The 57671-nt window shown below is 66.9% G+C and carries 11 protein-coding genes (2 of these 11 cut by a window edge); 7 read left to right on the top strand and 4 right to left on the bottom strand.

What is annotated here, in order from left to right; translation table 11 throughout:
* The 5 genes from ACGFNJ_RS10885 to ACGFNJ_RS10865 form a co-directional block, all read left to right on the top strand.
* Window positions 1-2321: the final stretch of an amino acid adenylation domain-containing protein gene (locus tag ACGFNJ_RS10885; RefSeq protein WP_393445861.1), read on the top strand. The gene continues 10432 nt to the left of window position 1, outside the view; the window shows 2321 of its 12753 coding nt (coding positions 10433-12753); its start codon lies off the left edge, out of view; it ends in the stop codon at window positions 2319-2321.
* Window positions 2306-3001 carry a DUF2993 domain-containing protein gene (locus tag ACGFNJ_RS10880; RefSeq protein WP_393445859.1) on the top strand — a complete coding sequence of 232 codons (696 nt, stop codon included), beginning with the start codon at window positions 2306-2308 and terminating at the stop codon, window positions 2999-3001. The genes ACGFNJ_RS10885 and ACGFNJ_RS10880 overlap by 16 nt, the downstream gene beginning before the upstream one ends.
* Before the next feature lie 105 nt (window positions 3002-3106).
* Window positions 3107-3871: a Fic family protein gene (locus tag ACGFNJ_RS10875; RefSeq protein WP_393445857.1), complete on the top strand. Its 765-nt coding sequence runs from the start codon at window positions 3107-3109 to the stop codon at window positions 3869-3871.
* A gap of 670 nt (window positions 3872-4541) precedes the next feature.
* Window positions 4542-42161, top strand: a complete 37620-nt coding sequence (locus ACGFNJ_RS10870) for a non-ribosomal peptide synthase/polyketide synthase (RefSeq protein WP_393445855.1) — start codon at window positions 4542-4544, stop codon at window positions 42159-42161.
* Between the two features lie 143 nt (window positions 42162-42304).
* The gene (locus ACGFNJ_RS10865; RefSeq protein WP_393445853.1) at window positions 42305-53566 is read left to right on the top strand and encodes an amino acid adenylation domain-containing protein; all 11262 of its coding nucleotides are present in this window, start codon (window positions 42305-42307) and stop codon (window positions 53564-53566) included.
* Window positions 53567-53715: 149 nt separating this feature from the next.
* Here ACGFNJ_RS10865 and ACGFNJ_RS10860 read toward each other — a convergent pair whose 3' ends face one another.
* The 3 genes from ACGFNJ_RS10860 to ACGFNJ_RS10850 all read right to left on the bottom strand — a co-directional run bounded on the left by ACGFNJ_RS10860 (window position 53716) and on the right by ACGFNJ_RS10850 (window position 56247).
* Window positions 53716-54372 carry a maleylpyruvate isomerase N-terminal domain-containing protein gene (locus ACGFNJ_RS10860; RefSeq protein ID WP_393445851.1) on the bottom strand — a complete coding sequence of 219 codons (657 nt, stop codon included), beginning with the start codon at window positions 54370-54372 and terminating at the stop codon, window positions 53716-53718.
* Between the two features lie 118 nt (window positions 54373-54490).
* Window positions 54491-55597, bottom strand: coding sequence for a sensor histidine kinase (locus tag ACGFNJ_RS10855; RefSeq protein ID WP_393445849.1), 1107 nt, complete (start codon window positions 55595-55597; stop codon window positions 54491-54493).
* Window positions 55594-56247: a response regulator gene (locus ACGFNJ_RS10850; protein WP_393445847.1), complete on the bottom strand. Its 654-nt coding sequence runs from the start codon at window positions 56245-56247 to the stop codon at window positions 55594-55596. Before ACGFNJ_RS10850 ends, ACGFNJ_RS10855 begins: the two co-directional genes overlap by 4 nt.
* A 235-nt stretch (window positions 56248-56482) precedes the next feature.
* Here ACGFNJ_RS10850 and ACGFNJ_RS10845 point away from each other — a divergent pair, with 235 nt between their 5' ends.
* On the top strand, window positions 56483-56686 hold the full coding sequence (locus tag ACGFNJ_RS10845) for a hypothetical protein (protein WP_393445845.1): 204 nt from the start codon (window positions 56483-56485) through the stop codon (window positions 56684-56686).
* Between the two features lie 74 nt (window positions 56687-56760).
* Here the strand turns inward: ACGFNJ_RS10845 and ACGFNJ_RS10840 are convergent, their stop codons facing one another.
* On the bottom strand, window positions 56761-57153 hold the full coding sequence (locus tag ACGFNJ_RS10840; protein ID WP_393445843.1) for a nuclear transport factor 2 family protein: 393 nt from the start codon (window positions 57151-57153) through the stop codon (window positions 56761-56763).
* 263 nt (window positions 57154-57416) lie between these two features.
* On the opposite strand from ACGFNJ_RS10840, the gene ACGFNJ_RS10835 reads away from it, so the two are divergent.
* On the top strand, window positions 57417-57671 hold the 5' portion of the coding sequence (locus tag ACGFNJ_RS10835; protein WP_393445841.1) for a GNAT family N-acetyltransferase. 591 nt of this gene lie beyond the right edge of the window; only the first 255 of its 846 coding nucleotides appear in the window; it begins with the start codon at window positions 57417-57419; its stop codon lies beyond the right edge, outside the window.

Here is a 57671-nt window from a genome sequence, read left to right as displayed (position 1 = left end):
AGCTGGCCGAGCTGATGCGCAGCGAGCAGGTGACGCACACGATCATCACGCCCGCGGTGTTGAGCACCATCGACCCGGCGGGCCTCGAGCGGTTGGAAGTCGTGACGACCGGCGGTGACGCCGCGACCGCGGAGCTGGTGTCGGTCTGGCAGCCGGGTAGGCGCTATGTGAACAGCTACGGGCCGACTGAGCTGACGATCGGTGCCACCTATACGGAACTTGTTGCGGGTCAACCGGTGACGATCGGTCCGCCGCTGCCCGGTGTGACGGCGTTCGTGGTGGATTCCCGGCTCAATCCGGTGCCTGCCGGAGTGGCAGGTGAGCTGTATCTGGCCGGTGCGGCGATGGCGCGTGGCTACCACGATCGTGCCGGTCTGACGTCTGAGCGGTTTGTCGCCAACCCGTGGGGCGAGCCTGGTTCGCGGTTGTATCGGACCGGAGACCTCGTCCGGTGGGTCCCTGCGCATGGGCCGGAATCCGTCGCCGGGTGCACGCTGGATTACTTGGGCCGCATCGACTTTCAGGTGAAGCTGCGTGGTCTGCGTATCGAGCTGGGGGAGATCGAGTCCGCGCTCGTTTCCGTCGAATCGGTGGCGCAAGCGGTTGTGGTGGTTCGGGCCGATGAGCGGTTGGGTGATCAGCTGGTTGCTTATCTGGTAGCCGTGCCCGGCTCCGAGATCGTCATCGATGAGCTGCGAGCGGCGCTGGCGCGGCGGTTGCCTGCGCACATGCTGCCGTCGGCGTGGGTGATGCTGGATGCGCTTCCGGTCACGGTCAACGGCAAACTGGACCGGACGGCGTTGCCTGCTCCGCCTATCGTCGCGCGCGAGTACCGTGCCCCCGGCACCCCGGAGGAGCAGGCCATCGCCATGGTCTTCGCCGACGTACTCGGCGCCGAGCAGGTCGGATTGGACGACGACTTCTTTGCCTTGGGCGGAAACTCGTTGTCGGGTATCCGGGCCTGCGCGGGTTTGACCGCCGCGCTCGGCACGCCGGTATCGGTACGAATGCTGTTCGGGCACTCCAACGTTGCCGCGCTGGCCACGGCGTTGCGCGACGGGTCCGACGTTGCCGACGCGGCCGACCCGGCCGCCGACGCGGTGCTCGATCCCGCTATCAGCGTTGAAAATTGCGCCGCACCGCATCAGGGAGAGCCGGAAGCGATACTGCTCACCGGCGCCACCGGCTTTCTCGGAATCTTCTTGCTGCGCGAGTTGCTGGAACGGTCGACGGCCACCGTCTACTGCTTGGTTCGCGCGGCCGACGATGGTGCCGCGGCGGCGCGTATCGACGCTGTCGCGCAACAGTATCGGGTCGATGTCGCTGCTCATCGGCACCGGATCGTCGCTGTCACAGGTGATTTGGCCCGCCCGCTACTCGGTGTCGAACCGGCCCGGTTCGCCGAGTTGGCCGAGCGGATCGACGTGATCTATCACAACGGTGCCCAGGTCAACCATCTCGAACCGTATTCCCGGATGCGCGCCGCGAATGTCGCCGGCACGACAGAGGTGCTGAGGTTGGCGAGCACCGCGCGGGTCAAACCTGTCCACTATGTGTCCACAGCGTCCGTGGTTGACGGGATGCCGGGCGACGACCGCGTTCCGGCCGGTCTGGGAGGTTACACACTCAGCAAATGGGTCGCTGAACAGTTGGTGCTGACCGGTATCGACCGTGGCCTGCCCGCAACCATCTATCGGCCAGGCCAGCTCACCGGCGATTCCCGCACTGGCGCTGGCCCGATCGACGACGCGGTGACGACGATGATCCGGGCGATGGTGGTGCTCGGCGTGTGGCCGGAATTCGGTGCCGTCGACCTGCCGATGGCGCCGGTCGACTACGCCGCCGCCGAGCTCGTTCGGTTCTCGCGGGATCCGCACGCGCCGAGCAACATTCACTACCTGACCGGTTCGAGCGAGGGGATCTGGCAGGCGGTCGCGGCGCAGGCCCGGCGGCGCGGTTTCCCTGTCACCGTGGTCGAGCCGGGGCAATTCGCCGAGGCAGTTGCCGATGCCGCCGAGACGGCGTTTGCGGTCGGTGACGATGCCCTGCTCCGGGCGGCAGCACTCATCGGCAATTACGCGGCACCCGGTGGCGAACCCGATACCGCCGCTGAGCAGGGCAGCGAGCCGGCATTCACCCTCGCGCCGGTCGATGAGGCAATCCTGAGCCGCTACTTCGACTACTTCATCGAGATCGGGTTCCTCCCGGCGCCGGTGGGGGCGCCGCTCGATGAGATCGACTCAGGCTCCCCGGCGGCCGCTCGGGATGCACAGCATGATGGTGGGATGGACGAACGAGTGAGCGCATGCGCGGACTGCTGATACTGATCATCGTGCTGGTGATCGCCCTGCTCGCAGGGGACCGAATCGCAGTCGCCATGGCGCAGAACGAGATCGGCCGCAAAATCGCCGCCGAATACCACCTCCCGAACGAGCCACGCGTCGACATCGGCGGCTTCCCCTTCCTGACCCAAGCCGTCGACGGCACCTATCGCGACGTCCGCGTCCACGCCGACACATGGACCGGCCAGGGCCTCACCGTCACCGACCTCAACGTCACTATGACCGACGTCTCCGCCCCGCTCACCGACATCCTCAACAACCGCACCTCGAACCTCGTCGCCGCGACCGCCACCGCCACGGCGGTCGTCCCCTACGACACCGTCCGCGGTTTCGCCCCCACCGAAGTCGACTCGATCTCCTACGCCCCCGACGGCCTCCGCATCACCGGCACCTTCTCGGTAGAAGGCATCCCCATCCCCGCCGCAGTCATCGTCACCGTCGCTCCCACCGACAACGGCATCGAGGTCACCCCGATCTCCGCCCAACCCGCAACCGGCGGCCTAACCATCCCCCTCGCCCTACTCCGCCAATCTCTCACCTTCACCATCCCCCTCCAACGCCTCCCCCTAGGGGCTCGCCTGACCGCCATCCAACCAACCCCCGCCGGCCTCCACGTCACCGCCCAAGCCCAAAACGCCCACCTCACCGATCTCCCCTGAACCCCTGAGGGCAGCACGACGTGGGTCGATGCGGAGAATGACCACTCTATTCACCGCAGATTCTGCGGCGAATAAGGCGACGCGACGGTCCATCACGACACGCCGATGACCGCCGATCGGCTCTTCGGCTGGCATGCCGGACTCTTTCCCACGGGACATTCCGGCATCTCACGTGTGCGCGTCGGCGGATGGCGCACCGATGAAACCGGTCCGATGGAGGTGGTCTCCGGAGGCTACGGTCACCAGCGCGTGCATTTCGAAGCCCCGCCCGCCACCCGGCTCGATACCGAAATGGCGCGGTTCCTGGACTGGTTCAATCGCGACGCGACCGAACCGCCGATCGTGAAAGCCGGTCTGGCACATCTGTGGTTCGTGACCGTGCATCCCTTCGACGATGGCAACGGACGCATCGCACGCGCGCTCGGCGACCTGTGGTTGGCGCGCGCCGACCACAGTTCGCTTCGCTTCTACAGCCTTTCGGCACAGATCCAGCGAGATCGCAACGCCTACTACGCGATTCTGGAGCGCACCCAGAAGGGCACGCTCGATGTGACCGAATGGCTGCTGTGGTTTCTCGCCGCCTTGCAGCGGGCGATCGATCACGCCGATGGCACAGTCGACGCTGTCCTGACCAAGGCCCGGTTCTGGCGACGTTGGGTGCAGACGCCCATGAACGCCCGCCAGATCGCCATGCTCAACCGCCTCCTCGACGGATTCCACGGCAATCTCACCACCCGGAAGTGGGCGATCATCACAAAGTCCTCGCAAGACTCCGCGCTGCGCGACATCAACGAGCTCGTCGAACTCGGTGTCCTGCAACGTTCGAACTCCGGCGGCCGAAGCACCTCCTACGAGCTCATTCAGCCCTGACCGGGAGCGGCGGTCGGGGACCCGGGGGTTCACCGACCGGGTCAGCGTCAGCCGAGTCGGTTTGTCAACGTGGGGTCTGCCCATGGGTTGTAAACCGACCCTGTCCCTGTTTATTGGTACACTGACCCCCGCGATTTGGTGTGACGTCGTCACCCCGGCGAGGTGATTTGTCTGCGGCGGCCGCGTCGCCGTCGGTGATGCCCGGCTTGTCGCGTTCGCGGCAACGGCGCTGACCAGTGCTGATGGCTTCGGCCGTCGCGGGAGCGGGGACTGCGCGCGCGCATCCGTACCTCACCCTGTGCGGCGATGTAATCACCCTGGCCGCTGAGACATCCTACCTATTTGTACTTGTACCTGGACGCTGTGATCGAAAGGGGGGCCGTGTCCGCTCGCGCGAGGCAGGCGACCGTGGTCCTCATCTCGGAGTTCCGGTGTCGCCGGGCAGGCGTGCCGCGGCAGGTTGCGGCTGTGGGATTCCCGGAGTGTTCACCAAGCCATACATCGACGAAAACCTCGGTGCGGAGGGGGCCGCCTCGCTGGCGACCGTGCTGAACCGCAGGCTGAACTTATGTTGACACATATGTCGGCGTGCGCCGCACGTCCGAATACTGGCAAGAACCGTTGACCGCGCTCACTGAGCGCTGCAGATGTGAGGGTAAGGGTGGATCGGGTGGATTTCGAGGGTAGCGGCAAGCGGGAGAACGTGGTCGGTGCGCCGCGTTCGGCGGAAGCTCTCTTCCCGCTATCGCCTGCGCAGCTCGGCATCTGGTATGCCCAGCACCTGGACCCGCGGACGCCGATCAACATCGCCCAGTACGTCGAACTGCGCGGCGATCTGGATCGCAAGGCGCTGCGCCAGGCGTGCATCGACGCGTCGCACGAGCTTGGCTCGGGCTTCCTGGCGATCACCGAACGGGACGGTGAGCCGATGCAGTACATCGACCAGACCATCCCCGACAGTGACGACGTGCTCTACCTCGATCTACGCGACGAGGCCGACCCCGAGGCGGCGGCGCAGGCGTGGATGCGGGCCGAGTACGGCCGCCCGCTCGACCTGTTGACCGACCGTTTGATCAGGATCGCCACCCTGCAGCTGGCACCGGACCGCTGGTTCTGGTACCTGCGCGCGCACCACATCGTCCTCGACGGATTCAGTGCGGGCACCTTCGTCAAACGCATCAGCGAGCTGTACACCGCGGCGATCACCGGTACCGAGGCGCCAGCGTCCCAGCCTGCGGGCCTGCCCGAACTGGTGCAGGCCGAAATCGACTACCGCGAGAGCAGGCGGTTCCAGACCGATGAGCAGTATTGGCTGGCGCAGATCGCCGGACTCGAAGGGTCGGGCAACAGCCTGTCCACCCGGTCCGTGTCGGCAGGGCTGCTCCTGCAGACATGCAATGCTGCGCTGTCGCCGGACCAGGACCAACTGCTGGAAACGGCAGGCACCCGGCATGATTCGACGCCTGCGGCGCTGCTGATCGCGGCAACAGCGGCCTACCTGGCGCAGTGGACCGGCAACGAGGATGTGACCCTCAGCCTGCCGGTGACGGCCCGCACCACGGTGGGGATGCGCCGAGCAGGCGGTGTGGCCTCCAACATCGTGCCGCTGCGGCTGACAGTGCGTCCCGAGACGAGCGTCGCCGAGTTGCTGAAGCAGGTCACCGTCGCGGTGTCCGGCGCGCTGCGCCATCAGCGGTACCGGCACGAGGATATTCGCCGGGTCGCGGCAGGCGAATCCGGAACGGCCCACATCGACGCGGGGTTCTTCGGACCGCTGGTCAACATCATGCTGTTCCACGACGAGGTCGTGCTCGGACCGGCCACCGGTCACATGCATGTGCTGGCGACGGGCGCGGTCGCCGATCTGGCGATCAACTTCTACCGCTCGCAGGGCGGTGCGCGTACCCACATCGATTTGCAGACCAACCCGGACAACTACACCGACGACGAGACCCGCCGCCACCACGCGCGCTTCCTGGAATTCTTCGACCGGTTCCTGGCCGCCGACGGTGCGCAGCCCGCGTGGGCGCTGCCGATCGCCACCAGGGACGAGTTCGACCGAACTCTGGTGCGGTGGAACGACACTGCGCACGAGGTGCCCGACGTCACGCTGACCGCGCTGCTCGACGGCCAGGTGGCCGCTGCCGCGAACCGGATCGCCGTCGACTTCGAGGGCGACACCCTCACCTACGCCGAACTGGGCGCCAGCGCCAATCGGCTTGCCCGCCACTTGATCGCCGCCGGCGTCGGACCGGAATCGCTTGTCGGACTGGCTATCCCGCGATCGCTCGAGCTCGTCGTCGCGATGCAGGCGATCTTGCGCGCCGGTGGCGCTTACGTGCCGATCGACCCGGACCATCCTGCCGAGCGCACCGCGTACGTGCTGGAAACCAGCACACCGGTGCTGGTGCTCAGCCTGTCTCAGTACCGGCTGGAGTTGCCGGCGGCGATGCGGCGCGACGACCTCGATGGCATCGATCTGTCGTCGTACTCCGATGCGCCGGTGACCGATGCGGATCGGCGTGCGCCGCTGCGGCCGTCGAACACCGCCTACGTCATCTTCACCTCCGGTTCCACCGGGCGGCCGAAGGGTGTGGCGGTCACCCACCACGCCGTCGTCAACCAGCAACTGTGGATGCTGAACGAGTACCGGTTCACCGCTGATGACGTCTACCTGCAGAAGTCGGCGGCCACCTTCGACCTGTCGGTGTGGGGCTACTACCTACCGCTGCTCGTTGGCGCCAAACTGGTGTTGGCCAGTCAGGACGGGCATCGTGACCCGCTGTATGTCGCGGAGGTGATGCAGCGCAACTCGGTCACCGTCACCGACTTCGTGCCTTCGATGCTCACCGTGTTCGCCGCGCAGGCGACGACCGAGCAATGTGCCACGCTGCGTGCGGTTTTCGTGATCGGTGAGGCCTTGCCGCCACAGACCGTCGCCACCTTCCGGACCCGCACCGGCGCCGAGCTGCACAACTTGTACGGCCCAACCGAGGCCGCGGTGTCGGTGACCTACTGGGAGGTCACCGACACCGACATCGACACGGCCAGTATGCCGATCGGCGTGCCGGAATGGAATGTCGAAGTCTACGTGCTGGATTCGCGGCTGCGTCCGGTCGCGATCGGCGCCGAGGGCGAGTTGTATCTGGGTGGACGGCAATTGGCCCGCAGCTACTACGCCCGCCCCGATCTGACCTCGGATCGGTTCGTCGCCAACCCATTTCAGCCGGGGCAGCGCATGTATCGCACCGGTGACCTCGTTCGCTGGGTCGAGCGTCCCGCCGGTGCCGCACCGCACCCGAGTGCCGGAATGCAGCCGGTCGGCACCGAGCCGGTCGGCGTGCTGGAATACGTGGGCCGCACCGACTTCCAGGTCAAGTTCCGCGGCCAGCGCATCGAACTCGGTGAGATCGAGTCCGTGCTCCTCGCCCACCCGGCGATCGGTCAAGCCGTGGTGCTAGTCGCCGACACCGCCACCGGGCAGCAACTGGTCGCCTACGTCGTGCCCGCGCCGGGATCCGTGGTCGATCCGGTGGAGACGACCCGATTCGCCGGTACGCAGCTGTCGGCCTACATGGTGCCTGCCTCGATCATGGTGCTGGATACCTTCCCGCTCAACGCATCCGGGAAACTGGATCGCCAGGCGCTGCCGCAACCGGTGTTCACGGCCAGGACCGCCGACTATCGGCCCCCGCGCGACAACTCCGAGGAGATCGTCGCAGGCGTGTTCGCCGAGGTGCTGTCCCAGGATCTGGTCGGTATCGACGACAACTTCTTCGAGCTCGGTGGCAACTCCCTGGTCGCCACGCAGGTGATGGCGCGGGTGTCCGCGGCGTTCGGCGTCCGGCTCGGGGTGCGCGTGCTGTTCGAGGCGCCGACCGTGGCGGGTATCGCCGCGCGGCTCGCGACGGCTGCGCCTGCCGCAGCGGCGCCGCTGGTGGCTCGGGAACTGCCGGAACAGGTTCCGCTGTCACCGGCACAACAGCGCATGTGGTTCCTCAACCAGTTCGATCCGACCACGCCTGCCTACAACGTGCCCTTCGCGGTCCGGGTGCGCGGCGAGGCCGACATCGATGCGTTCGGTGTGGCCCTCGCCGACGTGCTCGAGCGGCAGGAATCGCTGCGTACGGTCTTTCCCCAGTCCGGTGGGGGCGGCTATCAGCATGTGCTGCCGATGTCGGAGATCGATCTCGGCATCGAGGTCCGCCGTACCGACGAAGCCGAGTTGCCCGGCCAGTTGCTGGATTTCGCGCGCAACGGCTTCGACGTGACTCGCGAGGTGCCGATCCGGGTCCGGCTCTGGGAGATCGCCGGTGGCCAGGAGCTTGTGGTCGCGGTCGTGCTGCACCATATCGCCGTCGACGGATTCTCCTTCGGGCCGCTGGCCAGGGACATGGCGCAGGCATACCTGGTCAGGGCCGTTGGGCAGGAACCGAGTTGGACACCGCTGCCGGTGCAGTACCGGGACTACACGCTGTGGCAGCGCGAGCTGCTCGGGTCCGAGCAGGATCCCGAGTCGACCGCTGCCCGTGAGATCGCGTACTGGCGTTCGGCGCTGGCGGAGCTGCCCGACCAGCTCGAGCTGCCCACCGACCGGCCGCGGCCGCCGGTGCAGAGCTTCCAGGGCGGGCGGGTCTTCGGCGAGATTCCGGCAGACCTGCATGCCAGCCTGCTCGGTGTGTGCCGGGCGCAGGGTGCGTCGATGTTCATGGTGCTGCACAGTGCGCTCGCGGTGTTGCTGGCCCGGTTGTCGGGTACCACCGATATCGCAGTGGGCGCCACCGTGGCGGGTCGCGGCGAGGCGGCGCTGGACGATCTGATCGGCATGTTCGTCAACACGCTTGTGCTCCGGACACAGGTCGACGGGACCGAGTCGTTCGCTGAATTCCTTTCCAGCACAAGGGACTCCGACCTGTCGGCGTTCGCGCACGCGCAGGTGCCGTTCGAGCGGCTCGTCGAGGTGCTCAACCCGCGCCGGTCGCAGTCCAGGCATCCGCTGTTCCAGGTGATGCTGTCGGTGCAGGACTTCGACCGGGTGACCGTCGAGTTGGACGGTCTGACGGTCCGCGCCGAGGAATTGCCTGTCGATGTCGCGCAATTCGATCTGCAGTTCGCGGTATCGGAGAATCCCGCTGTCGACTCGGCCGCCGGCGGAATGTCGCTCACGCTGACCTACGCCACCGATCTGTTCGACGAAACGACCGCGACACGGATCATGCGGCGATGGCTGCGGGTCTTGGAGACGGTCGCCGCCGATGCCGCGATCCCGGTGGACGATATCGGCATCCTCGACGCCGACGAGCACGCCGGCCTGATTACGCGCGTCGGGCTGTTCGCTGCGCCTGCGCGGACGTTGCCGGAGTTGTTGGCTGAAGTGGCTTCCAGTGATCCGCTCGCGCCTGCTGTGGTGTTCGAGGGGACAAGTCTGGCCCACCCGTCGCCCGACCACCACCCCTCATCGAGTCGCTTCGCGACGCTGTCGTATGGCGAGGTGGACTCTCGCTCGAATCGTTTGGCGCGGTTGCTGATCGAGCGCGGTGTCGGCGCTGAGGATGTCGTTGCGTTGACGGTGCCGCGCTCGGAGTTGTCGTACTTGGCGACGTGGGGTGTGTCGAAGTCGGGTGCGGCGTTCTTGCCGATTGCCGCGGATCTGCCGAGCGATCGAATCGAGTACATGCTCGCGGATTCGGGTGCCCGGGTCGGTGTGACGGTGTCGTCGGTGCGGGGGCAGTTGCCGGATTCGGTGGACTGGCTGGTCCTCGACGAGTTGGATCTGGGCGGGTATTCGGATGCGGTAGTGACGGATTCGGATCGTGTGCGGCCGTTGTCGGCGGAGCATCCGGTGTATGTGATCTACACGTCCGGCACCACAGGGCAGCCGAAGGGTGTAGTGCTGACCCACGCTGGTCTGGCGAACTTCCGGGTTGAGCAGAACGAGCGGTATGGGCTCGATAGTTCTACTCGGGCACTGCATTTCGCTTCACCGAGTTTCGATGCGTCGATTTTGGAGTTCCTGCTCGCGGTCGGCGGGGGCGGCGCTCTGATTGTGGTGCCGCCAGGGGTTTACGGCGGTGCGGAGCTTGCTGATCTGATTCGTGCCGAGCGGGTGACACACGCGATGTTGACGCCGTCGGTGTTGGCGTCGATGGATCCGGCGTCGTTGGCGGGCTTGCGGGTGGTCATCGCTGGCGGCGAGGCGGTTTCGGCTGATCTGCTTGCGAAGTTCTCGGCGGGTGGGCGTCGATTCTTCAATGCGTATGGTCCGACCGAGGCGACTATTGCCAGCAACATCAGCGGTGCCTTGCGGCCGGGTGATCGGGTGACCATCGGTGGTCCGATCCGGGGTATGCAAGCGCTGGTGTTGGATTCGCGGTTGCGTCCGGTGCCGGTGGGTGTCGCTGGTGAGTTGTACGTGTCGGGTGTGCAGTTGGCGCGTGGTTATCACGCACGGGCTGGTTTGACCGCTGAGCGGTTCGTCGCCAACCCGTTCGCGGTCGACGAGCGCATGTACCGCACTGGTGACGTGGTGCGCTGGGCTGCTGATGGTGCGGTCGAGTATGTCGGTCGTTCCGATTTCCAGGTGAAGGTGCGCGGTTTCCGCATCGAACTCGGCGAGATCGATGCGGCGCTGACTGCGGATGAGAGTGTGGATTTCGCTGTCACAGTGGGACATACGGGGCCAGCCGGTGGGACGGTCTTGGTGTCGTATGTGGTGGGGGTACCGGGGTGGTCCGTTGACGTTGCCGAATTGACCGCAGCGCTGGCTCGGCGTTTGCCGAGTTACATGGTGCCGTCGTCGGTGGTGGTGATTGATCAGGTGCCGTTGACTGCGACGGGGAAGTTGGATCGTCGGGCGTTGCCTGCGCCGGTGTTCGAGGTGCGGCAGTTCCGTGCGCCGTCGACGCCGATCGAAGAGATCGTCGCGCAGGTGTTCAGCGAGGTACTCGGCGTCGAACGTGTTGGTGTGGATGATGATTTCTTCGCCCTTGGCGGTAATTCGCTGATTGCTACTCAGGTGGCGTCGCGGTTGGGTGCTGCGCTGGATACCTCGGTGCCGGTGCGGATGTTGTTCGACGCGTCGACGGTGGTGGCGTTGGCGACGCGGATCGAGTCGCATGCGGGGGATGGGGCGCGTCCGGAGTTGGTGGCGCAGGAGCGTCCCGATCGGGTGCCGTTGTCGTTGGCGCAGCAGCGGATGTGGTTCCTCAACCGGTTCTCCGCCGGTAGTGCAGACGCCGAGTCGGCGGTCAACAACATCCCGGTCGCTATCCGGCTCTCGGGTGAGCTGGACGTGGCCGCGTTGCAGATTGCTGTCATTGATGTGATCGACCGCCACGAATCGCTGCGCACGGTATTCCCCGACACCGCTTCCGGTCCGGTGCAGGTGATTCTGGATGCGGCACAGATCGTTCCGGACCTGACACCGGTCCCGGTCACCGAGGCCACCTTGCTCGAGCATTTGATCGAGCTGGCGTCCCTGGCCTTCGACGTCACCAGCGAAGTGCCGCTGCACGCGCGGCTGTTCGAGATCAACGAATCCGAATACGTGCTCGGCATGGTGGTGCACCACATCAGTGCCGACGGCTGGTCCATGACGCCACTGGCGCGCGACATCATGGTCGCGTACGCCGCGCGCGCGCTCTGGGAATACCCGGCGTGGACCGAGCTGCCGGTGCAGTACGCGGATTACGCGTTGTGGCAGCGTGAGGTGTTGGGTTCGGAGGACGATCCGGAGTCGTTGATCTCGAGCCAGATCCGGTACTGGACCGGACAATTGGCCGAGCTGCCCGACGAGCTGGCGTTGCCGTCGGACCGGCGGCGTCCCGCGGTGGCCAGCTACCGCGGTGGTAGCTATCCGTTCGTGATCTCGGCCGAGACCCAGCGCGGCCTGGTCGAGATCGGTCGCAAGCACAATGCGTCGTTGTTCATGGTCATGCACAGCGCGCTGGCGATATTGCTCGCGCGGTTGTCCGGCGCCGACGACATCGCGATCGGCACGCCTGCTGCCGGGCGTGGTGAGGCCGCGCTCGACGATCTGGTCGGCATGTTCGTCAACACTTTGGTGTTGCGCACGAACGTCAGCGGTGCGCGCACCATCGCCGAACTGCTTGCCGCTGTTCGGGATACCGACTTGCATGCGTTCGCGCACGCCGATGTGCCGTTCGAGCGCCTCGTCGAGGTGCTCAACCCGGCGCGCTCGCAGGCCCGGCACCCGTTGTTCCAGGTGATGTTGGCGTTCCAGAATTTGCCGGACAGCACCTTCGAACTGCCCGGGTTGACGGTCCGTGGTCTGGATTACGAGCCAGGCCTGGCGAAGTTCGATCTGCAATTGACGATGCAGGAAGTGTCGGATGCCGCGGGTGCGCCCGCGGGGATGTCGGCGGCGTTCTCCTATTCGGAGGATCTGTTCGACCGGTCCACTATCGCCGATTTCGCCAGGCGCTTCGATCGGGTGCTGGCGGCCGTGGTCGCCGATGCCGATATCGCGATCGGCGATATCGATCTGCTCGAGGACGACGAGCGGACGCTGGTGCTGCGCCGGTGGAATGCCACCGGGTACAAGCTCGCGCCCGCGACTCTGCCCATGCTGCTGGATGCGCAGATTCCGTTGTCGCCGAACAGTGTCGCGCTGGAATTCGAGGGCGAGACGCTCACGTACGCGGAGTTCGGCGCACGAGTCAACCAGCTGGCTCGGTTCCTGATCGCCGATGGTGTCGGTCCGGAATCTCTTGTGGCGCTTGGTATGCGGCGGTCGCTGGATTTGGTGATCGGCATGCACGCGGTGCTGAAGGCCGGTGGCGCGTACGTGCCGCTCGATCCGGATCATCCGGCCGAGCGCAACGCCTACATCCTGGAGTCCGCGGCGCCGGTGTGCGCGCTGACCACCTCCGGGGATGCGCTGGCGTTGCCGGAGGCGGTGCGCCGGGTGGTGATCGACACCGTGGACGTGTCCGACTTCTCCGATGCTCCGGTGACCGACGCGGATCGGTTGTCGCTGCTGCGGCCGGAGAACGCGGCGTACGTCATCTATACCTCCGGCTCGACGGGCAGGCCCAAGGGCGTCGCGGTGACCCACCACGCGATCGTGAATCAGCAGCTGTGGATGCTCGACGAGTACTGGTTGGCCTCGGATGACGTGTATCTGCAGAAGACCGCGACGACCTTCGATGTGTCGCTGTGGGGCTACTTCTTGCCGCTGATGGTCGGCGCGAAACTGGTCATCGCCTCGCCCGACGGGCATCGGGATCCGTTGTATGTGGCGGAGATGATCGAGCGCCACGGCGTGACCGTCACCGACTTCGTGCCGTCGATGCTGACGGTGTTCGCCGCGCACGCGACCGCGCCGCAATGTGCCTCACTGCGTGCGGTGTTCGTGATCGGCGAGGCGTTGCCGCCGGAGACCGCCGCCGGATTCCGTGCCATCAGCTCGGCGGGTCTGCACAACCTGTACGGTCCGACCGAGGCGGCGGTCTCGGTGTCCTCGTGGGAGGTGACCGCCGCCGACACGGCAACGGTGCCGATCGGCGTGCCGGAGTGGAACGTCGAAATGTATGTGCTGGACGCGCGGCTGCGGCCGGTGCCGGTGGGCGTGCACGGCGAGTTGTATCTGGCCGGGCGGCAGCTGGCCCGCGAGTACCGCGGTCGGCCGGATCTTACGTCCGACCGGTTTGTCGCCAACCCGTTCGGTGCCGACGGCGAGCGGATGTATCGGACCGGAGACCTGGTGCGCTGGAACGCGGCCGGCTCGCTGGAGTACATCGGACGTACCGACTTCCAGGTGAAGTTCCGCGGTCAGCGGATCGAGCTCGGTGAGATCGAGACGGTGCTGCTCGCGCATCCTGCGGTGTCGCAGGCGGCGGTGCTGGTGGTCGATACCGCGACCGGTCAGCAGCTGGTGGCGTATGTGGTTGCCGCGCCTGGGTTGTCGGTTGATTCGGCGGAGCTGGTGCGGTTCGGCGGCGAGCGGTTGCCGTCGTACATGGTGCCCGCGGCGATGGTGGTGTTGGCGGAGTTCCCGCTCAACACGTCCGGCAAGTTGGATCGAAAGGCGTTGCCTGCGCCGGTGTTCGAGGTGCGTGCGTTCCGTGCGCCCGCGACGCCGACCGAAGAAGTGGTGGCAGGCGTCTTCGCCGACGTGCTCGGTGTGGACCGGGTCGGCCTCGACGACGATTTCTTCGCCCTCGGCGGCAACTCGTTGATCGCGACGCGAGTGACCGCACGGCTGGGTGCGGCGTTGGACGTGGATGTGTCGGTGCGGGCGCTGTTCGATGCCTCGACGGTGGAGACGTTGGCCGCGCGGCTGGCATCGCACATCGGTCAGAGCGCGCGTGCCCGGTTGGTGGCGCGGCCGCGGGCGGCAGGCGAGCAGATACCGCTGTCGTTCGCGCAACGACGCATGTGGATCCTCAACCGCCTGGACACCGACTCGGCGATCTACAACTTGCCGGTCGGTATCCGGTTGACCGGTGACCTGGACGTCGCCGCGCTGCAGGCCGCCATCGGTGACGTGATCGAGCGACACGAGTCGCTGCGTACCGTCTTCCCCGATACCGACGCCGAGCCCGCGCAGGTTGTGCTCGACGCGAGCGGGGTCGTGCCGGATCTGGACGTGCTGCAGGTCACCGAAGCCACCCTGATGGGGCAGCTGATCACGTTGGCAGCCACCGGTTTCGATGTCGCCACCGAGGCGCCGGTGCATGCACGGCTGTTCCGGCTCAGCCCGTCGGAGCACGTGCTTGCCCTGGTGGTGCACCATATCGCCGCTGACGGTTGGTCTTTGGCGCCGCTGGCCCGCGACGTCATGCTCGCCTACACCGCGCGCACCAAGGGCGCGGCGCCGGGCTGGGCGCCGCTGCCGGTGCAGTACGCCGATTACGCGGTGTGGCAGCGCGAGGTGTTGGGCTCGGAGGACGATCCGGAGTCGTTGATCGCTCAGCAGATTCGCTATTGGGCCGACGAATTGGCCGACGTGCCCGATGAATTGGTGTTGCCGGTGGATCGGGTGCGGCCGCCGGTGGCGAGTTCCCGCGGCGGTCGAGTGACGGCGGAAATCTCTGCTGACATTCAGCAACGTCTGGTCGTGTTGAGCCGTCAGCACAATGCGTCGGTGTTCATGGTGCTGCATGGCGCGTTGGCGGTGTTGTTGGCGCAGTTGTCCGGCTCCGATGATGTGGCGATCGGTACCCCGGTGGCGGGTCGTGGCATGCAGGCGCTCGATGATCTGGTCGGCATGTTCGCCAACACGTTGGTGCTGCGGTCGCGGATCGCGGGCGACGAGCCGTTCGCCGAGTTCCTCGGTCGGGTGCGGGAAACGGATCTCGCGGCGTTCGGACACGCGGATGTGCCGTTCGAGCGGCTGGTGGAGGTGTTGAATCCGGCTCGTTCGCAGGCGCGGCATCCGCTGTTCCAGGTGGTGCTCGCAGTGCAGAACATGGAAATGCCCACCCTGGAGCTGGACGGCCTTGCGGTACGCGCCGAGGAGCTCGACGTCGCGCTGGCGAAGTTCGATCTGCAGTTCACCCTGCTCGAAGCCGCCAGCGGCGGTTGGACTTTGGACTTGACATACGCCACGGATCTGTTCGACGAGTCGACCGTTGCCGGTATTGCCGAGCGATGGGTGCGCGTCCTCGAGACCGTCGCCGACGACGCGTCCGTGGCGGTGGGCGCCATCGATATTCTGAGTGGGGATGAACGCGCGGAATTGATTGCGCGTAGTGGACCCGCTGCTGCGCCTGCGCGGACGTTGCCGGAGTTGTTGGCGGAGGTCGCTTCTGGCGCTCCGCTCGCGCCTGCGGTGGTGTTCGAAGGGACAAGTCTGGCCCACCCGTCGCCCGACCACCACCCCTCATCGAGTCGCTTCGCGACGCTGTCGTATGGCGAGGTGGATTCTCGCTCGAATCGTTTGGCGCGGTTGCTTATTGAGCGCGGTGTCGGTGCCGAGGATGTCGTTGCGTTGACGGTGCCGCGCTCGGAGTTGTCGTACTTGGCAACGTGGGCGATCTCGAAGTCCGGCGCGGCGTTCTTGCCGATTGCTGCTGATCTGCCTAGCGGTCGTATTGAGTACATGCTGTCTGATTCGGGTGCCCGGGTTGGTGTGACGGTGTCGTCGGTGCGGGGGCAGCTGCCGGATTCGGTGGACTGGCTGGTGCTCGACGAGCTGGATCTGGACTCGTATTCCGATGCAGCGGTAACGGATTCGGCGCGCCTGCGGCCGTTGCTGCCGCAGCATCCGGCATACGTGATCTACACCTCCGGCACGACAGGCTTGCCCAAGGGCGTGGTGGTCACGCACGCCGGTCTTGCCAACTTCCGCGCCGAGCAGAATGAGCGGTATGGGCTCGATAGTTCCACTCGGGCACTGCATTTCGCTTCGCCGAGCTTCGATGCCTCGATCCTGGAGTTCCTGCTCGCGGTCGGTGGCGGCGGCGCGCTGGTCGTGGTGCCGCCGGGGATGTACGGCGGCGCCGAGCTGGCCGATTTGATCCGCGGCGAGCGGGTCACGCACGTGATGTTGACGCCGTCGGTGCTGGCGTCGATGGATCCGGCGGCGTTGGCCGGTTTGCAGGTCGTGATCGCCGGTGGTGAAGCGGTTTCGGCCGATCTGATCGCGAAGTTCGCTGCCGTCGGTGATCCGGCGAGCGCGGGCGGACGGCGGTTCTTCAACGCGTACGGTCCGACCGAGTCGACCATCGCGAGCAATATCAGTGACGCGCTGTCGCCGGGTGATCGAGTGACCGTGGGTGGTCCGGTTCGCGGTATGCAGGCATTGGTGCTGGATTCGCGGTTGCAGCCGGTGCCGGTGGGCGTGGCAGGCGAACTGTATGTGTCGGGCATTCAGTTGGCGCGCGGTTACCTCGACCGTGCCGGCTTGACCGCTGATCGGTTCGTGGCGAACCCGTTCGCCGATGGCGTGCGGATGTATCGCACCGGTGACGTGGTGCGCTGGACTGCCGATGGTGCGGTCGAGTACGTGGGTCGTTCGGACTTCCAGGTGAAGGTGCGTGGTTTCCGCATCGAACTCGGGGAGATCGACGCGGCGTTGACCACGCATCCGAGCGTGGATTTCGCGGTGACCGTTGGTCATACCGGTAGCACCGGTGTGACGATGCTGGTGTCGTATATCGTTCTCGTGCCAGGACATTCGGTGGATGTCGCGGAGTTGTCCGCTGATCTGGGACGGCGTCTGCCCAACTACATGGTGCCGTCGTCGATCATCGTGATCGATCGGGTTCCGTTGACGCCGACGGGGAAGTTGGATCGTCGGGCGTTGCCTGCGCCGGTGTTCGAGGTGCGGCAGTTCCGTGCGCCGTCGACGCCGATCGAAGAGATCGTCGCGCAGGTGTTCAGCGAGGTACTCGGCGTCGAACGTGTTGGCGTCGATGATGATTTCTTCACCCTCGGCGGCAACTCGCTGATCGCGACCCAGGTGGCGTCGCGGTTGGGTAGCGCGCTGGATACTTCGGTGCCGGTGCGGATGCTGTTCGAGGCGTCGACGGTGGCCGGACTGGCGGCTCGGGTCGAATCTCATGTCGGCGACGGAGCGCGCCGTGAGCTGGTTGCGCAGGAGCGTCCCGATCGGGTGCCGTTGTCGTTGGCGCAGCAGCGGATGTGGTTCCTCAACCGGTTCTCCGCCGGTAGTGCAGACGTCGAGTCGGCGGTCAACAACATCCCGGTCGCTATCCGGCTCTCGGGTGAGCTGGACGTGGTTGCGTTGCAGATCGCGGTCCGCGATGTCATCGACCGGCACGAATCACTGCGCACCCTTTACCCCGAGCTGGACGGGCAGCCGTACCAGGAGATCGCGCCCATCGGCCGCGGCACCCGCGAGCTGACGGCGGCTGTTGTCTCCGAAAGCGAACTGCCGCAGCGCCTTATCGAGCTGGTGCTGTCCGCCTTCGACGTCACCACCGAGGTGCCGTTGCGGGTCGAGCTGTTCGAGCTCAGCCCCACCGAGCATGTGCTCGCGCTGGTGGCGCATCACATCAGTGCCGACGGTTTCTCGATGGGACCGCTGACCAGGGACGTGATGGTCGCCTACACCGCCCGCGTCGCGGGCGGCGAACCCGGCTGGCAGCCGTTGGCCGTGCAGTACGCCGACTACGCGCTCTGGCAGCGCGCGGTGCTCGGTGCGGAAGACGATCCGGAGTCGTTGATCTCGAGCCAGATCCGGTACTGGACCGGGCAATTGGCGGAGCTGCCTGACGAGCTGGCGTTGCCGTCGGACCGGCGGCGTCCCGCGGTGGCCAGCTACCGCGGCAGCACCTACCCGTTCACGATCTCGGCCGACACCCAGCGTCGCCTTGTCGAGGTCGGTCGTGCGCACAACGCGTCGTTGTTCATGGTCGTGCACAGCGCGCTCGCGGTGTTGCTCGGGCGGTTGTCGGGTACCGACGACGTCGCGATCGGCACGCCGGTCGCCGGGCGTGGTGAGGCCGCGCTCGACGATCTGGTCGGCATGTTCGTCAACACCTTGGTGCTGCGCACCCAGGTCCGTGGCGAGCACACCATCGCGGATCTGCTTGCCGGAGTTCGTGATACCGACTTGCAGGCGTTCGCGCATGCCGATGTGCCGTTCGAACGCCTCGTCGAGGTGCTCAACCCGGCGCGCTCGCAGGCTCGGCACCCGCTGTTCCAGGTGATGCTGTCGTTCCAGAACCTGCAGCAGACCAGCCTGGAACTGCCAGGGCTCACAGCGCGTGGCGTGGAATACGACGCCGGTCTGGCGAAGTTCGACCTGCAGCTGATGGTGCAGGAAACGACGGACGCCGCGGGTGAACCCGCGGGGATGTCGGCTGCGTTCTCCTATTCGGAGGATCTGTTCGACCGCTCCACCATCGCCGCTTTCGCGCGACGCTTCGACCGGGTGCTGGCGGCGGTGGTCGCCGACGCCGATATCGCGATCGGTGATATCGATCTGCTCGAGGACGATGAGCGGTCGCTGGTGCTGCACCGGTGGAATGCCACCGGGTACACGATCGATCCGGCGACTCTGGTCTCGTTGTTCGAGGCGCAGGTGGAGCGGACGCCGGATGCGATCGCGGTGAGCTTCGAGGGGACGAGTCTGTCCTATGCCGAGTTCGCCGATCAGTCGCGACGGCTTGCGCGGTGGTTGATCGCGGCCGGTGTTGGTCCGGAATCGCTTGTTGCGCTTGGTATGCGGCGTTCGGCCGAGTTGGTCGTGGCGATGTATGCGGTGGTCGCTGCCGGTGGTGCGTATGTGCCGATTGATCCGGATCATCCGGTCGAGCGGATCGCGCATGTGCTCGATACCGCGGCGCCGGTGTGTGTGCTGACTACGTCGTGGGATGAGCTCGAGCTGCCGGAGACGGTGCGGCGGGTGGAGATCGACACGCTGGATCTCGCCGAGTTCTCCGACGCTGCGTTGACCGATGTGGATCGGTTGGCGCCATTGCGGCCGGAGAACACGGCCTATGTCATTTACACCTCCGGTTCGACCGGCCGCCCGAAGGGGGTCGCGGTATCGCACGCGGCGATCGTGAACCGGCTGGTGTGGATGCACGCCCAATACGGGCTGACGGCAAGTGATGTGGTGTTGCAGAAGACGCCTGCCACCTTCGACGTCTCGGTGTGGGAGTTCTTCTGGCCGTTGCAGGTCGGCGCGCGGCTCGTGGTCGCCAAGCCGGACGGACATCGTGATCCGGCCTACCTGGCACAGCTCATCATGGCCGAGGGCATCACGACGGCGCACTTCGTGCCGTCGATGCTCGCGGTGTTCGTTGCTGATCTCCGGATCGGCGAATGCGCAAGCCTGCGTAATGTTTTCGCCTCCGGTGAGGCGTTGCCCGCACCGACCGCGCAGCGGTTGCGTGAGTTGACCGGTGCGTTGTTGCACAACCTGTACGGCCCGACCGAGGCTGCGGTCGACGTGACGTTCCGCGAGGTCGTCGATGCTGACACGGTGTCGGTGCCGATCGGTCGGCCGGTGTTCAACACCCAGGTCTATGTGCTGGATTCGCGCTTGCATCCGGTCGCGCCGGGTGTGCCGGGTGAGTTGTATTTGGCGGGTGAGCAGTTGGCGCGCGGTTATGTGCGGCAGCCTGAGTTGACCTCGGATCGGTTCGTGGCCAACCCGTTCGCGGACGGTGCGCGGATGTATCGCACCGGTGACCTCGTGCGCTGGATCGCCCCGGCGGGCGAGGAATCCGGTGCCACTGGTGAGCTGGAGTACTTGGGGCGCACCGACTTCCAGGTGAAGGTGCGCGGTCTGCGTATCGAACTCGGCGACATCGAGTCCGCGCTCATCGCCCAGGAGTCGGTCGCGCAGTCCGTCGTGGTGGTGCGTGAGGACGAGCGCACCGGCGCGCAACTGGTCGCTTACCTGGTTGCCGCTGACGCGGAGATCGACATTGCCGCGTTGCGCGGCAGGTTGGCGGCGCTGTTGCCCGCGTACATGATTCCGTCGGCCTTCGTGGTGCTGGCCGCGTTCCCGCTCAACGCCTCGGGCAAGCTGGACCGGAAGGCGTTGCCGGAGCCGGTGTTCGAGGCGCGCGGGTTCCGCGCGCCGGTGACGCCGACTGAAGAAGTTGTGGCAGGCATCTTCGCCGACGTGCTCGGTGTCGACCGGGTCGGTCTGGACGACGACTTCTTCGGGCTGGGTGGTAACTCCCTGGTCGCTACGCAGGTGGTGGCTCGGCTCGGCGCGGCGCTGTCCACCCAGATCGGGGTGCGTGTCCTCTTCGACGCCTCGACGGTGGAGGCGCTGGCCGCGCGGCTGGAGTCGCACACCGGTCAGGGCGCTCGTGCGCGCTTGGTGGCGCGGTCGCGCGCGGCGGGCGAGCTGGTGCCGTTGTCGTTCGCGCAGCAGCGCATGTGGTTCCTGAACCAGTTCGACAAGTCGTCCTCGGCTTACAATCTGCCGTTGGCGATCCGGTTGACGGGTGAACTCGATACCGCCGCACTGGAATCGGCGTTGGTGGATGTGGTGCGCAGGCACGAGTCGTTGCGCACCCGCTATCCCGAGCACGGCGGCACCCCGGTGCAGGTTGTTGTTCCGGCCGAGCAGCTCGCCGTCGAGTTGCCCGCCTATCCGATCGCGGAAAATGAGCTGCTCGTCGCGGCCACCGACTTCGTCGACGCTGGTTTCGATGTGGCCGAGCGAGTGCCGGTGCGGGCCAGGCTGTTCCAGGTACGGGCCGATGAGGCCCACCCGTCGCCCGACCGCCACCCCTCATCGAATCGCTCTGCGATGCAGCATGTCCTCGTCGTGGTGGTGCATCACATTGCCGCGGACGGTTTCTCTATGCGTCCGCTGGCCCGGGACGTGATGACCGCCTATGTCGCGCGTACTCAGGGTGCGGCGCCGGAGTGGGCGCCGTTGCCGGTGCAGTACGCCGATTTCGCGGTGTGGCAGCGCGAGGTCCTCGGCGCGGAGGATGATCCGGAGTCGTTGCTGGCCAAGCAGGTTGCCTACTGGCAGCAAGCCATGGCGGGCAGCCCCGAGGAACTGACGCTGCCGACTGATCGGCCGCGGCCTGCGATCGCGTCGTATCGCGGCGCGACGGTGACGGCGACGTTGCCGGTTGAGTTGATCGCCGCGCTCGAGGGTCTCGCTCGCGCGCAAGGTGTTTCGCTGTTCATGGTCACCCACGCCGCGTTGGCGGTGCTGCTCGGCCGGCTGGCCGGTGCCGCTGATGTCACGGTCGGTACGCCGGTCGCGGGACGTGGCGAGGCCGCGCTCGATGACCTGGTCGGCATGTTCGTCAACACTCTGGTGCTGCGCACTCAACTCGGTCTCGCGGAGCCGTTCAGCGCGTTGCTGGCACGCGCCCGGCATGATGATCTCGAGGCGTTCGGTCACGCGGATGTGCCGTTCGAGCGGCTGGTCGAGTTGCTGGCACCGGAGCGGTCGCAGGCCCGTAACCCGCTGTTCCAGGTGATGCTTGCGTTCCAGAACCTGGACCGTGCCACCTTGGAACTGCCGGGGCTGGCCGTCTCCGAGCTCGAGGTCGAGTCCTCGACCTCGCGTTTCGATCTGCAGTTCACGCTGTCGGAAATCCCGGCCGAGGACGCGGCGTTCCGGTCCGCGGGCATGTCGGTCACCTTGACCTACGCCACTGACCTGTTCGATGAGTCGACCGCGGAGGCGATGCTGCGGCAATGGACTCGGGTGTTGACCGCGGTTGCTGCTGATGCCGAGATCACTGTCGGTGATATTCCGCTGCTGGATGCCGCCGAGACCGCGCGTGAGCTGTTCGGCTGGAACGAGTCCTGGCGTGAGCTGGGTCCTGGCGCGACTGTGGTGGAGTTGTTCGCCGATCAGGTGACACGCACTCCGGACGCGGTTGCCGTCATTGATCCGGTGGCGGGCGAGACCCTCACCTATCGCGAGTTCGCGGCCAAGGTGCATCAGTTGGCGCATCGACTGGTGCAGGCGGGTGTCGGTCCGGAAACCCTTGTCGCCGTAGGTATTCCCAGGTCGCTGGATTTGCTGGTCGCGATCTACGCGGTCCTCGAGGCAGGCGGTGGGTATGTGCCGCTGGATCTGGAACAGCCTGCCGAACGGATCGAATACGTGCTGGCCACGGCGGATCCGGCGTGTGTGCTGACCACGTCGGCGGCTGCCGGAGCGTTGCCGCCGCGCGAGTCCGTGCTCGTCGTGGACACGCTCGACCTGTCGGCCTACCCGCAAACACCGTTGACCGACGCTGATCGGTGTGCGCCGTTGCGTCCGTCGAACCCGGCGTATGCGATCTTCACCTCGGGCTCGACCGGTAGGCCGAAGGGTGTGCTGGTGCCGCACTCGGCGGTGGTGAACCAGATCCGGTGGATTACCGGCGAATACGGCATCGACGCCGCGGACATCGTCCTGTTCAAGACGCCGGTGACTTTCGATGTGTCGGTGTGGGAGTTGTTCGGCCCGTTGGTCGTTGGTGGTCGTGTGGTGGTGGCCGCGCCGGATGGTCATCGTGATCCGCAGTATCTGGCCACGGTGATCGCCGAGGAGCAGGTCACCATGACCTCGTTCGTGCCGTCGATGCTGGCGGTGTTCGCGGGTGCGGTCGAAGGTGCGGCGTTGTCGTCGTTGCGTGCGGTGCTGGTGGCTGGTGAGGCGTTCACCTCTGACACCGCGGCGGCGTTCGGGCGGGTGAGTTCGGCGGTGCTGTACAACCTGTACGGCCCAACGGAATTCACCGTGCACGCCACGCATGCGCCCGCGGCCGGGGTTGTCGGTGCAGTTCCGATCGGTAAGCCGGTGTGGAACGCGCAAGCCTATGTACTCGACGCACGGTTGCATCCGGTGCCGATCGGTGTCGCGGGTGAGCTGTACCTGGCGGGTGATCAGCTCGCGCGTGGCTATGCCGGACGCCCGGAGCTGACCGCGGACCGGTTCGTCGCCGCCCCCTACGGTGACGACGGCGCGCGCATGTACCGGACCGGTGATCTGGTGCGTCGTGGTTCTGATGGTGCGATCACCTATCTGGGTCGTACCGACTTCCAGGTGAAGCTGCGCGGCATGCGCATCGAGCTCGGTGAGATCGAATCCGCGCTCACCGCACACGAATCGGTGAAACAGGCCGTGGTCATCGTGCACGCGCACGCAGGCACCGACCAGCTCGTCAGCTACCTCGTCCCCGCCGCACAGCAAGTGGTGGACGTGGCCGCGTTGCGCGCGTATCTGGCGGGTCGGCTGCAGTCGCACATGGTGCCTTCGGTGCTCATGGTGCTCGACGAGTTGCCGCTCAACGCCAACGGCAAGTTGGATCGTCGTGCGTTGCCCGAGCCGGTGTTCACCACCGAGGTGGCCTACCGGGCACCACGCAACCCAGTCGAGCAGCTCATCGCCGAACTGTTCGCCGAGGTACTCGGTGCCGAGCGGGTCGGTGTCGATGACTCGTTCTTCGCCCTCGGCGGTGATTCGATCGTCTCGATCCAGCTGGTATCGCGTGCCAAGGCGCGCGGCGTGTTGTTCTCCGCGCGTGATGTGTTCGAGCAGCGCACCGTCGCGGGCCTGGCAGTTGTCGCGGAAACCGCAGGAGCACAGTCGGACTCGGTACCGGTACTGGCCGAACTGCCCGGCGGTGGTGTCGGTGTGCGGCCGTTGACCCCGGTCGAACATTTCATGGTGGCACGCCCCGGTTCCTTCCGCCGGTTCCATCAGGCAGTGTCGCTCAGTCTTCCGGCCGGTATCGACCGGGCGGGCATCGCGGCGACGGTCGAGGCCGTGCTCGATCGGCACGACGTGCTGCGCGCACGGCTGTCCGCACCGACCGCCACGCTCGGCGGGCATGCGGATGACGGCTGGCGCGTGGCGACCGCCGCACCCGGCACGGTCGAGGTGGACGCGCTGATCGATCACCTCGAATTCGATGCCGCCACGTCCGACGCGGAGCTGGTCGAGATCGCTTCGGCGGCATTGGATGCCACCTTGGATCGGTTGGATCCGGAAGCGGGCGTGGTGATCCGGTTCGTGTGGCTGGAGCCGGTCACCACGGCCAGTGCCGAAGATCGGACCGGGTACCTGATCGTGGTCGCGCATCACCTGGTGGTGGATGGCGTGTCCTGGCGTGTCCTGGTGCCGGACTTCGTCGCTGCCTGGGGCCAGCTCGCCGTGGGCCAGCGCCCGCAGCTGGAAGCCCCGGTGACGAGCATGCGCACTTGGGCACACGCACTCGAGCAGGCGGCCGCCGATCGTGCAGGGGAGCTGGAGTTCTGGCGCGGTGTGGTCGACGGGCCGGACCCGTTGTTGTCCGCGCGGGCGTTCGACCCGGCCGTCGATGTCGCCGCGACGGTCGAGACCGTTCGGGTCGAGGTGTCGGCGGAGGTCACTCAGTCCCTGCTGACCACGGTTCCCGCACTGTTCCACGGCGGTGTCAACGACGGCTTGCTCACTGCTTTGACGGTGGCGGTCGCGGCATGGCGTACTCAGCTCGGGATCCAGGAGGGTTCCGCGCTGGCGCACCCGTCCCCTGAGCACCACCCCTCGACGCTGATCCGGTTGGAGGGTCACGGCCGTGAAGAAGCGGTGGTGCCTGGTGCCGATCTGTCGCGCACCGTCGGCTGGTTCACCGCGATCTTCCCGGTGCGGTTCGATCTGGCGGGCATCGACCTCGATGCCGCGCTGGCGGGCGGCACTGAAATGGGCCGTGCTATCAAGGCGGTCAAGGAACAGTTGCTTGCCGTGCCCGATCGTGGTGTCGGCTACGGACTGTTGCGCTATCTGAACGCGGAGACCGCCGGGTCGTTGCCTGACCAGATGCCGGGCCAGATCAGCTTCAACTACCTCGGTCAATTCGCCGAGAGCGCGGTGCCGGAAGCGCTGCGTGGATTCGGGTGGCTCCCCGCGCCCGAACTCGCCGACCTGACGGGCGCCGGCGATGCGGATCTGCCCGCGATGGCACCGCTGGACATCAACGCGGGTGTGGCCGACGGCCGACTGAGCGCCAGGATTGCCTATCCCACAACACTTCTCGATGCCGACCGAGTGCGCGAATTCGGTGCGCTCTGGGTGCGAGCACTGGAAGCTGTTGCGCGGCATGCGGATACGGTGGACGCGGGTGGTTACACCCCGTCGGACTTCCCGCTGGTGTCCAGCACGCAAGCCGATATCGACGACTGGGAGCAGCGCTTCCCCGCGCTCACCGATGCGTGGTCGTTGTCGCCGCTGCAATCCGGTCTGCTTTTCCACGCACAACTGGCCGCTTCCTCGGTGGATGTGTACACCTCGCAGGCAGTGCTGACCCTGACCGGGCGGGTGTCCGCGACCCGGTTGCGGTCTGCGGCGCAGGCGTTGGTCGATCGGTACGACAACCTGCGTACCGCGTTCGTCAGTGACGCGTACGGCAACCCGGTGCAGTTGGTGCTCGACGGTGTCCAGGTGGCCTGGGCCGAGCTCGATCGCCGATCGACCGGCGACGCGAGCGACCTGGTCGAGGCTGATCGCTTGCAGCGGTTCGATTTGACCGCGCCGCCGCTGATCCGGTTCACGCTGATCCAGGTCGGTGCTGCCGAGTGGTCGTTGGTGGTGTCGAATCATCACATCGTGCTCGATGGCTGGTCGATGCCGTTGCTCATGCGGGATCTGCTGGTGCTGTACGCCACCAACGCCGATGCCGCTGGGCTGCCGCCGGTCCGGTCTTACCGGTATTTCCTGGACTGGGTGGCCCAGCAGGACAACACCGTGTCCTTGGCCGCGTGGACCCGTGCACTGCAAGGGGTTTCGGAGCCGACACTGCTGGCCAGGCCGCAGACCGGTCGGGAGATCACGACACTGTCGGGCGAGTACCGCTTCGAGCTGGACGAGGCCGCGACCGCGAGCATCACCGCGCTCGCCGCGGAACTCGGCGTCACCGTGAACACGGTGCTGCAAGCGGCATGGGGTCTGGTGCTCGGCCGGTCGACCGGCCGCGACGACGTCGTGTTCGGCACCACCGTTTCCGGCCGCCCCGCCGAGCTCAACGGTGTGGAGAACATGGTCGGCCTGTTCATCAACACCGTGCCGGTGCGGGTGGCCTTCGATCCCGCCGAGCCCGCACGCGCACTGCTCACCCGCATCCAGGGCGAGCAGGCCGATCTGCTCGACCACCATCACATCGGCCTGACCGAGATCCAGACCGCCACCGGTGTCGGTGGCCTGTTCGACACGCTGATGGTGTTCGAGTCGTATCCGGTTGACGCCGAAGGCATCCAGGCCCAAGCCGCCGACATCGACGGGATGGCGGTGGTCGGCCTGGAGGTTGCTGACGCCACGCACTATCCGCTGACGCTGATCGCGTCGCTGGATTCGCGCTTGCGTATTCGAGCCAGCTACCTCAGCGACCTGTTCGATGTGGACGCGGGGATGGCAGGAGGCGGAGCCGACGGGGCGGGTAAGCCCCGCGTCGCTCGGGTCGCCGAGCGGCTGTTGCTTGCCTTGACCGCGCTCGCCGCCGAGCCCGATGCACCCGTCGGGGACATCGAGCTGCTCGGCGCGGCCGAGCGCGCGAATGTCGTGGAGCACTGGGTCTCCTCCGGAACCGACGGCGGCACCGGTCTGTTCGCCGAGCCGACCACCACACTGTCGACGCTGGTCGATGCGGCGGTAGTGGTACACGGCGACAGGGTCGCGGTGCGGTTCGGCGATGATGAATTGACCTACGCGCAGCTCGATCAGCGTGCGAATCAGTTGGCGCGCAAGCTGATCGCCAAGGGCGCTGGCCCGGGTCAGCTGGTCGCGGTGCTGCTGCCGCGCTCGCTGGATCTGGTGGTGGCACTGCTCGCGGTGGTCAAGTCCGGCGCCGGATACGTGCCGATCGACCCGTCCTACCCTGCTGACCGCATCGCCTACGTGCTGTCGGACGCCGCTCCGGCCAGCGTGATCGTCGACGGCAGCGCCGATATCGAACTGCTCGGTGATCTCACTGTCGTGTCGATGGACGGCTTCGGTGTGGAGACCGGCGATCTGGTCGATGCGGGCGAGGGACCGATCACCGACGCCGATCGGATCGCGCCGCTGCGTGCGGCGAACACGGCGTACGTGATCTACACCTCCGGGTCGACCGGCCGCCCGAAGGGCGTCGTTGTGTCGCACCGAAATGTGGTGTCGCTGTTCGCCAACACCGATCGCGAGTTCGGTTTCGGACCTGATGATGTGTGGACGTTGTTCCACTCGAGTGCGTTCGATTTCTCGGTGTGGGAGCTCTGGGGTGCGCTGCTCTACGGCGGCACCTCGGTGGTCGTGGACTATTTCGTGTCGCGTTCGCCCGAGCAGTTCCTCGAGTTGCTGCACCGTGAGCGGGTCACGGTGCTCAACCAGACCCCCTCGGCGTTCTACCAGCTGATCGAGGCCGACCGTATCGCGGGCGCCTCGGCGTCGTTGGCGTTGCGGTATGTGGTGTTCGGTGGTGAGGCACTGGATCTGCGTCGGCTCGGGGACTGGATCGCCCGGCACGGTGACGGTATGGCTGGTGCGGGCGGGCCGCGTCTGGTGAACATGTATGGCATCACCGAGACGACGGTGCACGTGACCCACCGTGTGCTCGACGCCGAAACGGTCGCCGCGGCAACCGGTTCGGTGATCGGGCGGGCGATCGCGGGCCTGTCGGTCTATGTGCTCGACACCCGCCTGCACCCGGTACCGGTCGGTGTTCCCGGCGAAATGTATGTCGCCGGACCGCAAGTGAGCGACGGCTACCTGGGCCGGGTGGATCTGATGGCGGCGCGGTTCGTCGCCAATCCGTTCGGCGCACCGGGCAGCAGGCTGTATCGCTCCGGTGACTTGGCGCGCTGGAACGAGATGGGGGAGTTGGAACACCTCGGTCGCGCTGATGATCAGGTGAAGGTCCGTGGTTTCCGTATCGAGCTCGGCGAGATCGAGGCCGCGTTGCTCGCGCTCGAGCAGGTCGGGCAGGCCGCGGCCGTGGTCCGCTCCGAGGGCCGGGTCAGCGATCAGCTGGTCGGCTACGTAGTGCCGGTCGACGGTGCCGCCGAGGGTGTGCTCGACACCGAGCAGTTGCGTGCGCGACTGTCGGAAACGTTGCCCGCCTACATGATTCCGTCGGTGCTGATGGTGCTCACCGCGCTGCCGCTGACGGTCAACGGCAAGCTGGATCGTAAGGCGCTGCCCGCGCCGGTGCTCGAGGCCGCGGCTTTCCGCGCACCGGTCACTGCCGCCGAGCAGATCGTGTCCGGTGTCTTCTCCGAGGTACTCGGTGTCGACCGAGCGGGTCTGGATGACGATTTCTTCGCCCTCGGCGGTAACTCGTTGATCGCGACGCAGGTCGCGGCCCGGCTCTCGGCAGCACTGGACACCCCTGTCGGTGTCAGGGAGATCTTCGAGGCCTCGACCGTGGCCGCGTTGGCCGCGTTGGCCGATGCCGGTACCGGAGCGGGTGTGCGCGCGCCGCTGGTGGCGCAAGAGCGTCCGCCGTTGGTGCCGCTGTCGTTGGCGCAGCAGCGGATGTGGTTCCTCAACCGGTTCGATCCGGAATCGTTCGTGGACAACATCCCAGTGGCCGTGCGGTTGTCGGGCCTGCTGGACCGGCAAGCGTTGCAGATCGCGGTGGCTGACGTTTTGGCCCGCCACGAGTCGCTGCGCACCCGCTACCCCGAGGTGGACGGGACCGCGCATCAGGAGATCGTGGCGACCGCCAAGGTCATTCCCGATCTTTCCCCGGTCGAGGTCACCGAGGCTGAACTGCCGCAGCGGCTTTCGGAGCTGGTGTTGCGTGGTTTCGACGTCACCACTGAGGTGCCGTTGCGGGCCAGCCTGTTCGAGGTCAGCCCCACCGAGCATGTGCTCGCGCTTGTGGTGCATCACATCGCGGGCGACGGTTTCTCGATGGGCCCGTTGACCCGGGATGTGATGATCGCGTACGCGGCCCGCGTGGAGGGTGGTGAGCCCGGGTGGATGCCGCTGGCGGTGCAGTACGCGGACTTCGCGTTGTGGCAGCGCCAGGTACTCGGCCGTGAGGACGACCCGGAATCGGTGATCTCCCAGCAGATTTCGTTCTGGCGTCACACGTTGGCCGGGCTGCCTGAGCAGCTGGATCTGCCCTCGGACCGGCCACGTCCCGCGGTCGCCTCCGGACGCGGCGCACGGGTGCGGTTCGAGATCGACGCCGACGTGCACGCCGGGCTGACGGAGCTGGCACAGGCCCAAGGCGCGACCCTGTTCATGGTCGTGCACGCCGCACTCGCGGTGCTGCTGGCGCGGTTGAGTGGTGAGTCCGACATCGCGATCGGCACTCCGGTCGCCGGTCGCGGTGAGCGTGCGCTCGATGAACTGGTCGGCATGTTCGTCAACACGCTGGTGCTGCGCACCGAGGTCGACGGTGGTGCCAGCTTCAGCGAACTGCTGGCGGCGGTACGGACCAGCGATATCGCCGCATTCGGGCACGCGGACCTGCCGTTCGAGCGGCTGGTCGAGATCATCAACCCGGCCCGCTCGCAGGCGCGTAACCCGCTGTTCCAGGTGATGCTGACGCTGCAGAACCTCGGCCAGACCGCACTGGAACTGTCGGAGCTGACCGTCAGCGCCGTCGATCTGCCCAGTGACACCGCGAAATTCGACCTGCAACTGGTACTTGCCGAAGAGCCCGGCGCGCAGGGCCGGATCGATGCCGAGTTCATCTACGCCACCGACCTGTTCGACGCCGCCACCATCACCGAGGTGGTGCGCCGGTTCACCAGGATCCTCAAGGCGATCACCGCCATGCCCGATCGGCCGGTCGGGGATCTGCCGCTACTCGATGTCACCGAGGCCGCAGTGCTGCTGCGGGACTGGAACGACACCGCCGCTACGATCGCGGTGCCCTCCGGTGATGCTGCGGGGACACTGATTTCGCTGTTCGAGGCGCAGGTCGCCGCGACCCCGGATGCCATCGCGCTCACCTTCGAGGGGACAAGTCTGTCCTACGCCGAACTGGCCGATCGGGTCCGCCCGCTGGCCCGCTGGCTCATCGAGCACGGCGTCGGCGCGGAATCGCTTGTCGCGCTCGGCATGGCGCGTTCGATCGATCTGGTGGTCGGCATGTACGCGGTGCTCGCGGCCGGTGGTGGCTATGTGCCGCTGGATCCGGATCACCCGGCCGAGCGCACCGCCTACGTGCTCGAGACCGCCGATCCGGTGTGCGTGCTCACCAGTGGCAGTGATCTGCCGATCGACACCGCGCAGGTGCGGATCGATCTGCTCGAGCTGTCCACCTACGCGATCACCCCGGTCACCGACACGGAACGCCGTGCCCCAGTGCGGCCTTCGAACACCGCGTACGTGATCTTCACGTCGGGCTCGACGGGTCGCCCGAAGGGTGTCGCGGTCTCGCACGCGGCCATCGTGAACCGCCTGATCTGGATGCAGGCCGCCTACGGTCTCACCGCCGAGGACGTGGTGCTGCAGAAAACCCCGGCGACTTTCGATGTGTCGGTGTGGGAGTTCTTCTGGCCCTTGCAGATCGGCGCGCGCCTGGTTGTCGCCAAGCCCGACGGGCACCGCGACCCGGCCTACCTGGCGCAGGTGATCGAGGCCGAGCAGGTCACCACCGCACACTTCGTGCCCGCCATGATGGCGGTCTTCGTCGCCGAACCTGACGTCGCGCGCTGGGGGTCGGCAGGAAGCGGAGCCGACGGGCCGGGTAAGCCCAGCACTTCGCTGCGGCAGGTGTTCGCCTCCGGTGAGGCGCTGCCCGCGCCGACCGCGCAGCAGCTGCGGGCACTGACCGGGGCCAGGCTGCACAACCTCTACGGCCCGACCGAAGCCGCGGTCGACGTCACCTATCACGAGGTGATCGACGCCGACACCGTGTCGGTGCCGATCGGTGCGCCGGTCTTCAACACTCAGGTGTATGTGCTCGACGCCCGACTGCGTCCGGTTCCCGCCGGGGTGGCCGGTGAGCTCTACCTGGCCGGTGCGCAGTTGGCGCGCGGTTATGTGGAGCGGCCCGACCTGAGTGCGGATCGGTTCGTCGCGAACCCCTTCACACCGGGCGAGCGGATGTACCGCACCGGCGACCTGGTGCGCTGGATCGCCGCGACCGACAACTCCGGTACCGGTGAGCTGGAATATTTGGGCCGCACCGACTTCCAGGTCAAGCTGCGCGGTCTGCGGATCGAGCTCGGCGAGATCGAAGCCGCGCTCGTCGCCCTCGACGCGGTCGCCCAGTCGGTCGTCGTCGTGCGCTCTGACGAGCGGCTCGGCGATCAGCTGGTCGGCTACCTCGTCGCCGCAGGCGAACACGCCATCGACATCGACGACGTGCGTGCGGAACTGGCGCTCGCGCTACCCGCCTACATGATCCCCGCGGTCTTCGTGATCCTGGATGCGTTCCCGCTCAACGCCTCCGGAAAGCTCGACCGGCGGGCACTGCCCAGCCCGGCACCCACGACCCGGGTGTTCCGCAAACCGGTCACCGCGATCGACGCGACCGTGGCCGCCACCTTCGCCGACGTGCTCGGCATCCACGGCGAGGGCGCCGAAATCGGTCTCGACGACGACTTCTTCGAACTCGGCGGCAACTCACTGATCGCCACCCAAGTCATCGCCAGACTCGGTGCCGCACTGGACACCACCATCCCGGTCCGCATGCTGTTCGAGGCACCAACGGTCGGCGCGCTGGCCGCACGACTGGCGACCCACGCCGGGGCAGGCCGGCGCCGAGCCCTGGTAGCCGTCGCGCGACCGGAGAAGATCCCGTTGTCGCTGGCGCAGCAACGCATGTGGTTCCTCAACCGGTTCGACACGGCAAGCGCGGTCAACAACATCCCGATGGCGATCCGGTTGACCGGCGACCTCGACGTCGACGCGCTGCAGCAGGCTGTTGGCGACGTGGTCGACCGGCACGAGGTGCTGCGCACGTACTACCCGGAGACCGCCGACGGTCAAGGCGTGCAGGTGATCCTGCCGGTCGGCGCGGGAGCTCCGGCGCTGGCACCGATCGCGGTCGCCGCGGCGGATCTGCACGACCACATTGCGGCGGTCGTGCTGGCTGGATTCGATGTCACCGCAGGTGTTCCGGTGCGCGCCGAGCTGTTGCGCATCGCGGCGAACGAGCACGTGCTTGTCGTCGTCGTGCACCACATCAGCAGTGACGGGTGGTCCATGCGCCCACTGGCGCGGGATGTGGTGGCTGCCTACGTCGCCCGCTCGCGTGGCGAGGCGCCCAGCTGGGCGCCGCTGCCGGTGCAGTACGCCGATTACGCGCTGTGGCAGCGCGAAACGCTTGGCGCCGAGGACGATCCGGAGTCGCTGCTCGCCGAGCAGACCGCCTACTGGACGGCGACACTGGCCGGACTGCCGGGGCAGCTCGACCTGCCCACCGACCGGCCGCGTCCGGTCGTGGCGTCCAACCGGGGTGGTGTGTACCAATTCCCGGTCGAGGCCGAGCTGCAACAGCAGTTGACGGACCTGGCCCGGGAACACGGCGCCAGCTCGTTCATGGTGCTGCACGCCGCGTTGGCGGTGCTGCTCGGCCGGTTGTCCAACAGCGACGACATCGCGATCGGCACTCCGGTCGCCGGTCGCGGCGAGGCCGAGCTGGACGATCTGATCGGCATGTTCGTCAACACCCTGGTGCTGCGGACGACAGTGGATCCGAGCGCGCCGTTCACGGACCTGCTCGCGCAGGCCAAGGACACCGACCTCGCGGCGTTCGCCCATGCCGACGTCCCGTTCGAGCGCCTGGTCGAGGTGCTCAGCCCGGAACGCTCGCAGGCGCGGCACCCGCTGTTCCAGGTGGCGCTGACCTTCGAGGCCACCGGTGCCGGTGACACCGCACGGGTGGAGTTGCCCGGCTTGGAGCTCGCCGCGGTCGACTTCGATCCGGGGACAGCGAAGTTCGATCTCGCGTTGTCCGTCGCCGAATCCTTGGACGGCGGCCTGGCGTTGGCATGGAACTACGCCACCGATCTGTTCGACGTGGCGACGGTGGCGGTGCTGGCCGAGCGGATCGTGCGGATCCTGCGGCGAGTAGTGGCGGATCCGGACGTCGTGGTCGGTGACATCGATCTGCTCGGTGCGGTCGAGCGCGCCAACGTCACGCGACACTGGGTGTCGGGCATCGACACCGCAGCGCTGGAGCGGAGCGACGCGGGAATCGACAGTGGCACAGGGCATTTCGCGGATCAGGTGACGCTGTCGGACCTGTTCGATGCCGCGGTCGCCACCAACGGCGACCGTGCCGCGGTGACCTTCGGCGCCGAAACGATCAGCTACGACGACCTGAGTCGGCGGGTGAATCGAGTGGCGCGCGCCCTGATCGCCGCCGGTGCGGCGCCGGAGACGTTGGTCGCGGTGGTCATGCCGCGCTCACTGGATCTGGTGGTTGCGCTGCTCGCGGTGCTCCGGTCCGGTGCCGGATATGTTCCGATCGACCCGACGCATCCCCGTGAGCGCATCGCCAGCGTGCTGGCGGACGCGCACCCGGCGGTCGTGTTGACCGGCGAGGGCGTCGAGGTGGAGATCCCGGCGGGCATACCGATCGTCGAGATGGGCGAATTCCGGGTGGCCGCGTCGGATGCCGCGGTCGAGGCGCCGATCACCGACGCCGATCGGCGCAGCCCGTTGCGGCCGCACAACGTCGCGTACGTCATTTTCACCTCGGGTTCGACCGGCCGCCCGAAGGGCGTTGCCGTGCCGCACGCCGCCGTGGTGAACCAAATCCGGTGGATTGCCGGCGAATACGGCATCGGCGTCGACGATGTGGTGCTGTTCAAGACCCCGGCCACGTTCGACGTGTCGGTCTGGGAACTGTTCGCCCCGTTGGTGAGTGGCGCGCGCCAAGTGGTCGCCGCGCCGGACGGACATCGCGATCCGCAGTATCTGGCCGACATCATCGCGGCCGAGCGCGTCACGATGACCTCGTTCGTGCCGTCCATGCTGTCGGTCTTCGCAGGCAGCGCCGCCGCGGACGGGCTGACCTCGCTGCGGGTGCTGCTGATGGCGGGTGAAGCATTGACGGCGACGACGGTCGCCGCGATCCGGCAGATCAGCGCGGCTGCGTTGCACAATCTGTACGGACCGACCGAAGCAACGGTGCACGCCACCCACGGCCCCGTCGGCGACGACGTGACCGGCGTGGTCCCGATCGGCGCACCGGTGTGGAACACCCAGCTGTACGTGCTGGATTCGCGACTACACCCGGTGCCGATCGGCGTCCCCGGTGAGTTGTACCTGGCGGGCACGCAGTTGGCGCGCGGCTATGTCGGGCGGCCCGATCTGACCGCGGATCGGTTCGTGGCCAACCCATTCGGTGCCGAGGGTGCGCGGATGTATCGGACCGGTGACCTGGTCGCCTGGACCGGTAGTGGTGAGCTTGCGTTCCTCGGCCGCACCGACTTCCAGGTGAAGCTGCGTGGTCTGCGGATCGAGCTCGGCGAAATCGAGTCGGCGCTGACCGCGGTGGACGAGGTGGCCCAGGCGGTCGTGACCGTGCACCGCGACGAGCGCACCGGCGAACAGCTGGTGGGCTACGTCGTTGCGGTGCCGGGCTCGTCGATCGACGCCGAGCAGGTGCGCGCGGGGCTCGGCAAGCGGCTGCCGGGCTACATGGTGCCCGCGCAGGTGCTGGTGCTCGACGCGTTCCCGCTCAATCCTTCGGGCAAGTTGGATCGGAAGGCGTTGCCCGCGCCGGTGTTCGAGGCGAAGGTCTTCCGGGCACCGTCTACGGCGATGGAAGAAATCGTCGCGGATGCGTTCGCCGAGGTGCTCGGTGTCGAGCGGGTCGGCGTGGACGACGACTTCTTCGCGCTCGGCGGCAACTCGTTGATCGCCACCCAGATGACCGCGCGACTCGGCACGGTGCTCGACCGGCAGTTGTCGGTGCGCGATCTGTTCGAGGCCTCCAGTGTGATCGCGCTGGCGGCCAGGCTGGAGCAGAGTGCCGGAGCCGGCCGGGCCCGGCCTGCGTTGGTCGCGGGCGAACGGCCGGAACGGATTCCGCTGTCCTCGGCACAGCGGCGCTACTGGTTCCTCAACCAGTTCGACACGACCACGTCCGCGGTGGACAACATCCCGCTGGCCGTGCGCCTGTCCGGCACCCTCGATGTGGTCGCGCTGGAGCAGGCGATCGGCGATCTGGTGGTGCGGCACGAAGTGCTGCGGACGATCTACCCGCAGACGGCGGACGGCCCGCATCAGGTGATCCTGCCGGTCGCGGCGGCCCAGCGGAGGTTGGCGCCGGTCGAGGTCAGCGAGGCCGAATTGGTCGGCAAGGTCATCGAATTCGCGTTGACCACCTTCGACGTGACCACCGAGGTGCCGCTGGCGGTGGCGTTGTTCAAGGTGGCGGGCACGGCTGATCATGTGCTCGCGTTGACCGTGCACCACGTTTCGGCCGATGGTTTCTCGCTCGGTCCGCTGGCGCGCGACGTGATGGCCGCCTATGTGGCGCGGATGCACGGCGAGGCGCCGCAGTGGGCGCCGCTGCCGGTGCAGTACGCCGACTATGCGGTGTGGCAACACGCGGTGCTCGGCTCCGAGGACGATCCGGAATCGCTTGCCGCCCAGCAGATCGCCTACTGGCAGCGGACCCTCGACGGTCTGCCCGACCAGTTGGAGCTGCCGACGGATCGGCCGCGTCCGCCTGCCCAGTCGTTCCAGGGCAAGGCGGTCCGTTTCGAGATCGACGCGCAGCGCCACGCTCGCTTGCACGAGTTGGCGCGAGCACACAACGCGTCGTTGTTCATGGTGGCGCACGCGGCGTTGGCGGTGCTGCTGGCGCGGACCTCGAACACCGACGACATCGCCGTCGGCACGCCGATCGCCGGTCGCGGCGAGCGCGCGCTCGACAACTTGATCGGCATGTTCGTCAACACGCTCGTGTTCCGCACCCGAGTCGACGGCGGCGTCTCGTTCGCCGACTTCCTGGCCGAGGTGCGGGAGCGGGACCTGGAGGCCTTCGGCAACGCCGACGTGCCGTTCGAGCGTCTGGTCGAAGTGCTCAACCCGGAGCGCTCCACCGCGCGCAACCCGTTGTTCCAGGTGGGTCTGACCTTCCAGAATCTGGCCGACACCAGCTTCGAACTGCCTGGCATGTCGGTGCGACCGGTCGGCTTCGACACCCAGCTGGCCAAGACCGATCTGCACGTCACCCTCAGCGATCATTACGCGGAGGACGGCACGACGGCTGAGCTCCTCGTCGAATTCGGTTATGCCATCGACCTTTTCGACGAGGTCACGGTGCAGGGCTTCGCGGACCGCTTCGTCAGGGTGCTCGACGCGGTGCTGGCCGACGAGTCGGTGCGCATCGGCGATATCGAGCTGCTCGACGCGGCCGAGAGCAAGCAGATCGTGTGCGGCTGGAACAACACCGAGCACGTGCTGCACGGTGCGGCGACGCTGGTCTCGCTGCTGGATGCGACCGTGGCGGCCGACCCGGACGCGGTCGCGATCGTGGCGGACGAGGCGGGTATCGGTGCGGCGCAGCAGGTCCTGGCCTACGCGAGCCTGTCTTATGCCGACCTCGATGCCCGAGTCAATCGGTTGTCGCGCTACCTGATCGCTCGCGGCATCGGCGCGGAGGATCGGGTGGCCTTGGCCATCCACCGCTCGGTGGATCTGGTGGTCGCCATGTACGCGGTAGCGCGGACCGGCGCGGCCTATGTGCCGCTCGACCCGTCGCAACCGGCCGACCGCTTGGACTACATCCTGGCGACCGCCGCGCCGTCGTGCGTGTTGACCACGGCTGCGGTGCTCGCGGCCCGGCCCGCGGCGGACGAGCAGTCGTCTAGTGCGGCGCCCGAGTGGGTGAGCCTCGACGACCTGGACCTGTCCGGCCTGTCCGGCCACGCCCTCGCACCGGCCGAGCTGGTCCGCGAGTTCAGTGCGGCCAACACGGCGTACGTGATCTTCACGTCCGGTTCGACGGGCCGTCCGAAGGGCGTTGCGCTGCCGCACGGCGCGGTGGTGAATCAGTTGCTGTGGAAGACAGCGGAATTCGGTCTCGGACCCGAGGACGCGGTGCTGCTGAAGACGGCGGCCACGTTCGATCTCTCGGTGTGGGAGTTCTGGACCGCGGCCGTCAGTGGCGGCCGCTTGGTGATCGCCGCGCCGGACGGGCATCGCGACCCGGCCTACCTGAACGAGCTGATGCGCGCCACGGGAGTGACCACGCTGCATGTGGTCCCGTCCATGCTCGACGCGCTGCTCACGGAATCCGGTGGCGCACTGAGTCCTTCGCTGCGGCGGGTGCTCGCGATCGGTGAGGCGCTGCCCGCCGCGGTCGCGCAGCGGTTCCGTCTCGGCAACACCGCCGAGCTGTACAACCTGTACGGCCCGACCGAAGCTGCGGTGTCGATCACCAATCACCGGGTCACCGATGCCGATCAGGCGGCGGTGTCGATCGGTGCGCCGGAATGGAATTCGCGGGTCTATGTCCTCGACGCCAGGCTGCGGCCGGTGCCGGTGGGTGTGTCGGGTGAGTTGTATCTGGCGGGTGCGCAGTTGGCGCGCGGCTACTTCGGTCGTGCGGATTTGACCGCGGATCGGTTCGTGGCCGATCCGTTCGAGGCGGGCGAGCGCATGTATCGCACCGGTGACCTGGCGGCGTGGAACGCTTCCGGTGAGCTGGAGTACCGCGGTCGCACCGACTTCCAGGTGAAGATCCGTGGTTTCCGGATCGAGCTCGGCGAGATCGAAGCGGCATTGCTCGCACTTCCGTTGGTCGGGCAGGTCGCCGTGGTGGCCAAGCAGGACGAGCGCGCCGGTGATCGGCTGGTGGCCTACCTGGTGCCCGCCGCGGCTGAACTCGATGTGGCACAGGTGAAGTCGGCGCTGGCCGAGACGCTGCCGTCGTACATGATGCCGTCGGCGTTCGTGGTCCTGGCAGCGTTGCCGCTGAACGCGAACGGCAAGCTGGACCGCCGGGCGCTGCCCGAGCCGGAATTCGAGGTCGCCGTGTTCCGGGCGCCGTCGACGCCGGTGGAGGCGATCGTGGCGGCGGTGGTGGCGGAGGTGCTCGGTGTCGAGCGAGTCGGTGCCGACGACGACTTCTTCGGCCTCGGCGGTGATTCCATCCGGACCATTCAGCTGGTGTCCCGGGCCAAGGAGCGCGGTGTGCGGTTCACCCCGCGCGACGTGTTCGATCGGCGGAGTGTCTCCGCGCTGGCCGCGGTCGCCACCATGAGTGAGAGCACCGCGCAGCGGCTGCTTGCGGAGTTGCCCGGTGCCGGGATCGGCGAGATCCCGTTGTCGCCGCAGGTGCTGGCGGCGGTGGCCGCTGACCCGTCGCTGCGGCGATTCGCGAGGTCGATCGCGTTGCGACTACCCGACGACATCGACAGGACGACCTTGGTCGCGATGATCGGCGCCGTTGTCGATCACCACGATGCGCTGCGCGCACGCCTGCGTCACGGCACGGATGGGGTGGTCTTCGAAACGCTGGCACGCGGCACGATCGACATCGACGCCCTCGTGCATCGGGTCGACGTGCCGGAGGACATCGGCGCCGTCGGTTTGTCGCAGCTGGCACGGGCCGAATACGACGCTGCCCTCGATCGTCTCGATCCGGCGAACGCGGTGATGACCCAGTTCCTGTGGTTCGCGTTCGGCGATGCTCAGCCGGATGCGCTGCTGCTGGTCGGACATCGCTGCGTCGGCGACGATGCGTCCTTGCGCATCGTGCTCGCCGACCTGGCGGTGGCGTGGTCGCAGTTGACGGCAGGGCAGCCGGTCGCCTTGCCTGCCGTCGGCACCTCGATGCGCCGCTGGGCGCACGCGCTCACCGAGGCCGCACACGACCCGGCTCGCATTGCCGAACTGCCGTTCTGGCAAGAGGTTTCGGCGACGCCCGATCCGCAGCTCGGCGCGCGCGCATTCGATCCGACGGTGGACACCATCGCCACGGTGGAGCGGGTGGAGGTGAGCGTGTCCGCGGGCGTGACCGAGGCGGTGCTGACCGCGATTCCGGAGTTGTACCGGGGAGCCGAGACCGACGGTCTGCTTGCGGCGCTCGCACTGGCGGTGTCCCGCTGGCGCGGCGACGCGGCAGGCGGTGCGGCGCTGGTGCGGGTCGTGCACGACGGTCGAGCCGCGAACAGTGTTGCCGGTGCTGATCTTTCGCGCACCGTCGGCTGGTTCACCAGCGAATTCCCGGCGCGCTTGGATCTGGCGGGCACCGACCTCACCGCGGCGTTCGCGGGCGAAACGGTCCTCGGCGGCATCGTGAAATCCATGAAGGAGCAACTGCTCGCGGTGCCCGGCGCGGGTCTCGGCTATGGCTTGCTGCGATACCTGAACGGGGACACCGCAGTTGAGCTCGGGCACGACGTCCCCGGTCAGATCAGGTTCTGCTACGCGGGTCACCAGCCCGCGGGCGCCGCGCTGACCGGTGACTTCTCCGATCAGTCCGCGCCGATGGACTGGGTGCCCGCGGCCGAACTCGGCCTGCCGGACACCGATCTCGATCCGAGCAGGTCGGCCAACGCGACGGTCGATATCACCGTGAGCGTCACCGACGGTGCGGAGGGGCCACGACTACGCACCTCGTTCGCCTACCCGAGTGGTCTGCTGACCCACGCGCGGGTGCACGAACTCACCGAGCTGTGGGTTGCCGCGCTCACCGCGTTGGCCACCCACGCCGGGCAGCCGGACGCGGGCGGCCGCACGCCATCGGATCTGCCGCTGGTGTCGGTCGGGCAGGCCGATATCGAAACCTGGGAACGCGAATACCCGGCGCTGACAGAGGTGTGGCCGCTGACGCCGCTGCAGTCCGGTCTGCTGGTCGAGGCGACGAGCAACCGCTCGTCGGTCGACGGCTACACCATGCATGCTGGCATCGACCTCGAAGGCGCGCTGGATGTCGCACGGTTGCGGGCGGCGGCTCGCGGCATCCTCGACCGCTACCCGAACCTGCGGGCGGCCTTCGTCATCGATGCGATCGGCCAACCGGTCCAGGTGATCCAGGACCAGGTCGAGGTGGCCTGGCACGAGGTCGACCTGACCGCGCTCCCGCAGGACCAGCGGCGCGGGGAACTGCGGCGCCTGGTGACCGAGGAGCGCGCGACCAATTTCGACATGACGGCGGCACCGCTGATCCGCTTCACGCTGTATCGCACCGACCTGGTCGGCGCCGGTGCGGTCGTGGAGCTGCCCGCGGCGGCCGACGGAGCGGTCACCCCCGCAACGGGGGCATGGCAGCTGGCGGTCACGACCCACCACATCCTGCTCGACGGCTGGTCGTTGCCGCTGTTGATGCGGGACCTGCTGGTGCTGTACGCCGTGCACGGTGACGCCGCCGCACTGCCTGCGGTGACGCCGTACCGGGCCTTCCTGTCCTGGCTGGCCGAACGGAACAAGCAGGAGTCGGTGCAGGTCTGGCGGAACGCGCTCGCCGGGGTGTCGGAGCCGACCCAGTTGGCGCCGCAGCTGCGCGGGGTCGACAGCGGCGAGGCGGGCACGCTGATCACCGCGTTCGACGCCGATGACACCAGCCGGATCGCCAAACAGGCTGCGGCACTCGGCGTTACGGTGAACACGCTGGTTCAGGCGGCGTGGGGCCTCGTGCTCGGGCGGATGACCGGTCGCTCGGACGTGGTGTTCGGCGCCACCGTTTCCGGTCGCCCCGCCGATCTGCCCGGCGTGGAGTCGATGGTCGGTCTGTTCATCAACACGGTGCCGGTCCGGGTTCGTGTCGACGAACACCGCACGGTCGGTGCGTACCTGCGCGGTCTGCAGGGCGAGCAGGCCGAGCTGTTGGAGCACCACTACGTCGGCTTGACCGATATTCAGCAGATCGCCGGTGCCGGAGCACAATTCGACACCCTGCTGGTGTTCGAGTCCTATCCGGTGGACAAGGAGGCGATCGCCGCCGCCAAATCCATCGACGGCATGTCGGTCACCGGCATCGGCATGACCGACGTCACAACCAACTACCCGTTGACGCTGATGGTCACCGTCGAATCGACGATGGAATTGACCTGGACCTACCGGGACGGGTGGTTCACCGCCGACGAGATCCCGGTGCTCGCCGCGCGCATGCACCGCGTGCTGGAGGCACTGCTCGGCGACCCCGCAGACCCCGTCGTCGACATCGATATCTTCGATGCCGCTGAGCGGGCCGCGCTGCTCGATGAATCCGGCGCCACCTCGGCTGGTCATGCCGAAGCCGCGCCCGGCGTCGGCCCGCGCACGGTGGCGGCGGCGCTCCGTGCCGCCGCCGGAGCGGACCCCTTCGCGGCGGCGCTGCTCATCGGTGACACCGAAGTCCCGTTCTCGGCGCTGGATTCCCAGTCGTCGCAGCTGGCACGGGTGTTGATCGGCCGGAACGTCGGCTCCGGCGACATCGTCGCCGTGGCGCTGCCGCATTCGGTCGAGCAGGTGGTCGCGCTGTGGGCGGTCCAGAAGACCGGTGCGGCGGCCGTGTTCGCCGACGGTCTGTCCGCTGACGAAATGCACTCCGCCGGTGTCGATTTCACGATCGCGGCGGAGCGGGCGGACGGGTCGCCGAGGTGGCTTGCCCTGGCGGAACCTGCGGTGCGTGCGGAAGTGGCCGCCGCAGCGCCGCACCCGGTGTCCGACGCCGAGCGGATCCGGCCGCTGCAGGAGGACCAGCCTGCCTTCGTGCTTCCGGCAGGCGACTCGTCGACGGTCCTCACGCAGACCCAGGCGCTGGCCCGAGCACGGGCGCTGTGCGCGGAGCACGGGATCGACTACGAGTCCGTGACATACACGACAGCGGCATCGGGCAGTGCGGCGCTCGCCGAATTCCTGGCTGCCGCCACCGTCGGCGCGCTGTCGGTGTTGCCCACCGGCGACCCGGTGTCCGATCGTGCCGATGGCGAGGTCAGTCACTGGTTTGTCGGCGCAGGAGACGGAAATGAGGAGGAGGCCGTCGATGACGGGTTGCGTATCGTCGCCGAATAGAGCGTCACCCCAGCGGTGACGGGAAACATCCTGGAACGCAACAAAATCGGGTTACCAACCTGGTGGATCGACTTGCGGTGCCGCTGTTCGTGGTTGCCGCGCTGATGTTCCGGACGGTGCCGTCCGGAGAGTGAGGATCGTGAATGAACGTGCGTCGTGATGGACGCTCAGGTCGTCGTCGTGGGTCGGTGGCTTCGCCGTTCGGTGATGTATTGACTGCGGCGGCGGAATCGGCCGCTGATCGGGTGGCGTTGCGATTCGAGGATCGCGAACTCACCTACGGCCAGCTGGATGAGCGTTCAGCACAGTTGGCGCGCGAGTTGATCGATCGTGGTGTCGGTCCAGGGGATATCGTCGCGATCGCGATTGCCCGCAGTATCGAGTCGGTGCTCGCGGTGTGGGCGGTTGCGCGGACGGGTGCGGCGTTCGTGCCGGTGGATCCGTTGTATCCGCAGGATCGGATCGAGTTCATGCTTGCCGATTCGGCGGCGGTGCTCGGGCTGACCACCTCGGTGCACCGGCCGGGGTTGGGCGAGGGCATCGAGTGGCTGGTATTGGACGATCCGGCAGTGGTGCAGCGAGTGGGCGCTCGGCCGACGCATCCGTTCTGGTACGGCGATCGGGTTCGGCCGTTGACCGCGCGGCATCCGGCCTACCTGATCTACACCTCGGGCTCGACGGGGCGACCGAAAGCGGTGGTGGTCACCAGCGATGGCATGGCGCGGGTGGCGGCGGCCGGTGCCAGGTATGGCATTTCGGCAGCGTCGCGGGTGACCCATCTGAGTTCACCCAGTTTCGATTTCTCGATTCTGGAGTTCCTGCACACCTTCTCCGTCGGTGCGACGTTGGTGATCGTGCCGCCGACGGTATTCGGTGGCGAGGAATTGGCGGCGTTGCTGAAGCGGGAGCGCGTCACGCATCTGACGATCACGCCCGGTGCGCTGGAATCGGTGCCGCTGGACGAGTATTCCGATCTACAGGCTGTTGTCTGCGCAGGCGACACCTTGAGCCCCGTGCTGGTCGATCGGTGGACCACGGCCGATCGGGTGGTGTTCAACGCCTACGGGCCGACCGAGACAACGGTGATCGTCACGACCGGCCCGGTGGCTGCGGGTGCGCCGGTGACGGTGGGGCCGGTGACCGAGGGCACCCGTGCGCTCATTCTGGATTCGCGACTGCGGATGGCGCCGCCCAGGGTGGCCGGTGAGTTGTACATTGCGGGATCAGGTCTGGCGCAAGGGTATTTGGGGCGACCGGGTTTGACCGCGGAACGCTTTGTGGCCAACCCGTTTGCGGCGGAGCTGGGTTTGTCCGGCGCGCGGATGTATCGCACCGGTGATCTGGTGCGCCGCGGCGAGGACGGCACGCTCGAGCACTTGGGTCGTGCGGACTTCCAGGTGAAGATCCGTGGTCTGCGGATCGAGCTGGGGGAGGTCGACAGCGCGCTGTCGGCGCATCCGGATGTCGCGTTCGCGGTCACGCTCGGTCGTGCGCTGCCCTCGGGGACGACCGCGTTGGTGTCGTATGTGCTCGGGCGTCCCGGAGCTACCCTCGAGCCGTCCGCGCTTGCCGATTTTGTCTCGAAGTCGTTGCCTGCCTACATGGTTCCGGCCTCGATCACGGTGCTCGAGGAGATTCCGCTGACCCCGGTCGGCAAGGTCGATCGGGCCGCGCTGCCCGAACCTGTTTTCGCGGCACGGGAATTCAGGGCGCCTGCGACCCGAGCCGAGGAGACCGTCGCCGAGATCTTCGGTGCGGTACTCGGACTCGACCGAGTCGGCGCCGACGACGACTTCTTCGAGCTCGGCGGCAACTCGTTGATCGCTACCCGGATTGCGGCTCGGCTGGGTGCCGCCTTGGACATCCGGATACCGCTGCACCTGGTGTTCGAGACACCCACCGTGGCCGGGCTTGCCGAACAGGTGCAGCGGCATGCCGGGTTGGCCGGTGCGGACGCGGCTCAGCAGTTGCGGCCGATGCCGCGGCCTGACCGTATTCCGTTGTCCTATGCCCAGCAGCGGATGTGGTTCCTGAATCGGTTCGATCCCGACAGCGTGGTGGACAACATCCCGATGGCGGTGCGGTTGACCGGTGAGCTGGATCTGGACGCTTTGCGTGCCGCGGTGCGTGCGCTGGTCGAGCGACACGAAGTCCTGCGCACCCGCTACCCCGCGCTCGACGGCGAGGGCCGTCAAGTGGTGCTTCCCATGGATGATCCGCGGGCGGTGCCGGAGCTTGTGGTGGTGGCGGCGGACCACGAGCAGCTGCGTGGGCAGGTCGTCGACACCGTTGCCGAGGCATTCGATGTGACCGTGGCGCCACCGATACGGTTGCGCGCGTTGCGGATCGGTGCGACCGAGCATGTGCTGGTATGTGTGGTACACCACATCGCCGGCGACGGCTGGTCGCTTGGTGTGCTGACCCGTGATCTGATGACCGCCTATGTCGCCGCATCGGCAGGAACGGCTCCCACGTGGGCACCGTTGCCGGTGCAATACGCCGATTTCAGTATGTGGCAGCGCAGTGTGCTGGGCTCGGAAGATGATCCGCAGAGCGTGATTTCGGCTCAGGCCGAGTTCTGGCGGACGGCGTTGGCCGGGGCGCCGGACGAGCTGGCGCTGCCGTTCGATCGTCCGCGCGGGGCCGCCCAATCGTTCGCCGGTGCTCAGGTCGAGTTCCGGATCGAGGCGGATCTGCACCAGCGGCTGCAAGAGGTCGCCAGGGAGCAGCAGGGCTCGCTGTTCATGGTCATGCATGCTGCGTTGGCGGTATTGCTGGCCGGCATGTCGGGCACCGAGGATATTGCGATCGGCACGCCGGTGGCTGGGCGTGGCGAGGCGGCGCTCGATGATCTGGTCGGCATGTTTGTCAATACTTTGGTGTTGCGCACGCAGGTCGGTGGCGAGCTGACCGTCGCCGACTTACTGGCCGCTGTTCGGGATACCGATCTGCAGGCGTTCGCGCATGCTGATATTCCGTTCGAGCGTTTGGTCGACCTGCTTGCTCCGGAGCGCGCGCTGAACCGGAACCCGTTGTTCCAGGTGATGCTGTCGTTCCAGAACTTGCCGGAGGGTGAATTCGAACTGCCGGGGTTGCGGGTCTCCGGCGTCGATATGGCGATGGTCACCGAGAAGTTCGACTTGTCGTTGACCATCAAGGAATCCGGCACGGCGGACGGTGGCATGTTCGCTGAGTTCTCTTATGCCACTGACCTGTTCGACGCGGCGACGGTGACGGATCTCGCCGATCGGTATGTGCGGGTGTTGGCGTCGATTGCGGGGGATGCGCAGCGGCGGGTGCGCGAGATTGATCTGCTCGATGATGCTGAGCGCGGTCGGGTGTTGTGGGCGGGCACCGGTGCGGTGTCGCCGGTGGATTCGGCGTCCACCCTGGTGTCGATGTTCCAGGCGCAGGTGGCGCGGACGCCGGACGCCGTGGCGGTGACCTTCGAGGGCGAGTCCCTGTCGTATGCCGAGTTCGCGGCGCGCGCCAATCGTCTTGCTCGGCATTTGATTTCGTTGGGTGTGGGGCCGGACAAGCTGGTCGGGCTCGGGCTGCGCCGGTCGCTGGAGCTGGTGGTCGGCATGTATGCGGTCAGTCTGGCTGGTGGCGGCTATCTGCCGCTGGATCCGGACCATCCGGCCGAACGCATCGCTCATATTCTCGACACCGCGCGGCCGGTGTGTGTGCTGACCACCGGTGCTGAATTCGCGGCGGTGCACGACGGTTTCGAGTCCGTCGATCTGGATACCCTTGATGTGTCCGGATATTCGGCGGCACCGGTGACCGATGCGGATCGGGTTGCGCCGGTGCGGTCTTCGAATACGGCGTATGTGATTTTCACGTCGGGTTCGACGGGTCGGCCCAAGGGCGTTGCGGTGTCGCATGCTGCGATTGTCAACCGTCTGGTGTGGATGCAGGCCGAGTACGGGCTCACGTCCGAGGACGTGGTGTTGCAGAAGACCCCGGCGACTTTCGATGTGTCGGTGTGGGAGTTCTTCTGGCCGTTGCAGATCGGTGCGCGTCTGGTGGTTGCGAGGCCCGAAGGACATCGTGATCCGGCCTACTTGGCCGAGGTGATCGAGGCCGAGCAGGTGACGACTGTGCACTTCGTGCCGTCGATGATGGCGGTATTCGTGGCCGAACTTGCTGCGGTGCAGTGTGGTTCGCTTCGGCAGGTGTTTGCTTCGGGCGAGGCGCTTCCCGCGCCGACTGCGCAGCGGTTGCGGGAGTTGACCGGTGCCAGGGTGCATAACCTGTACGGCCCGACCGAGGCTGCGGTCGATGTCACTTATCACGAGGTGATCGATGTCGACAGCGTGTCGGTGCCGATCGGTCGTGCGGTGTTCAACACGCGCGTGTATGTGCTGGACGCGGCGTTGCGGCCGGTGCCGGTCGGGGTGCGTGGTGAGTTGTATTTGGCCGGTGCGCAGTTGGCGCGCGGGTATGTGGGCCGCGCGGATCTTACTGCGGATCGGTTTGTGGCTGATCCGTTCGGCGCTGCGGGTGCACGGATGTACCGCACCGGTGATCTGGTGCGCTGGCTGCCAGCGGGTGAGCTGGAGTACTTGGGTCGCACCGACTTCCAGGTGAAGTTGCGCGGCCAGCGGATCGAGCTCGGCGAGATCGAGGCGGTGCTGCTGGAGCATCCTGCGGTGTCGCAGGCGGTGGCGCTGGTGGTCGAGACCGCGATCAGTCAGCAGCTGGTGGCGTATGTGGTTGCCGTGTCGGGTGTTTCGGTTGACTCGGCGGAGCTGGCCCGGTTCGGTGGCGAACGGTTGCCGTCCTACATGGTGCCGCAGGCGTTCGTGTTGCTGGATGCGTTGCCGCTCACCGTGAACGGCAAGCTCGACCGTAAAGCGTTGCCGGACCCGGTGGTCGCGCCGACGGTGTCGCGCGACCCGGCCGGCCCGGTGGAATCGCAGCTCGCGGAGCTGGTCGCGCAGCTGCTCGGGGTGGCGTGCGTGGGAGCCGACGATTCGTTCTTCGCCCTCGGCGGCGACAGCATCATGTCGATCCAGCTGGTGTCGCGGGCCAAGGCGGCCGGATTGGTGTTCACTCCGCGAGATGTGTTCGAGCGCAAAACTATTGCCGGACTGGCGGAGGTCGCGGTACTCGGCGAAGCCGCGACGGTGCAGCTGACCGAGCTGGCAGGCGCCGGCGTCGGCGAGATCCCGCTGACCCCGATCCTGGCCAGCTCCCTCGCAGGCGGCGTGTACAACCGATTCACTCAGAATATGGTGCTCGCGCTGCCCGACGGCATCGACCGCGCCGGTCTGCTGACCGTCCTGACCGCGGTGCTCGATCAGCACGACATGTTGCGATCCCGGGTAGCGCAGGCCGAGGGGCAGTGGCGACTAGAGACCTTCCCCAAGGGTTCGGTCGATGTCGATCCGCTGGTCGTCGAGGTCGAGGTGCCCGCCGATGCGGACGATGCCGAACGGCACGGGATTGCCACTGCGGCAATGGATTCCGCTCTCGAGATGGTGGATCCGATCGCCGGCCGGATGCTCGGCTTCGCCTGGGTGCGCCGCAACGGCGCCCGCGACGCGCTGATCGTCGTTGCCCACCACCTCGTCATCGACGGGGTGTCCTGGCGGATCCTGATCCCGGACCTGGTGGTGGCCTGGTCGCAGTACGCCGCCGGTCAACAGGTCGACCTGCCCGCGGTGGGCACCTCGTTCCGCCGTTGGGCACATGGCTTGGCCGACGTGGCTACGACGGCCGATTCCGCCGATGAGCTGGCCTACTGGCGGCAGGTGCTCGCCGCGCCGGATCCGCTGCTCGGTGCGCGTGGCCTCGATCGGGCGATCGATACCTATGCCACGGTGCGGGCCGTCGGTGTCGAGGTGCCGGTGGCGGTCACCGATGCGGTGCTGACCGAGCTGCCCGCGCGGTATCGCGGCGGTGTCAACGATGGATTGTTGGCCGCGTTGGCCATTGCGGTGCGCAGGTGGCGTGCTCGTCGTGGCGTCGACGCGCCGGTCACCCGGATTCGGCTCGAAGGCCATGGCCGGGAAGAGGGCGTGCTGCCCGGCGCCGATCTGACTCGCACGATCGGCTGGTTCACCAGTACGTTCCCGGTCGCGGTCGATCTGACCGGCATCGACGCGGACGCGGTGCTCGTCGATGCGGACGTGACCGCGACGGCACTGCGGTCGGTGAAGGAGCAGTTGCTTGCCATTCCGCAGCGCGGTGTCGGCTTCGGGATGCTGCGCTATCTGAATCCGGACGCCGCACCAGAGCTGGCGGGTGTGCTCGGGCAGATCGGGTTCAACTACCTGGGTCGGGTTTCGGCGGGCAAGATACCCGAGGGCCTGACCGATGCCGGGTTCCTGCCCACCGGTGAACTCGGTGCACTCAACGCCGATTTCGACCCGGCGCTGCCCGCCGACATGGTCGTCGACATCAACGCGGCGGTGGTCGACACCGACGCGGGCCCGCGCATGGATGTGTCGTTCCAATTCGCCGGTCAGATTCTCGACGAAGCCGACGTGCGGGAGCTGGCTCAGGAGTGGGTCGCCGCGCTGACCGCGCTCGCCGAGCATGCCACTCATCCCGCCGCCGGTGGTCTGACCCCGTCGGATGTGCCGCTCGTTGCGGTGTCCCAAGCCGAGTTGGATACGTGGCGTCGCGAGTATCCCGGCCTGGTCGATGTGTTGCCGTTGTCGCCGTTGCAGTTCGGCATGTTGTTCCTCATGGCATCGATGGCGGATTCGGATGCCTATGTCCCGCAGATGGTCATGGAGCTGGCCGGTGAGTTGGATGTGGAGCGGCTGCATCGTGCGGCACAGGCGGTGCTGACGCGGCACGCGAACCTGCGCGCCGCGTTCGTCGCGGCGGCCGACGGCACGCCGGTGCAGGTGATCGCCGACGGTGTTCAGGTGCCGTGGCAGGTCGTCTCCGGAGTATCCGATGCCGAACTGCCCGCGTTGCTGAGCGCCGAGCAGCGGCGCGGGTTCGATCCCGCGGTGGCGCCGCTGCTGCGATTCACGGTGTACCGCACCGAGTCCGGACGCTCCTACCTGTCGATGACCGAGCATCACATCCTGCTCGATGGCTGGTCGACACCGTTGTTGTTCAAAGAGATGATGATTCTCTATGCGACGCATGGGGATTCGTCGGTGCTGCCGCGGGTGCGCCCGTATCGCGACTATCTGGCGTGGCTTTCGCGCCAAGACCACCAGGCCTCGGCCCGAGTCTGGGGATCGACGCTTGCCGGAGTGCGGCCTGCGCTGCTTGCGCCTGCGCTTGTCGGACCAGAAGTTCCGGTCGACGAGGTCGGCAACTGTGCCTTCGCTCTCTCGCCCGCCGACACCGCCGGGTTGACCGCGTTCGCCGCCGGTGCCGGTATCACGGTCAACACGGTCGTGCAGGCCGCGTGGGGTGTGTTGGTCGCCGCATGCCTTGGTCGCGAGGACGCGGTGTTCGGTGCCGTGGTCTCGGGCCGACCGCCCCAACTCGACGGTGTCGGCGAGATGATCGGCATGTTCGTCAACACCATCCCGGTGTGGGTGCGTTGCGATCCGGACGCGACGGTGCTCGAGCTGCTGACCGGGCTGCTGACTGAGCAGTCGGCACTGCTCGATCACCATTACCTCGGTTTGGCCGATATTCACCGTGCCGCAGGCTCCGGCGCATTGTTCGACTCGCTGGTGGCCTATGAGTCCTATCCGGTCGACACCGAGGGACTGCGGCAGGCCCACGGCTCGATCGACGGTTTGACGATCAAGAGCATGGAGGTGACCGAGTCCACCCACTACCCGGTCTCAGTGAGTGTGCTGCTCGACGACCAGCTGAAGGTGCAACTCGCCTACCGGCGCGACGCCGTCGCCGAGGACACGGCAACGGCACTGACCGACTGGTTGCGCACCTTGATCGCGGAATTCGTCGCCGCACCGCAGCGCACTCTCGGCGAGACCATCCGTCAGCTGGCGGCCGGACGGAACGACCCGATCACCCAAACCCGGTACTGGCGTGCGGTTTTGGCCGACATTCCGCAGGAGCTCGGCCTGCCGGTGGACCGGCCACGCACGACGGCCCGATCGCTCGGCAGCGATCGGATGGTGTTCTCGATCGCGGCGGATTTGCACCAGCGGTTGCAGGAGGTTGCCAGGGAGCAGGGCTCGTTGTTCACGGTCGTGCATGCTGCGCTCGCGGTTCTATTGGCCGGGCTGTCCAGCACGGATGACATCGCTATCGGTACCCCGGTGGCCGAGCGTGCTGCGGCCGCGCTCGATGATCGGGTCGGCCTGCTCAGCAACACTCTGGTGCTGCGTACGCGGATCAGTGGCGAGTTGACCATCACCGAGTTGCTTGCCGCCACTCGCGACGCCGATCTGCAGGCGTTCGCGCACGCCGATATTCCGTTCGAGCGTTTGGCCGACCTGCTTGCTCCGGAGCGCGCGCTGAACCGGAACCCGTTGTTCCAGGTGATGCTGTCGGTCCCCGCGGGGGCATTCGAGCTGCCGGGGCTGCGGGTTTCGGGGGCCGAACTCGAGAACCCGGCCGAGGACGTCGACCTGTCGCTGACCGTCAAGGAATCCGGCGCGGTCGGCGGTGGCATGGTCGCTGAGTTCTCGTATGCCACTGACTTGTTCGATGCGGCGACGATTGCGGGTTTCGCCGATCGCTATGTGCGGGTGTTGGCGTCGATTGCGGGTGATGCGCAGCGGCGGGTGCGTGACATCGATCTGGTCGATGATGTCGAGCGGTCGTTGGTGGTGCGGGGTTGGAACGAGACCGCGCATGCGGTGCCCGATCTGGTGAGCGTGTTGGATCGGTTCCAGGCGCAGGCGCGGTGGCGACCGGATGCTGTCGCCCTCGTCTTCGATTCGGGTGATGGGCCGACGAGACTGGCCCACCCGTCGCCCGACCACCACCCCCCATCGAGTCACTGCGTGACGCTGTCCTATGGGGAGTTCGCTGCGCGGGTGAACCGGTTGGCGCGCAAGCTGATCGACCTCGGCGTCGGTCCCGAGACATTGGTGGCGGTCGGTATTCGCCGGTCGGTCGACACGCTGGTCGCGGTCTACGCGGTATTGGCTGCCGGTGGCGCGTATGTGCCGGTCGATCCGGATCATCCTGCCGAACGCATCGCGCATATCCTCGACACCGCGCGCCCGGCCTGCGTGCTGACCACGTCCGGTGCCGAGCTGGCGTTGCCGAAGTCGGTGCGTCAGCTGCAGATCGACACCATGGCGGTGTCCGGTCTCTCCGATGCGCCGGTGACCGATGCGGATCGGTTGGCGCCGGTGCGGGCGGACAACACGGCTTACGTGATCTACACCTCGGGTTCGACCGGTCGTCCGAAGGGCGTGGCGGTGAGCCATGCGGCGTTGGTCAATCAGCTGGCGTGGATGGTCGGCGAGCTCGGGCTGGATGAGTCCGATGTGCTGTTGCAGCGGACGCCGTTCACGTTCGATCCGTCGGTGTGGGAGATGTTTGCTCCGTTGATGGTTGGTGCGAGCATCGTCGTCACCACGCACGAGGGCTACCGTGATCCGCGGTATCAGGCCGAATTGATCGGGCGGTACGGGGTGACCGCGATGGAGATGGTTCCTTCGCTGCTCACGGTATTCGCAGCGGAGGCTTCGGCCGATGAATGTCGTTCGCTGCGATGGGTTTTCGCTGGTGGTGAGGTGTTGACGCCCGCGACGGTCAGCGCTTTCCGTGAGATTTCGGATGCGAAGGTGTACAACACCTACGGTCCTACCGAATTCACCATCACTGCTACCTCATGGCAGGTAGGCGAGGCGATACCTGGTTCGGTGCCGATCGGTGCTCCGGTATGGAATTCGCGGGCGTATGTGCTGGATTCGGCGTTGCGTCCGGTGCCGGTCGGGGTGCGTGGTGAGTTGTATCTCGCCGGTGCCCAGGTGGCGCGCGGGTATCAGGGTCGAGTGGATTTGACGGCGGATCGGTTTGTTGCTGATCCGTTCGGTGCGGTGGGTGAGCGCATGTACCGGACCGGTGACGTGGTGCGTTGGCACGCTTCTGGTGCATTGGAGTATGTCGGTCGTTCTGATTTCCAGGTGAAGTTGCGCGGTCAGCGGATCGAGCTGGGCGAGATCGAGGCGGTGCTGCTGGAGCATCCTGCGGTGTCGCAGGCGGTGGCGCTGGTGGTCGAGACCGCGATCAGTCAGCAGCTGGTGGCGTATGTGGTTGCCGTGTCGGGTGTTTCGGTTGACTCGGCGGAGCTGGCCCGGTTCGGTGGCGAACGGTTGCCGTCGTACATGGTGCCTGCGGCGACGGTTGTGCTGGCGGAGCTTCCGCTCACCAGCTCGGGCAAGCTCGATCGAAAGGCGTTGCCGGAGCCGGTGTTCGAAGCACGGGAGTTCCGTGCGCCGGTGACCCCGGTGCAGCAGATCGTTGCGGAGGTGTTCGCGGATCTGCTCGGCGTGCAGCAGGTTGGTCTGGACGACTCGTTCTTCGAACTCGGCGGCAACTCACTGCTGGCCGTCCGTGCGGCGGCGCGGCTCGGCGCCGAACTGCAGGAGACCGTTCCGTTGGTGTGGTTGTTCACCGCACCGACGCCGGGCGAGCTGGCCGCCCAGCTGACGCAGCGCCGGTCCGGTCAACTCGATTTGGACGCTGCCTTCGACGTACTGCTGCCGCTGCGTTCCGCCGGCTCGGCGGAACCACTGTTCTGCGTGCATCCCTTCGGCGGCATCGCGTGGTCGTTTGCGGGCTTGGCCGCGCACCTGGACGCGGATCGTCCGATCTATGGACTGCAATCGCCTGCCCTTCAGGCAACCGACGCCTCGTCCTTGCCGGAGTCGGTCGAGGAGTGGGCGCGGATCTATGTCAAGGAGATCCGGTCGGTGCAGCCGACCGGCCCCTACCACCTGCTCGGCTGGTCGCTCGGCGGTGTGCTCGCGCACGCCATGGCTGTGCAGTTGCAGGACGAGGGCGAGCAGGTGGCCCTGCTGGCGATGATGGACAGCTATCTCCATGCGGAGCGGGTGCCTGGCGACGCGGACGCCGAGGCAGGCGCAATGCCGCTGCAGGAGTTGCTGGGTGGTCTGTTCGGCGACAACATGGTCGAGCTGGCACTCGACGAGAATTCGGATGTCTCGGCAATCGCCACCCAGCTTGCTGGTCTGCCGGAGCCGTTCGGCTCGCTCGGCGCCGAGCGGATTGCCTGGTTCATGCAGGCGAACGTCGACATGGCCGCGTTGACGGACGGGTACCAGGCCGCGAAGTTCCGCGGCGACCTCGTGTACTTCACCGCGACCGAGGAGGCTCCTGCCGCCACCGCAGGAGCTGCGACGTGGTCGAGCGCAGTGGCGGGCACGGTCCACGATCACCCGGTGCCTGCGACGCACTGGCGGATGACCGACCAGGCCGCGCTGGCGCGAATCGGATCCGTGTTGCGCGAGTTCTGGCGCAAGCGCGCACAGTGACTCGGTCGACCATCGTGGTCGAGATCAGCGCAGTGCGCCTTCGGCGACCAGCGGGGCTGCTCGAGCGATGAAGGCATGATCGAAGGGGTCGGCGTCCGTAGGGGCCGCCGACCCCTTCCCGCTATCCGTGCGTTGTGGGGTGATTGGGGTCAGCCGAGGATTAGGGGGAGGGTCGTGGGGAAGTCGGTCATGGCAAGTTTTTCGGCGTCAGTGGGGATGCGGCGGCCGGTGCCGACGAGGAGGGCGTCCTTGTCGGACATCGTTGCGGGGAAGGGGGATCCGGCGATTTGTTCGAGCATGTCGCGCGAGCGGGCGAGGGATTCGGCGGGTGGGTCGGCGAGTTCGGGGAGATGGGCGATGAGGTCGAGGTGGTGCAGTGTCCATTCGAGGACGTAGGCGGAGAGGTAGTCGCCTGCGGTGAGGACCTGGTCGCAGGTGCTGACGTGGATGGTCGGGTCGACGAGGGTGGCGGCGCGGCCCGCGGCGGAGCCGACGTCGTCGAGATGGAACTTCAGCAGGCCCGGTTCCTGGTAGGCGGCGGCGAGCCGGACGATCAGCGCGTCGAGGGGGTCAGCGCCGGTGGGTGGGGTGTCGGAGATGTTCCAGTAGGTCACCGCGTTGCGGGTCGGTGCCGAATCGGCGGGCGTGACAAGGGTGATCAGGACGTCTTGGGCGTCGATGATCAGGTGGCACACCAGGTCCCGGACGAGCCAGCCGGTGCAGCCGGATGGCATGGCGAAGTCGTGATCGGGGAGTTCGGTGACCGCGGTGCGCAACGCTGTCCATGAGCGTGAGAAGAGGTCCACGGCCGCAAGTTAGCAGTGCAGGGCCGTCCTGGCGAATTTTTCATCGATCACCAAAGCCTCGTTCAGGAGCGCACTTTCGACCTCTGTCCGAAGCCGTCGACTCGGCCAGGTCTGCTGATCACGGTCGCGCATCGGCGGAGCGAGGTATCCGAAGTTCCAGCCGGAAGCCACCATCGGCCTCGTGGTGGGTGCGCAGCGTCCCGTCGAGCAGTTCGGCGCGCTCGGTCAGCCCACGCAGCCCGTGCCCGGCGCTCGGCAGCGTCATCGGGGTGTGTTGACCCGCGGTGTTGTGCACGATGACCGTGACATCGCTCGTGTCGGCCGTGAGCGTCACGGTCACCGCGGCACCCGGCGCGTGCTTGCGGACGTTGGTGAGTGCTTCCTGGACGGTGCGGTAGATCGCCCGCTGGGTGGCCGCACCGAGATCGTCGGGCATGGCGCCGATCAGCGCCACATCGATACCGCTGTCGTGCAACAGTTTCGGCAGATCCGCGACGGTGGGCTGCGGCGTGAGCGCACCACCGTTGGTTCCGGAGGCGCGCAGGACGGTCACCATATGCCGTAGTTCGTCCAGGGTTTTGGCGCTGAGCTCCCTGATCGTCTCCGCCACCACAACGGTTTTCGGGTCGGGACTGCTCACCTCGAGCGCACCCGCCTGGATGGCGATCATGCTGACCTGATGTGACACCACGTCGTGCATCTCGGACGCGAGCTCGGCGCGGTCGCGCGCGAGCGCGGATTGGATGCGCAGGGCGTCGCCTTCTTCACGCGCCTCGGTCAGCTCGGCGATCTTGTCCTGCAACGCGACTCGGGAACGAAGCAGCCTGCCGAGCACCGCTGGCGCGATCGCGGACAGGACCCGGGTGATGATGATGACGGTAAACATGTCGAGCGGAATATTTTCCCAGGCAACGGAATACCGCACGACGATGAAGACGACCGCCAAGATGACCGTGCACACCACGACGGTCAGGCTGCGCTTGCTGTGCCTGCCAACCGTGTAGATCGCGACCGAGGGGATGAGCAGCGAATGCCACGCGGCCGGGATGGTGCACAGGAAGGTCAGCACCGGAAACCGCCGCCGCCAGAGCAGGGCGACCACACCGAATGCGGCCGACAGATGCTCGGGCAGCGAGGTCGGCATCTGCGGCACCAGCCAGACGTCCAGCACGGACAGTGGTATCGGGAGGAGATACAACAGCACCCGATACCACGGTGTTGTCATGTCTGTGGTCCGTCGACCAGCCCGGCCTGTTGGGCGATCAGTGCCGCCTCGACTCTGGTGCCGACGCCGAGTTTGGCCAGGATCGCGCTCATATCGTCCTTGACCGTCCCGGTGCTGTGCCGGATCAGCCCGGCGATCTCGCGATTGGATCGCCCGGCGGCGACATGCCGCAGCACCGTCTGCTCGCGTTCGGACAGCTTGGCGACCGCCTCGACGGCCGAGGAGACCGCCTCGGCGGCCGAGAACCCACGGATCACCGATCGGGTCAGCGTCGGCGACAGCACCACGCCGCCCGCGGCCAGGCTTTTCACCAGCGTCACGAGTTGACGGGGATTGGTGTCCTTGAGCAGGAATCCGGCGGCGCCGAGCGTGAGCGCCTGCAGGACGTATTCATCGGCGTCGAACGTGGTCAGCATGGCGACAACGGGCGGATTCGCGCGCGTCACCACCTCGCGCAAAATGGTCAGGCCGTCGACGTGGGGCATCCGAATGTCGAGCAGGACGACATCGGGGTGGTGGCGGTCGATTTGCGCCAATGCCGTGACGCCGTCGGCGGTGGCGACCACGTCGATATCGGCATCCTGTCCGAGAATCAGCTCGAATCCGGACCGGACGAGCGCCTCGTCGTCGATCACGATGACTCGAATCATGCCTGGGAACAATACTGTAGTTACCGTCCCGCTACACAGCCATGGTTGCACCAGCCAGTTGGCGGTGCGGAAATCAGACCTCACGGCGACGCGGCAGTTGTCCGATTGCACATACGGTTCGCCGGGTACGTGTTCAGCCCGGCCGAGCCACCCCCGATCGGCCCGGTTCTGAAAGGGATCGCGTCATCGCTCGATCGATGCGTGGCTGCGCGATCCTCGCTAGGAAGGAAACACCATGCCCGACAACGCATCCACCGCATCCCACCTCGCCACTGCCGCCCATCCCGCCGACACCACAATCATCGCAAGGCTGACCGAACCCGCGCTGCGTACCCTGCTCAACACCGCACAGGATCTCTCCGCGAATTCCATCGGCCTCCTCCTCGATTGTGCCGAGCACTTGCACTTCCACCAGTACTCGGACCAGCTGACCGCCTAACCGCAGCTAAGAAAAAGCCTTGGGCCGGGACTGGTAAGTCCCGGCCCAAGTGTCGATCAGGGGTAGCGATCTATTTACTGGGATGCGCCGAGTGCGGCGAGCATGGCGGGGGTGTCGAGGTAGTTGTCGAAGCCGGCCACGCGGCCGTCACGCAGGTGCCAGACATGGATCTGCGCGACGTCGAAGGCGACACCGTCCTTGGTCTTGCCGACGCCGCGGCCCATCATGATGACGTCGTCGCCCGCGGCGAAGATGCTTTCCGGGACGGTGTTGGGTTCCACGTGAGCGAGCATCGTGGTGAAGTAGGTGGTAGCGCCCTCGTATCCGACATGTCGCCCACCCCATGGCAATTGTTCGGCCTGTTTTATCTCGATTTCCGGATCGAAGAGTCGCTCGATAACTGTGAAATCGAGTTCACCGAATGCCTGGTACACCTGGGTGACGAGGTCGAGATTGGTTTGGGACACTGAAGGGGCTCCTCGTGGGATGAATCGTGTAGAACACCAACATCTTTGCCGCTCAGCGCCGGTGTCGCTACACGAAGAAGGAGTCATTTTGGCATCGACGCCATAGTGCGGGTTACGGTCATTCGACGGCGATTCCGAGTACCCGGTTTGCCACCGTTGAACCATGAATTTTCCGTCGTCGAACAATCGTGGCGCGCGGGCGGTGCAGCGGTGTCCGGAAATGCTGTCGCCGCGGCGGTCCTGCCCCTGGTAGGAATGCACGCATGCCGACTGAACCGAATCTTTTTGCTGGGACCGACCTTTCGGCGCGGGTCGAGCGTGCCGAAAGATCGCTGATCGAGGAGGGGGCGCGCGCGGCCGCCGCGCGGGACCCGCAGCTGCCGGTACTCACCCGGCCGCTGGGCAGTGGGCTCGCGGTGTGGGCAGGGCCTGGTTCGCCGTTCGACAAGGTCGTCGGTGTCGGCATGGCCGGCGAATTCAGCGACCAGGAATTGGACGCGGTGGAGCAGGAATTCGCG

The organism is Nocardia sp. NPDC049149, assembly GCF_043197455.1.
Taxonomy (GTDB): Bacteria; Actinomycetota; Actinomycetes; order Mycobacteriales; family Mycobacteriaceae; genus Nocardia.
Note: the sequence above shows the minus strand (reverse complement) of the source record. Positions and strands in the feature narration are given on the sequence as shown.

What these genes read in the sequence shown, in the direction of transcription:
- ACGFNJ_RS10845 (WP_393445845.1), top strand. Translation starts at nt 56,483, where the DNA reads ATGCCCGACAACGCATCCACCGCATCCCACCTCGCCACTGCCGCCCAT.
- ACGFNJ_RS10875 (WP_393445857.1), top strand. Translation starts at nt 3,107, where the DNA reads ATGACCGCCGATCGGCTCTTCGGCTGGCATGCCGGACTCTTTCCCACG.
- ACGFNJ_RS10865 (WP_393445853.1), top strand. Translation starts at nt 42,305, where the DNA reads ATGAACGTGCGTCGTGATGGACGCTCAGGTCGTCGTCGTGGGTCGGTG.
- ACGFNJ_RS10850 (WP_393445847.1), bottom strand. Translation starts at nt 56,247, where the DNA reads ATGATTCGAGTCATCGTGATCGACGACGAGGCGCTCGTCCGGTCCGGA.
- ACGFNJ_RS10855 (WP_393445849.1), bottom strand. Translation starts at nt 55,597, where the DNA reads ATGACAACACCGTGGTATCGGGTGCTGTTGTATCTCCTCCCGATACCA.
- ACGFNJ_RS10880 (WP_393445859.1), top strand. Translation starts at nt 2,306, where the DNA reads ATGCGCGGACTGCTGATACTGATCATCGTGCTGGTGATCGCCCTGCTC.